Annotated in this window: 51 protein-coding genes, 1 tRNA gene and 1 other RNA gene (2 of these 53 cut by a window edge); 39 read left to right on the top strand and 14 right to left on the bottom strand. The window is 67.5% G+C overall.

Going from position 1 to position 56,547, the window contains the following annotated elements; genetic code table 11:
- The 3 genes in view from IM760_RS08075 to IM760_RS08085 are tightly spaced (each overlapping or abutting the next) and all read right to left on the bottom strand, a layout consistent with a single transcriptional unit that may run on beyond the window.
- A protein-coding gene (locus IM760_RS08075; RefSeq protein ID WP_204428192.1) for an ATP-binding protein crosses the window boundary here: on the bottom strand, nt 1–1,696 show its beginning. It extends 1,955 nt beyond the left edge of the window; 1,696 of the gene's 3,651 nt are visible here — the first part of the coding sequence; its start codon is at nt 1,694–1,696; its stop codon lies beyond the left edge, outside the window.
- Nucleotides 1,687–2,349 (bottom strand): DUF4194 domain-containing protein, encoded by a 663-nt coding sequence (locus IM760_RS08080; protein WP_204428194.1) that lies wholly within the window; start codon nt 2,347–2,349, stop codon nt 1,687–1,689. Before IM760_RS08080 ends, IM760_RS08075 begins: the two co-directional genes overlap by 10 nt.
- Complete coding sequence (locus IM760_RS08085; RefSeq protein ID WP_204428196.1) at nt 2,324–3,769, bottom strand: Wadjet anti-phage system protein JetA family protein; 1,446 nt, start codon at nt 3,767–3,769, stop codon at nt 2,324–2,326. Before IM760_RS08085 ends, IM760_RS08080 begins: the two co-directional genes overlap by 26 nt.
- Nucleotides 3,770–3,965: 196 nt before the next feature.
- Here IM760_RS08085 and IM760_RS08090 point away from each other — a divergent pair, with 196 nt between their 5' ends.
- Both IM760_RS08090 and argC read left to right on the top strand, forming a co-directional pair.
- Nucleotides 3,966–5,384: an alkaline phosphatase PhoX gene (locus IM760_RS08090; RefSeq protein WP_204428198.1), complete on the top strand. Its 1,419-nt coding sequence runs from the start codon at nt 3,966–3,968 to the stop codon at nt 5,382–5,384.
- A 74-nt stretch (nt 5,385–5,458) separates the two neighbouring features.
- Nucleotides 5,459–6,406 carry an N-acetyl-gamma-glutamyl-phosphate reductase gene (gene argC, locus IM760_RS08095; RefSeq protein WP_204428200.1) on the top strand — a complete coding sequence of 316 codons (948 nt, stop codon included), beginning with the start codon at nt 5,459–5,461 and terminating at the stop codon, nt 6,404–6,406.
- An 87-nt stretch (nt 6,407–6,493) separates the two neighbouring features.
- Here the strand turns inward: argC and IM760_RS08100 are convergent, their stop codons facing one another.
- Nucleotides 6,494–6,745, bottom strand: a complete 252-nt coding sequence (locus IM760_RS08100; protein WP_204428202.1) for a DUF7218 family protein — start codon at nt 6,743–6,745, stop codon at nt 6,494–6,496.
- Between the two features lie 98 nt (nt 6,746–6,843).
- Nucleotides 6,844–7,335 carry a PaaI family thioesterase gene (locus tag IM760_RS08105; protein WP_204428204.1) on the bottom strand — a complete coding sequence of 164 codons (492 nt, stop codon included), beginning with the start codon at nt 7,333–7,335 and terminating at the stop codon, nt 6,844–6,846.
- Between the two features lie 171 nt (nt 7,336–7,506).
- On the opposite strand from IM760_RS08105, the gene IM760_RS08110 reads away from it, so the two are divergent.
- Both IM760_RS08110 and IM760_RS08115 read left to right on the top strand, forming a co-directional pair.
- A complete protein-coding gene (locus IM760_RS08110; protein ID WP_204428206.1) occupies nt 7,507–8,328 on the top strand; it encodes a thioesterase family protein in 822 nt (273 codons plus the stop codon).
- 110 nt (nt 8,329–8,438) lie between these two features.
- A complete protein-coding gene (locus IM760_RS08115) occupies nt 8,439–9,197 on the top strand; it encodes a lipid-binding SYLF domain-containing protein (protein ID WP_204428207.1) in 759 nt (252 codons plus the stop codon).
- 69 nt (nt 9,198–9,266) lie between these two features.
- Here IM760_RS08115 and IM760_RS08120 read toward each other — a convergent pair whose 3' ends face one another.
- A complete protein-coding gene (locus IM760_RS08120; RefSeq protein WP_204428208.1) occupies nt 9,267–10,433 on the bottom strand; it encodes a zinc-dependent alcohol dehydrogenase in 1,167 nt (388 codons plus the stop codon).
- Nucleotides 10,434–10,657: 224 nt separating this feature from the next.
- On the opposite strand from IM760_RS08120, the gene IM760_RS08125 reads away from it, so the two are divergent.
- The 8 genes from IM760_RS08125 (at nt 10,658) to IM760_RS08160 (ending at nt 18,203) form a co-directional block, all read left to right on the top strand.
- Nucleotides 10,658–11,146, top strand: a complete 489-nt coding sequence (locus IM760_RS08125; RefSeq protein ID WP_338021383.1) for a CinA family protein — start codon at nt 10,658–10,660, stop codon at nt 11,144–11,146.
- A gap of 148 nt (nt 11,147–11,294) precedes the next feature.
- Nucleotides 11,295–12,332 (top strand): recombinase RecA, encoded by a 1,038-nt coding sequence (recA, locus tag IM760_RS08130; protein WP_204428209.1) that lies wholly within the window; start codon nt 11,295–11,297, stop codon nt 12,330–12,332.
- Nucleotides 12,325–12,822 (top strand): regulatory protein RecX, encoded by a 498-nt coding sequence (locus IM760_RS08135; protein ID WP_204428210.1) that lies wholly within the window; start codon nt 12,325–12,327, stop codon nt 12,820–12,822. The genes recA and IM760_RS08135 overlap by 8 nt, the downstream gene beginning before the upstream one ends.
- A gap of 41 nt (nt 12,823–12,863) precedes the next feature.
- Nucleotides 12,864–13,628 carry a sulfite exporter TauE/SafE family protein gene (locus IM760_RS08140; protein ID WP_204428211.1) on the top strand — a complete coding sequence of 255 codons (765 nt, stop codon included), beginning with the start codon at nt 12,864–12,866 and terminating at the stop codon, nt 13,626–13,628.
- A 73-nt stretch (nt 13,629–13,701) separates the two neighbouring features.
- A complete protein-coding gene (gene alaS, locus IM760_RS08145) occupies nt 13,702–16,299 on the top strand; it encodes an alanine--tRNA ligase (protein WP_204428212.1) in 2,598 nt (865 codons plus the stop codon).
- Between the two features lie 95 nt (nt 16,300–16,394).
- Nucleotides 16,395–17,621: an aspartate kinase gene (locus IM760_RS08150; RefSeq protein WP_204428213.1), complete on the top strand. Its 1,227-nt coding sequence runs from the start codon at nt 16,395–16,397 to the stop codon at nt 17,619–17,621.
- A gap of 219 nt (nt 17,622–17,840) precedes the next feature.
- Entirely contained in the window at nt 17,841–18,032 is a 192-nt protein-coding gene (gene csrA, locus IM760_RS08155; protein ID WP_138771734.1) for a carbon storage regulator CsrA, read from the top strand.
- 80 nt (nt 18,033–18,112) lie between these two features.
- Nucleotides 18,113–18,203 (top strand) — tRNA-Ser (locus IM760_RS08160).
- A gap of 287 nt (nt 18,204–18,490) precedes the next feature.
- Here the strand turns inward: IM760_RS08160 and IM760_RS08165 are convergent.
- Nucleotides 18,491–19,099, bottom strand: a complete 609-nt coding sequence (locus IM760_RS08165) for a TetR/AcrR family transcriptional regulator (protein WP_204428214.1) — start codon at nt 19,097–19,099, stop codon at nt 18,491–18,493.
- A gap of 91 nt (nt 19,100–19,190) precedes the next feature.
- On the opposite strand from IM760_RS08165, the gene IM760_RS08170 reads away from it, so the two are divergent.
- From IM760_RS08170 to IM760_RS08185, 4 genes are all read left to right on the top strand, one after another.
- A complete protein-coding gene (locus IM760_RS08170) occupies nt 19,191–20,285 on the top strand; it encodes an NAD(P)-dependent alcohol dehydrogenase (protein WP_239549695.1) in 1,095 nt (364 codons plus the stop codon).
- Between the two features lie 38 nt (nt 20,286–20,323).
- Nucleotides 20,324–20,833: a DUF4334 domain-containing protein gene (locus tag IM760_RS08175; protein ID WP_204428216.1), complete on the top strand. Its 510-nt coding sequence runs from the start codon at nt 20,324–20,326 to the stop codon at nt 20,831–20,833.
- Nucleotides 20,834–21,084: 251 nt separating this feature from the next.
- Entirely contained in the window at nt 21,085–24,090 is a 3,006-nt protein-coding gene (locus tag IM760_RS08180; RefSeq protein WP_204428218.1) for a parallel beta-helix domain-containing protein, read from the top strand.
- Nucleotides 24,091–24,345: 255 nt separating this feature from the next.
- Complete coding sequence (locus IM760_RS08185) at nt 24,346–25,728, top strand: methyl-accepting chemotaxis protein (RefSeq protein ID WP_204428220.1); 1,383 nt, start codon at nt 24,346–24,348, stop codon at nt 25,726–25,728.
- Here the strand turns inward: IM760_RS08185 and IM760_RS08190 are convergent.
- On the bottom strand, nt 25,644–26,705 hold the full coding sequence (locus IM760_RS08190; protein WP_204428222.1) for a 3-deoxy-7-phosphoheptulonate synthase: 1,062 nt from the start codon (nt 26,703–26,705) through the stop codon (nt 25,644–25,646). The two genes, IM760_RS08185 and IM760_RS08190, sit on opposite strands and share 85 nt — an antisense overlap.
- A gap of 267 nt (nt 26,706–26,972) precedes the next feature.
- On the opposite strand from IM760_RS08190, the gene IM760_RS08195 reads away from it, so the two are divergent.
- Entirely contained in the window at nt 26,973–27,353 is a 381-nt protein-coding gene (locus tag IM760_RS08195) for a SirB2 family protein (protein WP_204428224.1), read from the top strand.
- Between the two features lie 145 nt (nt 27,354–27,498).
- Here the strand turns inward: IM760_RS08195 and cydC are convergent, their stop codons facing one another.
- Together cydC and cydD are read right to left on the bottom strand one after the other, a co-directional pair.
- Nucleotides 27,499–29,172, bottom strand: coding sequence for a thiol reductant ABC exporter subunit CydC (cydC, locus tag IM760_RS08200; protein WP_204428226.1), 1,674 nt, complete (start codon nt 29,170–29,172; stop codon nt 27,499–27,501).
- Nucleotides 29,165–30,895: a thiol reductant ABC exporter subunit CydD gene (gene cydD / locus IM760_RS08205; RefSeq protein ID WP_204428228.1), complete on the bottom strand. Its 1,731-nt coding sequence runs from the start codon at nt 30,893–30,895 to the stop codon at nt 29,165–29,167. The genes cydC and cydD overlap by 8 nt, the downstream gene beginning before the upstream one ends.
- A 281-nt stretch (nt 30,896–31,176) precedes the next feature.
- Here cydD and IM760_RS08210 point away from each other — a divergent pair, with 281 nt between their 5' ends.
- The 8 genes from IM760_RS08210 to IM760_RS08245 all read left to right on the top strand — a co-directional run bounded on the left by IM760_RS08210 (nt 31,177) and on the right by IM760_RS08245 (nt 40,219).
- Nucleotides 31,177–32,760, top strand: coding sequence for a cytochrome ubiquinol oxidase subunit I (locus tag IM760_RS08210; RefSeq protein WP_204428230.1), 1,584 nt, complete (start codon nt 31,177–31,179; stop codon nt 32,758–32,760).
- 12 nt (nt 32,761–32,772) lie between these two features.
- Entirely contained in the window at nt 32,773–33,903 is a 1,131-nt protein-coding gene (cydB, locus tag IM760_RS08215) for a cytochrome d ubiquinol oxidase subunit II (RefSeq protein WP_204428232.1), read from the top strand.
- 12 nt (nt 33,904–33,915) lie between these two features.
- Nucleotides 33,916–34,044 (top strand): cytochrome bd-I oxidase subunit CydX, encoded by a 129-nt coding sequence (gene cydX / locus IM760_RS08220; protein ID WP_204428234.1) that lies wholly within the window; start codon nt 33,916–33,918, stop codon nt 34,042–34,044.
- 109 nt (nt 34,045–34,153) lie between these two features.
- Nucleotides 34,154–35,332 (top strand): acetyl-CoA C-acetyltransferase, encoded by a 1,179-nt coding sequence (locus IM760_RS08225; RefSeq protein WP_204428236.1) that lies wholly within the window; start codon nt 34,154–34,156, stop codon nt 35,330–35,332.
- 2 nt (nt 35,333–35,334) lie between these two features.
- The gene (gene pyrC, locus IM760_RS08230; RefSeq protein WP_204428238.1) at nt 35,335–36,375 is read left to right on the top strand and encodes a dihydroorotase; all 1,041 of its coding nucleotides are present in this window, start codon (nt 35,335–35,337) and stop codon (nt 36,373–36,375) included.
- Nucleotides 36,372–37,421 (top strand): CobW family GTP-binding protein, encoded by a 1,050-nt coding sequence (locus IM760_RS08235; protein ID WP_204428239.1) that lies wholly within the window; start codon nt 36,372–36,374, stop codon nt 37,419–37,421. The genes pyrC and IM760_RS08235 overlap by 4 nt, the downstream gene beginning before the upstream one ends.
- Entirely contained in the window at nt 37,385–37,951 is a 567-nt protein-coding gene (locus IM760_RS08240; protein ID WP_204428241.1) for a ZrgA family zinc uptake protein, read from the top strand. Before IM760_RS08235 ends, IM760_RS08240 begins: the two co-directional genes overlap by 37 nt.
- Nucleotides 37,952–38,062: 111 nt before the next feature.
- A complete protein-coding gene (locus IM760_RS08245; protein ID WP_204428244.1) occupies nt 38,063–40,219 on the top strand; it encodes an acetyl-CoA hydrolase/transferase family protein in 2,157 nt (718 codons plus the stop codon).
- A 50-nt stretch (nt 40,220–40,269) separates the two neighbouring features.
- Here IM760_RS08245 and IM760_RS08250 read toward each other — a convergent pair whose 3' ends face one another.
- The 4 genes from IM760_RS08250 to IM760_RS08265 all read right to left on the bottom strand — a co-directional run bounded on the left by IM760_RS08250 (nt 40,270) and on the right by IM760_RS08265 (nt 43,465).
- Nucleotides 40,270–40,806: a DUF4282 domain-containing protein gene (locus IM760_RS08250; RefSeq protein ID WP_204428246.1), complete on the bottom strand. Its 537-nt coding sequence runs from the start codon at nt 40,804–40,806 to the stop codon at nt 40,270–40,272.
- A complete protein-coding gene (locus IM760_RS08255; RefSeq protein ID WP_204428248.1) occupies nt 40,800–41,861 on the bottom strand; it encodes a DUF2804 domain-containing protein in 1,062 nt (353 codons plus the stop codon). Before IM760_RS08255 ends, IM760_RS08250 begins: the two co-directional genes overlap by 7 nt.
- Nucleotides 41,862–42,032: 171 nt before the next feature.
- Nucleotides 42,033–42,581, bottom strand: a complete 549-nt coding sequence (locus IM760_RS08260) for a PadR family transcriptional regulator (protein ID WP_204428250.1) — start codon at nt 42,579–42,581, stop codon at nt 42,033–42,035.
- Nucleotides 42,582–42,790: 209 nt separating this feature from the next.
- Complete coding sequence (locus IM760_RS08265; protein ID WP_204428252.1) at nt 42,791–43,465, bottom strand: hypothetical protein; 675 nt, start codon at nt 43,463–43,465, stop codon at nt 42,791–42,793.
- A gap of 292 nt (nt 43,466–43,757) precedes the next feature.
- Here IM760_RS08265 and IM760_RS08270 point away from each other — a divergent pair, with 292 nt between their 5' ends.
- From IM760_RS08270 to IM760_RS08335, 14 genes are all read left to right on the top strand, one after another.
- On the top strand, nt 43,758–44,234 hold the full coding sequence (locus tag IM760_RS08270) for a YbjN domain-containing protein (RefSeq protein ID WP_204428254.1): 477 nt from the start codon (nt 43,758–43,760) through the stop codon (nt 44,232–44,234).
- 95 nt (nt 44,235–44,329) lie between these two features.
- Nucleotides 44,330–44,977, top strand: a complete 648-nt coding sequence (locus tag IM760_RS08275; RefSeq protein ID WP_228234297.1) for a 2OG-Fe(II) oxygenase — start codon at nt 44,330–44,332, stop codon at nt 44,975–44,977.
- A gap of 188 nt (nt 44,978–45,165) precedes the next feature.
- Complete coding sequence (locus IM760_RS08280) at nt 45,166–45,618, top strand: Hsp20 family protein (RefSeq protein ID WP_204428256.1); 453 nt, start codon at nt 45,166–45,168, stop codon at nt 45,616–45,618.
- 96 nt (nt 45,619–45,714) lie between these two features.
- Nucleotides 45,715–45,811, top strand: an RNA gene (gene ffs, locus IM760_RS08285) — signal recognition particle sRNA small type.
- A gap of 357 nt (nt 45,812–46,168) precedes the next feature.
- Nucleotides 46,169–48,175 (top strand): DNA polymerase III subunit gamma/tau, encoded by a 2,007-nt coding sequence (gene dnaX / locus IM760_RS08290; protein WP_204428258.1) that lies wholly within the window; start codon nt 46,169–46,171, stop codon nt 48,173–48,175.
- Nucleotides 48,176–48,196: 21 nt separating this feature from the next.
- A complete protein-coding gene (locus IM760_RS08295; protein WP_204428259.1) occupies nt 48,197–48,514 on the top strand; it encodes a YbaB/EbfC family nucleoid-associated protein in 318 nt (105 codons plus the stop codon).
- Nucleotides 48,511–49,113, top strand: a complete 603-nt coding sequence (gene recR / locus IM760_RS08300) for a recombination mediator RecR (RefSeq protein WP_204428260.1) — start codon at nt 48,511–48,513, stop codon at nt 49,111–49,113. The genes IM760_RS08295 and recR overlap by 4 nt, the downstream gene beginning before the upstream one ends.
- Nucleotides 49,114–49,159: 46 nt before the next feature.
- Entirely contained in the window at nt 49,160–50,173 is a 1,014-nt protein-coding gene (galE, locus tag IM760_RS08305) for a UDP-glucose 4-epimerase GalE (RefSeq protein WP_204428261.1), read from the top strand.
- A gap of 132 nt (nt 50,174–50,305) precedes the next feature.
- Complete coding sequence (locus IM760_RS08310) at nt 50,306–51,793, top strand: ABC transporter permease (RefSeq protein WP_204428262.1); 1,488 nt, start codon at nt 50,306–50,308, stop codon at nt 51,791–51,793.
- Complete coding sequence (locus IM760_RS08315; RefSeq protein WP_204428263.1) at nt 51,790–52,446, top strand: ABC transporter ATP-binding protein; 657 nt, start codon at nt 51,790–51,792, stop codon at nt 52,444–52,446. The genes IM760_RS08310 and IM760_RS08315 overlap by 4 nt, the downstream gene beginning before the upstream one ends.
- Nucleotides 52,436–53,539, top strand: coding sequence for a hypothetical protein (locus tag IM760_RS08320; protein ID WP_204428264.1), 1,104 nt, complete (start codon nt 52,436–52,438; stop codon nt 53,537–53,539). The genes IM760_RS08315 and IM760_RS08320 overlap by 11 nt, the downstream gene beginning before the upstream one ends.
- Entirely contained in the window at nt 53,529–55,277 is a 1,749-nt protein-coding gene (locus IM760_RS08325) for a hypothetical protein (RefSeq protein ID WP_204428265.1), read from the top strand. The genes IM760_RS08320 and IM760_RS08325 overlap by 11 nt, the downstream gene beginning before the upstream one ends.
- Before the next feature lie 19 nt (nt 55,278–55,296).
- Nucleotides 55,297–56,442 (top strand): UDP-galactopyranose/dTDP-fucopyranose mutase family protein, encoded by a 1,146-nt coding sequence (locus tag IM760_RS08330; protein ID WP_204428267.1) that lies wholly within the window; start codon nt 55,297–55,299, stop codon nt 56,440–56,442.
- Nucleotides 56,439–56,547 carry the 5' portion of a glycosyltransferase gene (locus IM760_RS08335; RefSeq protein WP_204428269.1) on the top strand. Its footprint extends 878 nt past the window's final position, so 109 of the gene's 987 nt are visible here — the first part of the coding sequence; the start codon lies at nt 56,439–56,441; the stop codon falls past the right edge of the window. The genes IM760_RS08330 and IM760_RS08335 overlap by 4 nt, the downstream gene beginning before the upstream one ends.

Consider the following 56,547-nt stretch of genomic DNA (forward strand, 5'->3'; position numbering starts at 1 on the left):
CGATGGCCATTTGCCAGTCGGCGTCCCGCACGTCCACATGGTCGCACAGCACCCGGGGTTCCGCCTCGGGGCACTGCTGGCGGATCGCCTGGACGGCCAGCTCCACGTCCTGGGGGTAGTTGACCTTTTTTGATTCCAGATTACGGATCTGGTGCTCCAGACGTTTTTGTTGCTGGTCCAGCTGTTCCAGGGCCTGGCCCCGGCGGCTGACCAGCCGGTCCAGCCGTTGCGCCACGGTCTCCGCCTCCTGGCCGGGCGCGGCGTGCGATTCGTCGTGCAGCAGCCCGGCCAGTTGGTTGTGCAGCTGCTGTTCGTCGCGCACCCGGGCCAGGCCCGCTTCCAGCGGCGACAGGTCGATCCAGTCCCGGGCCAGCATCTGGTTCAGGTCCGGCAGTGCCTTGCTCTGCTCGGCCAGCAGCGCCTTGCTGGTGGTGCGCCAGGCGTTGCCGCCAAACAAGGGCAGTTCCAGTTCCAGGCTGTGCCGCGTGAGCAGGCCCTGAATGTTGCGCAGGGCCTCCAGGTTGGCGCCCCGTTGCCGGTCCTGTTCCAGCAGCGGCCGGGCGCCGTCGCGGAGCTGTTCGGTGAGCGCCGCCTGGCGGGCTTCCAGGGCCTGTTTGTCGCGCAGGGCGGGGATGCCGAGAATGCGCGCCTGCAGGTCCACCAGTTCCTGGTGGGCCTGCTCCAGCCGCTGCTGCACCTGGTCCGCTTCGTCCCGGTTGCTGTCCTGCTGCTGGCGGAGCCGGCTTTGTTCTTCCTTGCGTTCCCGGTAGTCCGCCTGGTTACGGCGGAACTGCTGGGCGGCGGCGCCGTAGGCCTGGGTGGTGCGTTCCAGCCAGTGTTCCAGGTAGTCGCCGGCCTGCTCCCGGGCGCGGGCCAGCAGGTCCACGTTGCGGCGCAGTTGTTCCGCTTCCTCGGCCATGCCGTGGACGGTGCGCATCAGGTCGCGGATGCGGCGCAGGGTGTCGCCCATGTCGTGGGGTTCGAGCACCTCGCTGGCGACGAATTGGTTGATCGATTCCACCGGCTTGTAGGCCATGAAACGGGCGAAGGTGCGCGCCGCGTTGCGCGCTTCGTTGCGCGATACCGCGTCGCGCTTGCCGCGCAGGGCGCCGTACAACCGCGCCAGATAGGCGCCTTTCTTGTCGTAGGTTTCCACTGCTTTCTTGCCGAGCCGGCGGCGTAGCAGGTTGGCGATGTCGGTGATCGCCACGGTGTGCTTGCCGTCCACGTGTTCGTGAACGAAGTCCGACAGACTGAGCATCTCGCCGGCCACGATCATTAGCAGCAGGTCGTCCTGGCGGGCCTGGGCGCTGGTGCCGGCGCGGTCCAGGTGGGCGCGCACGCCGATCACGGCGGTGAACGGTTCGGCGGTTTCGCCCTTGGTGGGGTGGAACACGCCGGCGATGTAGCCGTCGCTGTCGTAGGGGCGGGCGAAGGCGCCGTCGTCGCAGCCCAGCACGTAGGAGGCCAGGGTGCGCACCTGCTTGCCGCCACGGCCGCGCTGGGTGGTTTCGTCCTGGCCCGGGTTGTAGTTGAACAGGTTGTCGTGGGCGGCGGTCATCAAGGTTTGCAGGGCGTCGGCGGCGGTGGTCTTGCCGGAGCCGTTGCCGCCGGAAAACAGGTTCACCGGGCCGTACTCAAACTCGCCGGCGGGCAGGTTGCCCCAGTTCACGGTGATCGAGCGTTTCAGGTACATGGCTGGTCCTCCTCGCCCTCGCTCAGGGTGGCCAGTACCGCGTCGGTGACCAGGCTGGTGATGTCCGGGCGGATGGTGAGCCAGGCTTCGCCGTCTTCCAGGTCGCCGTCGCCGGCACTGCGGATTAGCCGTAGCTGGCGCATGCGGCGAAACAGCGCCTCCCGTTCGGTACGTCCGTCCGGCAAGGGCCGGCCCAGCAGGTTCTTGCTGGCCAGATTCAGCGCCTCCAGGGGCAGGGTGGCCTGGCCCTGTTCGTCGATCTGGCCCTCGCGCAGGGATTTGTCGTATTCCGCCCGCAGCACCAGAATCAGCGCCACCTCCTGCTGGCTGAGCCGGTTGCGCAGGCCATGATTGAAGCCGGTGTCGTTGAAGCCGGTGTCCTGGTCCGCCTCACCGGGCACCTCGGCGCCGGGGGGAAACAGGCGCAGGGAGGCGAAGCGGCGCTCATGGTGCAGGCGTACCCGCAGCACGCTCAGATAGTCCTCCACCAGCTCCGGGACCCGCAGGTAGCGGTCGTACAGCTCCGCTTCCTTTTTGCTTTCGTCACGGCGCAGCACGCCGTGGTCGAGCAGGCGGATCATCAGTTCCGAGAATTGCGCCGGGGTGACGCCGTGGGCGTCCAGCGCCTCATTCAGGGCGTGCCGTAGTGTCATCCTGTTCCAGTTCCAGCAGGAAGCCGTCCCGGCGCACGAAGTAGTGTTCATCGCGGACGACGTCGGTGGGTTCGATGCGCAGCCGGAAACCGGCGGCGGCGTGGTCGGCGCTGCCCAGTTCGATCACGTGGCTCAGCGCCAGCAGGTCGCGGGCGTCGTTGACGGGCAGGTCGCGGTTGTCGATGCGGCGGCTGGCGCCGAGGGCGTCGCGCAGGTAATCGCGCAGGGCGCCGCCATTGATATGGAAGGCGCTTTCCAGCAGCCGCTCGGTGGCCAGCTCACGGAGGGTGGCGTCATCCGGGGCGTCCAGTTCCGCCATGCGGTGCTGCACCCGGCGCGGCGCGCGCGCTTCGCGCAGACGCACCTGGGCCGGATCGATCAGCCCCAGGTGCAGGCTGGCCATGGCCTCGCCGGCCTGGCCCAGGCGCCGGGCATAGGTGTCGTCGTCCAGCTCCGAAAGCCGCTGGCACAGGCCGACGATGTCGCCGTGCTTCTGGCTGTGCAGATAGCTGAGCTGGCGGATGATGATGTCCGCCCGGCGGGTAAACCCCTGCAGGGTGCGGCGCAGGGCCGGCAGCATGATTTCCGAGGCATTGCGCATGCGCGTGTCGATGCTGTCCAGCAGCTGGAACAGCACCGAGGCCTCGGCGCTGACGATCAGATCCGGGGCCAGGCGGCGCAGTTCCTTCTCGGCCCGGGCCTTCCAGGCTTTCGGCTTGCGCTTGATCCGTTCGATCACGGCGCGGATGCGGTCGCGGTGCTTCTCCACGCTGTCGGCGGAGATGCGGATCGCCACGTCCGGCTGAAAGCGCTTTTCCATGAACTCGAAGAACTGGTCGCTGGCCTGCTGGACCAGTTGCCGGGATTCCACCTCCCGCACCAGCTCCCGCTTGCGTTCTTCCAGCTCGGCGATGATGTCGGTGAAATCGGCGATGATCCGTTCGGAGTGCTCGTGGGCGTCCAGCAGGTCATAGACTTCACCGCGCTCGGCGAAGGCCGCCAGGGCATTGAGGGTGTTGCGGGTATTGCGGTGGCGGGTGCGCACGCTGCGGCCGTCCACCTCGGCCAGGGTCTGGGTGAACAGACGGCCGGTGCGGCTGAACGGGTAGGTGGACTGGAACGAGGCCTCGTCCTTGTCGCGCTTGAGCCAGCCGTGTTCCACCAGCAGGTTGAGGATCCAGCCGGCCTGCTCCCGGTTGTTGCGGAAGCGCCCGGCCTCGTCGTCGCCTTCCAGCAGCGGCGCCCGCTCCAGGGCCTCGCTGAACACGTCCAGCACCTGGTCGCGCTTCAGCGATTCGCCGTAATCCGCCTGGCTGCCGTAGAGCCGCTCGTGGAGCAGACGCACGCACTCCGCCACCTGCTCCCGGTACTTGCCGGTGAGCGGTTTGAAGAACTGCTCGCGTTCGTCCGTGAAAAACATGAAAGGGCACCGGCGCTCCACCAAACGCGCTATTTAATCAGGTTGCCGGCCGTCTTCAAAGACGACCCCTTTACCGACCGGTTACAGATCCGCCACAGGACCCCTACGGGAACGGGCGTGCCTGCCACGGGACCGTCATCTTGCCCGCCCAGGCTGGGTGATTTTCCAGGTCCGATCCGGCCGAAGGGGGTAAACCATGGCACTGTCACGACGCGATATTCTGCAACTCATGTTTCTGGCCGGCGGCGGCGGCGCCCTGGCCGCCTGCGGCGGGGGTTCCTCGTCCGGTCCGTCCGGCGCTGGGGAGACACCCCGGGACCCGGGCGACGGCGGCGGCACCCCGACGCCGACGCCGGAGCCGCCGGCGCCGGCCCGGGAACTGCCCCTGCGCGCCGGGCCGCTGGCCAACATCGGGCCGCTGGTGGACTCCGGCGTGGACGGCGTGCTGATCCCGGAAGGGTTCGCGCTGCGCCGGGTGGCCACCGCCGGCCGCCAGCCGGTGTCCAAGCTGCCGCTGTTTCTCTGGCATTCGTTGCCGGACGGCGGGGCGGTGTTTTCCCAGGCGGACGGCGGCTGGGTGTATGTGTCCAACAGCGAGTTCGTGCCCGGTGGGGTGGGGGCGCTGCGCTTCGGCGCCGACGGTGAACTGCTGGACGCCTATCCGATCCTGTCGAACACCCGCATCAACTGCGCCGGCGGCGCCACCCCCTGGGGCACCTGGCTGTCCTGCGAGGAGGTGGAAGACGGGCAGGTGTATGAGTGCGACCCGGTGGGCACGCCCCGCCAGGCGCAATCCCACCCGGCCCTGGGGCGTTTCAAACACGAGGCCGCCGCCGTGGACCTGGCCACGTCGTCGGTGTTCATGACCGAGGACGAGGGTGACGGCCGCCTGTACCGGTTCCGCTCCGCCGGCCGGGTCAGCGCGGTCAACGGCGCCCCCGGGCTGGACCTGGACAACGGCGTTCTGCAGGTGCTGGAAGTGGAAGGCTTCGAGAACGGCGCCTATATGGAAGACCTGGCCGGCGCCCGGGCGCTGCGCCGGGTGACCTGGGTGGACGTGCAATCCCCGGACGAACCGCAGAGCCGGGTGCGGGCGCGCATCGAGGAGAGCACCGGCCAGGGCGCGCCCGGGACCCGTTTCAAGGGCGGCGAGGGCATCTGGATTCAGTACTGGCCGGAGGGGGAGCGCGACACCGTGACCGGTTTCGAGCACCCGCTGCGGGCGGTGGTGTTCTTCGCCTGCAAAGGCGACAACCGGGTGCACGCCCTGGACGTGGACAACGACCTGATCGAGGTGGTGTTCGACAACGAGCAATTGATCAGCGCCGGCGAGGACGCCTTCGACGACGTGGACAACCTGGTGGTCAGCCCCATGGGTGACGTGGTGGTGGCCGAGGACGGGGAAGCCATGCGCCTGATGGTGATGGTGCCCAATCAGCCGGCCCGAATCCTGCTGCAGGTGCCCGGCGGCGGCAGCGAGCTCACCGGGCCGGCGTTCACCGCCGACGGGTCGCGCCTGTACTTCAGCTCCCAGCGCGGCCCCGCCGGCCTGCTCGGCCTGCCCCTGGGGCGCACCTACGAACTGACCGTGCCGGCCGCCTTTCGCGCCGTTTGAGCGGCCCGCCCGTTGCATCCGGCGGGGCTTGTGCCTAGGCTTTCCGGTCCGGCACACCGAGAGAGACGGCGACAATGGCATTCAAGGTTTATGTGGACGGTCAGGAAGGCACCACCGGTCTGCGGCTGTTTGATTATCTGGAGCGGCGCGACGACATCGAGCTGCTGCGGATCGACAGTGCCCTGCGCAAGGACCCGGCGGAGCGGGCCCGTCTGCTGAACGCCGCCGACGTGGCTTTCCTGTGCCTGCCGGACGCCGCCTCCCGGGAGGCCGCCGCCATGGTGGACAACCCGGACACCTGCCTGATCGACGCCAGCACCGCCTTCCGGGTGGCCGAGGGCTGGGTCTATGGCCTGCCGGAGCTGGCCCCGGGCCAGCGCGACAAAATCCGCGCCAGCAAGCGCATCGCCAATGTGGGCTGCCACGCCAGCGCCTTTATTCTGGCGGTGCGGCCGCTGGTGGACGCCGGCCTGCTGCCGGCGGATTATCCGCTCACCGCCACTTCCATCACCGGCTACAGCGGCGGCGGCAAGAACATGATCGCCGATTACGACGCCGACGCGGACGGGCTGCTGCGCGCGCCGCGTTCCTACGCGTTGGGTCTGGAGCACAAGCACCTGCCGGAAATGCAGCGCTATGCCGGCCTGGGGCTGGCGCCGGTGTTCGTGCCCACGGTGGGGCCCTTCCTCAAGGGGCTGGCGGTGACTGTGCCGCTGCATCTGTCCCACCTGAAGGCGGGCACCGGCGCCGACGATCTCTACCAGGCGCTGCGCGGCCGTTACGCCGATGAGCCGTTCGTGCGGGTGCACGCGCCGGACGACCCGGCCAACCTGAACGGCGGCTTCTTCGACGTGCAGGGCAGCAACGACACCAATCGGGTGGACCTGTTCCTGTTCGGCAACGGCGAGCGCCAATGCGTGGTGGCCCGGCTCGACAACCTGGGCAAGGGCGCCGCCGGCGCCGCCGTGCAGAACATGAACGTGCACCTGGGCGTGGATGAAGGCACTGGCCTGAGCGCGTGACGCCCGCGTGGGAAGCGTGCCCGGGGGGCTCGCGGTCGGGCCACCGCTCCTGCCGTTTTCGCGGGCGGACGTTTCGCGGGCGCCGGTTCAGCGTCCGCGCAGGGCGCGCTTGAGTTCCTCCTTGTTCATCTTGCTGCGCCCGTCGATGCCCACCTTCTTCGCCTGCTGGTAGAGCTCCTCGCGGCTCCAGTCCTCGTAGGGCGGCTGCTTGCCGCCTTTCTTGCCGGCGTTGCGGGTGTTGGCGATCCGCGCCGCCTTGGACTTGCTCATGCCCCGGTCGCGCAGTGCCTCGTACTGATCGTCGTTCTTGATCTGCTTGCCGTGGTTTTCGCTGGCCATGGGATCACTCCTTGATCGTTGACAGGGGCTTCCATGGTGCGCTTCCCGGCGCGGCGGGTGGTGTATAAAAATGCAAAAACCCGGTCAGGCCGACCCGGTCAGGCCGACCCGGCCGCCCGCGCCAGCTGATCGGTGTCCACCCGCACGAACACGGAGTCGGCGGTGGCGGTAAGCACGTCGCCGGCCCACACCTCGCAGATCACCCGGCTCTTGCGGCCCACGTCGCCCTCCACCCGGCCTTTCAGCAGCAGCGGCACGCCCATGGGCGTCGGCTTCAGATAGCGAATGTCCAGGCGGCCGGTGACGCAGTTGATGGGCGGCTGGCTGCCCGCTTCGCGGCCCTCGGCCCGGTAGTGGTAGGCCATGGCGGTCCAGTTGGAGTGGCAATCGATCAGCATCGCCAGCAGGCCGCCGTAGACCAGACCCGGCCAGCCGGTGAACTGCGGGTCCGGAGTGTGGGTGGCGACCACGTGCCGGCCGTCCTCGTGCCAGTGGCTTTTCAGATGCAGGCCGCTGGGGTGGGCGCTGCCGCAGCCGTAGCAAATGCCGTCCGGGTGGCCCCGGTCCTGAAGCGAAAGAGTGTCTGTCATTGCGGGGTCCCGAGCCGGGGCGCCGCTTGCGTCGGCGCCGATACACTGTTTTTATCAAGCACTGTTTTATCAAGCGCGGCGTTTTTGAAACGCCGTATCAAAAAAATGCCGCCTCAAAAAACAATACGGCCCGCCCCCTGTCAAGCGCGGCCCCGCCAAGAGTGATCGTCCATGACCGAGAACGCCCTGTTTCGCCGCGAAGGCGACGTCTATCTGCCCGGCGAAAACGCCGGCGGCCCCTGGAGCCCCGACTTTCTGCACGGTGGCGCGCCGGCCGGTCTGCTGGCCACGGTGCTGGAGCCCGCCGGCACCGAGGGCGGCCTGCGGCTGGCGCGCTTCACCGTGGATCTGCTGCGGCCGGTGCCGGCGGCGCCGCTCACCGTGGAGGTGCAACGGGTCCGCGACGGTCGCCGGTTGCGCCTGTTGCAGGCGGACCTGAAGGCCGACGGCGTGATCGTCAGCCGCGCCAGTGCCTTGTATCTGGAGCAGGTGCCCCTGGAGGTGCCGCCGGCGGCCCGCTTCCCGGCCGGCGACCTGCCGCCCCGGGGCGACGACGAGGCCAGCCTGTCCGAGGCCGCCGGTCGCGCCCGGGGCCAGGCGCCCCTGCCGCTGCCGGGCCTGCACCATACGGTACGGGTGGTGCGGGTGGACGGCGTGGACGGCAGCGGCCGTGGCCGGGTGTGGATGCGCCTGCCGGTGCCGGTGGTGGCCGGCGAAGCCTGCTCGCCCTCGGTGCACGCCGCCGCCCTGGCGGATTTCGGCAACGGGGTGGGGCAGTTGCAGGTCAATCCGGGCACCGGCTGCATCAACACCGACATCAGCCTCTATCTGCACCGGGAACCGCGTGGCGGGTGGCTGGGCATGGACGCTCTGGCGCGCATGCAGCCCAACGGCAACGGTCTGGTGGAAAGCACGCTGTACGACCGGGACGGCCCGGTCGGGCGCATACTGCAGGCCACCCTGGCGATGCCGGTGTACGCCACCAAGGATTAAGGCGAATGATTAAACAGGTTTAACAGGAGTAGGGGAAAACCCCCATAGGAACGACGCCATCAGGGCCATAGCGTGAGGGGTGCCATTCAAAGGCGACAAGGAGAGAGCCGATGAAAAGCGAACCAATGAAGAAAGCCACCGCCACCCTCGCGGTATTGACCCTGAGCGCGCTGAGCGCCGCGGTGCCCGCCAACCAGGGCAGCCGCGACGTGACCGACGCGGAAACCATGCAGAACCCGAGCAGCATGCAGGAGCAGCGCTCCGCCAATCTGGAAAACCCGGACGAGCGCCGCAATACCCGGGACGTCCTGGACCAGGCCGGCGAAGTGCTGACCGCCATGGAGCGGGACGAGGAACTGCAGAATGCCCTGCGTCAGGCCAAGGGCGTGTTCCTGGTGCCCGACTTCGGCCGTGGCGCGCTGGTGCTCGGCGGCCGTGGCGGTCAGGGCGTGGTGTTCACCAAGCAGGACGGTGACTGGAACGGCCCGGCCTTCTATAACTTCGGCGCCGTCAGTGCCGGTGCCCAGGGCGGCATCAGCGCCGGCCAGGTGGCCATGCTGCTGATGACCGACGAGGCGGTGGATTCCTTCAAGCAGGACCACAACTTCGCCCTCAACGCCGATGCCGGCCTTACCCTGATCGACTGGTCCGGCCAGGCCCAGGGCAGCTGGGGCAAGGGTGATGTGATCCTGTGGAGCGACACCGAAGGCGTGTTCGCCGGTGGCGCCATCAGCGTCAGCGATGTGTTCGCCGATGAAGAGGCCAACCAGGAATTCTATTCCCAGGCCGGCGAGGTCAACGTGGTGAGCATCCTCCAGGGTGACGTGGACAGCGACCAGGACGTCAAGCTGATCGACCGCCTGCCCTGAAGCCTCGTTCTTTTTCATCACAGAACCGGAACGGCGCCGCCCCGCGGCGCCGTTTTTCGTTGGGCGCCTTCAATCCGGCGTCATCACCACCTTGATGCAGCCGTCCGTCTTGGCGTTGAACTGCGCGTAGGCGTCCGCCGCCTTGGACAGGCCGTAGCGGTGCGTGACGATGAACGAGGGGTCGATCTGCCCCTGCTCGATGGTCTCGAACAGCGACGGCATATAGCCCTGCATGTGGGTCTGGCCGGAGTGCACGGACAGGGACTTGTTCATCAGGCCGCTTATCAGCACGCCGTCCACCTGATCGGTGTACACGCCGGGCAGTGACAGGGTGCCCGCCTTGCGACAGGCGCGGATCATCTCGTTGAGCACCCCCGGGCGGTTGGGCTCGCTGGAGTCCGCGTCGCGCTGCTGGTATTCCGGATCGCCGGCGCCGTGGGCCTCGGCCCCCACCGCATCGATGCAGCTGTCCGGACCGTAGCCCCGGGTCATCTCCATCAGCCGCTGGTACGGGTCCTCCTGCTCGAAATTGAGGGTCTCGACCCGGGATTTCCGGCGCGCCAGCTCCAGGCGTTCCTCGCGGCGGTCGATCATGATCACCCGGCCGGCGCCGCGCATCCAGGCACTGTGGGCGGTGAACTGGCCCACCGGGCCGGCCCCCCAGATCGCCACCGTATCCCCCGGCGTAATGTGCGCGTTCTCCGCGGCCATGTAGCCGGTGGGGTAGATGTCGGACAGGAACAGCAGTTTCTCGTCCGGCAGCTCGGACTCGATCTTCAGCGGCCCCACGTCCGCGTAGGGCACGCGCACGTACTCCGCCTGGCCGCCGGGCATGCCACCCAGCAGATGGGAATAGCCGAACAGGGCGGCGGGGGAGTGCCCCATCACCTCGGCGGCCTGGTCCGCGTTGGGGTTGCTTTCCTCGCAAAGGGAATAGAGCCGCCGGTCGCAGAAAAAGCAGTGGCCGCAGGAAATGGTGAACGGCACCACCACCCGGTCGCCCTTTTTCAGGTTGGTGATCGCGGAGCCGGTTTCCACCACCTCGCCCATGAACTCATGGCCGAGCACATCGCCGGGCTGCATGCCGGCCATCAGGCCGTTGTAGAGGTGCAGGTCGGAGCCGCAGATGGCGGTGGCGGTTACCTTGATAATCGCATCCCGGGGTTCCTGGATGGTCGGGTCGGGCACATTGTCCACGCGCACGTCGTGGGTGCCGTGCCAGGTCAGCGCTTTCATAACAGTCCTCCTTGTACAGCGCATCCATATCAGACCTCACGCTAGGAGCACGCCTCCGGCCTGGCCATCGGGACAAACCCCTAGGGGAGGCCGCGCAGCCGGGCACGCGGCCGGGTCGGCCCGTGACCGGGCCCCTATTTGCCCGCCGCCGGGGCCTGTATGATGACGGGCCGCCGTCGCGGCAGGCGCCGGCGGTCGAGCAATGGCGAGAAGAGGGAATTTTCGTGACCGACATTCATCAACGGGCCGCGGAACTGGCCCGCCGGCTCAACGCCCGGCGTCTGAAAATGGCCACCGCGGAGTCCTGCACCGGCGGCGGCATCGCGTACGTGCTGACAGAGATCATCGGCGCCTCCGATTGGTTCGAGCGGGGTTTCGTGACCTACTCCAACGACGCCAAGATGGAGATGCTGGGCGTGGCCGCCGCCACCCTGGACCGGCACGGTGCGGTCAGCGAGGCCACCGTGCTGGAAATGGCCCGCGGCGCGCTGATCCGCTCCCGCGCCGACATCAGCGTGGCGGTGAGCGGCGTGGCCGGGCCCGGCGGCGGCAGCGCCGACAAACCGGTGGGCACGGTCTGGATCGCCTGGGCCCAGGGCCCGGACTGGTCCCGGGCCGAGCGGTTTCAATTCACCGGCGATCGCGGCGCGGTGCGCGACGCCACCATCGAGGCCGCCGTGGAAGGGCTGATCGCCCGGCTGGCGGCGGTCTGAGCGGCGGGGGTTGCAGCGCGGCGCGACACTGCCCATAATGCTGTCCAGATAGACAGTGCTGGCCAGGAGGTCAGCATGTTCCAATGCACGGTTTCAGAGACGGTTTCAGGACATCGGTCCAGGACAAGGAATCGGAGAGGGGTTTCAAATGAGCGACAAGAGCAAGGCACTGTCGGCGGCGCTGTCCCAGATCGAGCGCCAGTTCGGCAAAGGTTCGGTAATGCGCATGGGCGACCAGAAGCGCGAGCGCATTCCCGCCATTTCCACCGGTTCCCTGGGCCTGGACATCGCCCTGGGCATCGGCGGCCTGCCCAAGGGCCGCATCGTGGAAATCTACGGTCCGGAATCCTCCGGTAAGACCACCCTGACCCTGAGCGTGATCGCCCAGGCCCAGAAGAAAGGCGCCACCTGCGCCTTCGTGGACGCCGAGCACGCCCTGGACCCGGATTACGCCGAGAAGCTGGGCGTCAACGTGGACGACCTGATCGTGTCCCAGCCGGACACCGGCGAGCAGGCCCTGGAAATCACCGACATGCTGGTGCGCTCCGGCGCCGTGGACGTGGTGATCGTCGACTCGGTGGCGGCGCTGGTGCCCAAGGCGGAGATCGAAGGCGAGATGGGCGATGCCCACGTGGGCCTGCAGGCCCGCCTGATGAGCCAGGCCCTGCGCAAGATCACCGGTAACGTGAAAAACGCCAACTGCCTGGTGGTGTTCATCAACCAGATCCGTATGAAGATCGGTGTGATGTTCGGCAACCCGGAGACCACCACCGGCGGTAACGCCCTCAAGTTCTATTCCTCCGTGCGCCTGGACATCCGCCGCATCGGCGCGGTCAAGCAGGGCGACGAGGTGATCGGCAACGAGACCCGCGTCAAGGTGGTGAAGAACAAGGTGTCGCCGCCGTTCCGCCAGGCCGAATTCCAGATCCTCTACGGCCAGGGCATCAACCAGCTCGGCGAAGTGCTGGACCTGGGCGTGCAGCAGGGGCTGGTGGACAAGTCCGGTGCCTGGTACGCCTACCAGGGCGACAAGATCGGGCAGGGCAAGCAGAACGCCTGCGACTATCTGGCCGAGCATCCGGACGTGGCCCAGGCCATCGAGAAGGAAATCCGCGCCCGTCTGCTGGCGGTGCCCAGCGAGGCACCGGCCGAGGCCGAAGAGAAGTCCGAAGCCACGGATGAGTAAACGGGGCGACGGGGCCGGCGACGGCCCCGTGGACGAGGCCACCGTGCGGCAGTACGCCGTCAAGCTGCTGGCGCGCCGGGATCACGGCCACCACGAACTGCGCGGCAAGATGCGGCGCCGGTTCGGTGACCAGGCGCCGCTGGACCCGGTGCTGGAATGGTGCCAGGAACACGACTTTCTTAACGACCGGCGCTTCGCCGGTTTTTTCGTGCGCTCGCGCATCGAACGGGGCCAGGGGCCCCTGCGCATCCGCGCGGAATTGCGTGAGAAGGGGCTCGGCGACGAGATGATCGGCGCCGCCCTGGACGAGGCGGACTGCGACTGGTTCGCCCTGGCCCGGGACGTGCACGGGCGCCGCTTCCGGCATCCGCCGGCGGACCGCAAGGAAAAGGCCAAGCAACTGCGCTTTCTGCAGTCCCGGGGCTTCGACGCGGAGCAATGCTTCGCCGCCCTGGACGCCGCCAGCGAGGACCAGGATACGCTGGACTGACCGAGGGCCGGCGGCCCACGTTTTTTGATCGGGGAACGTAGATGGAATACCTGGGAGACCCCTGGCTGGTCGCGGCGCTGCTCGGCTCCGGCGTGATTGCCGGCTTTATCAATACCCTGGCCGGCGGCGGCGGTCTGCTGATCCTGCCGCTGCTGATGCTCACCGGCATGGGTCCGGCCCTGGCCAACGGCACCATGCGGGTGGGCGTGCTGATCCAGTCCCTGGAAGGCGTGCGCCAGTTCCATCGCCACGGCTCCATGCCGTTCAACACCCTGCCGGGCATTCTGGTGCCCACCCTGGCCGGCGCCCTGCTCGGGACCCTGGCCGCGTCCTTTCTGCCCACCGACATTCTGGAGCCGGTGCTGCTCGGCACCCTGGTGCTGATGGCGGTGGTCATGGTGGTCAAGCCCGCCACCCTGGTGGCCGGGCCCGACGAGGCGCCCCGCGCCCTGGCGTCCACGCCGGCGGCCTGGGTGGGGCTGTTCCTCACCGGCGCCTACGGCGGCTTCGCCCAGGCCGGGGTGGGCTTTTTGCTGATCGCGGTGCTGGCGGGCCAGTTGCGCTACGACCTGGTGCGCACCAACGGCCTCAAGCTGGCCATCACCGGCGGCTTCACCGTGCTGGCGCTGTCCATCTTCGCCTGGCGCGACCAGGTGGCCTGGCTGCCGGGCCTGCTGCTGGGCGCCGGCACCCTGCTGGGCGTGCGGCTGGGCGTGGGCTTCGCCCACAAGGTGTCCCAGCGGGTGTTGAAGTGGATCCTGCTGGTGATGGTGGTGGCGGTCTGTACCGCCGCCTTTTTCAAGTAAGCGGCCCCATCGCAACCGCCCTGGGACAACGCTATACTGCCGGTCCCTAATTTCCGGTAAGTGTTTGTTCCGTATGACCAGCGCTGAAATCCGCCAGGCCTTTCTCGATTATTTCGCCCGCCAGGGACACGCCAAGGTACCCTCGTCCTCCCTGGTGCCGGAGAACGATCCCACCCTGCTGTTCACCAACGCGGGGATGAACCAGTTCAAGGACGTGTTCCTGGGCCGCGAAAAACGCGACTACAGCCGCGCCACCAGTGCCCAGCGCTGCGTGCGCGCCGGCGGCAAGCACAACGACCTGGAGAACGTGGGCTACACCGCCCGCCACCACACCTTCTTCGAGATGCTGGGCAACTTCAGCTTCGGCGATTACTTCAAGCGCGACGCCATCCGCTTCGCCTGGGAGTTTCTCACCGGCGAGCTGGGCCTGCCGGAGGAGCGTCTGTGGGTGACCGTGCACGTCTCCGACGACGAGGCGGCGGACATCTGGCTCAAGGAAATGGGCGTCAGCGCCGAGCGCTTCTCGCGTCTGGACGAGGACAATTTCTGGCAGATGGGCGACACCGGCCCCTGCGGCCCCAGCTCCGAGATTTTCTATGACCACGGCGCCGACGTGCCCGGGGGGCCGCCGGGCTCCGAGGACGGCGACCTGGACCGCTACATCGAAATCTGGAACCTGGTGTTCATGCAGTACGACCGCCAGGACGACGGCGAGCTCAAGCCGCTGCCCAAGCCCAGCGTGGACACCGGCATGGGCCTGGAGCGTATCGCCGCGGTCAAGCAGGGCGTGCACTCCAACTACGAGATCGACCTGTTCCAGAATCTGCTCAAGGCGGCGGCCAAGGCCACCGGCTGTGACGACCTGGAGAACAAGAGCCTGCGGGTGATCGCCGACCACATCCGCTCCGCCGGCTTCCTGATCACCGACGGCGTGGTGCCTTCCAACGAGGGCCGCGGCTATGTGCTGCGCCGCATCATCCGCCGTGCCCTGCGCCATGGCCATCAACTGGGCCAGAGCCGGCCCTTCTTCCACACCCTGGTACAGGCGCTGGTGGACGAAATGGGCGACGCCTATCCGGAACTGGCCCGGGAGCAGGCGCGGGTGGAGAAGGCCCTGCTCGCCGAGGAAGAACAGTTCGGCCGCACCCTGGCCGCCGGCATGAAGGTGCTGGAAGGCGCCATGGCCGACCTGGACGGCAAGACCCTGCCCGGCGAAGTGGTGTTCCAACTGTACGATACCCACGGCTTCCCGCCGGACCTGACCGCCGACGTGGCCCGCGAGCACGGCCTGGACGTGGACCTGGAAGGCTTCGAACGGGAAATGGACGCCCAGCGCCAGCGCGCCCGGGGCGCCGGTGCCTTTGGCAACGATTACAGCGACCGCCTCAATATCGAGTCGGTCACCGATTTCTCCGGCTATGAGAAACACGAAGACCAGGCCGAGGTGGAAGCCCTCTACCGCGACGGCGCCGCCGTGGACCGGCTGGAAGCCGGCGACACCGGCATGGTGGTGCTCAAGCGCACCCCGTTCTACGCGGAGTCCGGCGGCCAGGTGGGCGACCGGGGCGTGCTGGCCGGCGACGGCGGCCGCTTCGACGTGGAAGACACCCGCAAACGCGGCCAGGCCCACATCCACATCGGCACGGTGCGCGAGGGCGCTCTCAAGGTGGGCGACAAGGTCGACGCCTACGTGGACCTGGAACGGCGCCGCGCCATCATGCGCCACCACTCCGCCACCCACCTGCTGCACGCCGCCCTGCGCCAGGTGCTCGGCGAGCATGTGCAGCAGAAAGGCTCCCTGGTGGCGCCGGACTACCTGCGCTTCGACTTCTCCCACGGGGAAGCTCTGAGCGCCGACCAGCGCGACCGCATCGAGGCCATCGTCAACCGCCAGATCCTCGCCAACGCCGCCGTCACCACCGAGCTGATGGACATGGACGCCGCCCGCAAGGCCGGCGCCATGGCCCTGTTTGGCGAGAAGTACGCCGATGAAGTGCGGGTGCTGACCATGGGCACCGACGGTTTCTCCAAGGAACTGTGCGGCGGTACCCATGTGCAGCGCACCGGTGACATCGGCCTGTTCAAGATCACCCTGGAAACCTCCGCCGCCGCCGGCGTGCGCCGCATCGAGGCGGTCACCGGCGAGTACGCCCTGGCCGCCGTGCGCGACCAGGAGCGCGCGCTGGAGGAGATCGCCGCCACCGTCAAGAGCAGCCCGGAGCTGGCCGCCGGTCGCGTGGCCGCCCAGGCCCGCCGCCTGCGCGAGCTGGAAAAGGAAGTGGAGCGCCTGAAACAGAAACTGGCCTCCGGCGCCGGCGGCGACCTGACCGCCGACGCCCGCGAGGTGGCCGGGGTCAAGGTACTGGCCACCCTGGTGGACGGCGCCGACGCCAAAACCCTGCGCGTGACCATGGACAAGGTGAAGGACAAGCTGGGCTCCGGCGTGATCCTGCTGGCCGCCGCCGACGGCGACAAGGTGGCCCTGGTGGCCGGCGTCACCAAGGACCTCACCGACCGGGTCAAGGCCGGTGACCTGATGAAACGGGTGGCCGAGCAGGTCGGGGGCAAGGGCGGGGGACGCCCGGACATGGCCCAGGGCGGCGGCACCGACGCGGCGGCTCTGCCGGCGGCGTTGGAAGGTGTGTACGGCTGGGTGGAAGAGCGGCTCTGAAAACCGGTCGCGGCTGAAGCGATCCGGCCCTTCACATGAAACCCCGGCGCGAAAATGCTATCCTTTCGCGCCCCTTTTTGCAGAAAAAGTCATCTATGGCACTCATCGTTCAGAAATACGGCGGCACCTCGGTCGGTACCGTCGAACGCATCCAGGCCGTCGCCGAACGGGTGGCGCGCTTCCGGGAGCGGGGGGATCAGGTGGTGGTGGTGGTTTCCGCCATGAGCGGCGAAACCAACCGTCTGATCGAACTCGCCAACGGGGTTTCCGACAGCCCCAGCACCCGTGAAATGGACGTGCTGGTGTCCACCGGCGAGCAGGTCACCATCGCGCTGCTCTCCATGGCGTTGCAGCAACGCGACGTGGACGCCCGCTCCTACACCGGCTGGCAAGTGCCGATCCGCACCGACCACAGCCACTCCAAAGCCCGCATCGAGGACATCAACGATCGCAAGATGCGCGCCGACCTGGACGCCGGTCGCGTGGTGGTGGTCGCCGGTTTCCAGGGCGTGGACGACGACGACAACATCACCACCCTGGGCCGCGGCGGCTCCGACACCACGGCGGTGGCCCTGGCCGCCGCCCTGAAAGCGGATGAGTGCCAGATCTATACCGACGTGGACGGGGTCTACACCACGGACCCGCGGGTGGTGGACACCGCCCGCCGTCTGGACAGCATCACCTTCGAGGAAATGCTGGAAATGGCCAGCCTGGGTTCCAAGGTGCTGCAGATCCGTTCCGTGGAGTTCGCCGGCAAATACAATGTGCCGCTGCGCGTACTGTCCAGTTTTCAGGAGGGCCCGGGCACCCTCATTACCGTCGACGACGAGGTGGATATGGAAAAGCCGGTTATCTCTGGCATCGCTTTTACCCGTGACGAAGCAAAGATCACCGTGCGTGGCGCCCCGGACACCCCGGGCATCGCCTTCAAGATTCTCGGCCCGGTCAGCGACGCCAACATTGAAGTGGACATGATCGTGCAGAACGTGGGCGCCGACGGCGCCACCGACTTCACCTTCACCGTGCACCGCAACGACTTCGCCAAAGCCAAGGAAGCCCTCAAGAAATCCGCCGAGGAACTGGGCAACCCGGAAATCATCAGCGACGACAAGATCGCCAAGATCTCCCTGGTGGGCGTGGGCATGCGCTCCCACGCCGGCGTGGCCAGCAAGATGTTCGAAACCCTGGCCGCCGAGGGCGTCAACATCACCATGATCTCCACGTCCGAGATCAAGGTGTCCGTGGTGGTCGCCGAGAAGTACCTGGAACTGGCGGTCCGCGCCCTGCACCAGGCCTTCGAACTGGACCAGCCCGCGGCCTGAGACGGACCGGCAGCGGGGCCGCCGTCAAGGCGTGTCCCGTGCTGCCGGACATCCCGCCCGGCGGGAAGACTTTGTTAAATGGTTACGGCATAATGCGGCTTTCGCCCCCCGCGGACATGTAGGCCGTACCGTATGATGGATGCATTGAGAGCGGTCCGTTAGTCTTGGGAGCGAAATTGCGCTCACAGAACAACCTGAAGGACCCAGGAGGGATTTTCCATGCTGATACTTACGCGCCGCGTCGGCGAGACGTTGATGGTTGGCGATGAAGTCACCGTCACCGTTCTTGGCGTCAAGGGCAACCAGGTACGCATCGGTGTCAACGCGCCAAAGGAAGTGGCGGTGCACCGCGAAGAGATCTACCAACGCATTCAACACGAAAAAACCGGCGAAGGCGGCGAGAATGGTTGATTTTTGGGCTGTATTTTCCAGCTAAGCTGGTATCATGCGCGCCTGAATCGACATTCCCATGAAATGACGATCCGAGTTCCGGAGAGGTGGGTGAGTGGCTGAAACCAGTTCCCTGCTAAGGAACCATACGTATTACTCGTATCGAGGGTTCGAATCCCTCCCTCTCCGCCAGATACAAAAAAGCCCGGCTCAGGCCGGGCTTTTTTGTATCTGGCGGAGAGGGAGCAGGATTCTGAACCCTCCGGTTCGACCGAACGGCGCAAAGCGCCGTGAGGGGCGTCACCGCAAGGCGGTGACGGGGCGAAGCCCCGAGCGAAGCGAGCCAATCCCTCCCTCTCGGCGCGCAAAGCGCGCCCAAGCGGTGGAATCGGCCCCCACCGCCGCCGAATCGCGGTGGAACCACCGCCCCCACCGCCCCCATTCCACCCGAGGAGCGGTCGTTCGACCGCGATCCACGATCAACTCGCCGGCGGCACAATCCCCTCACACGTGATCCGCACGATCTTCTCGCAATCCGCCGCTATCCTGTCGGGGTCCAGGCCGACGATGGCCGGGGTGAGGAACAGGTCCACGAAGGCCTGGGCCATGATGCTTTCGCTCACCTGCAAGGTATCGCAATCCGGTCGGATCCGGCCTTCCTGCTGAAAAACCCGAAGCCTTTTCGCCAGCACGGTGGACATCCGGTACATGAACGACAGGTCGTAGCGGGCCGCCGTTTCCTGGTCGATAAGCAGACGCACCAGCATGATGGTCATCAGCTTGTCCGTGGCTCTGAAATGGCGGTTCTTGTGGGCCAGGAAGTGGGCGATTTCCAGGGGCACGGTGGCCTGGCGCGGCGAGGCCTCGTAGGCCAGGTCGTCTTCCTGATGTTCGAGCAGATCCCGGTACACGGCCACCAGCAGCCCCATCTTGCCGCCGAAATAACGGGTGATGAGCTGCTCATTGAGGCCGGCCAGCCGCGCGATCTCTTTCGTGGTGGCGGCGTCATACCCCTTGGCCGAAAAGGCCTTGATGCCGGCATCCAACAGGGCCCGCGTGCTGGCGGCCCGATCCCTGGTCTTTTTCATGGCGCAACCTTACCACCAGCGTGAATAACAGTGGAACTCGCCTTTTGTATGTGATTGCATACATGCGTTCGGCGCAAAGGAGCTTGAAGCCATGATCGACATTACGGCGGCGGTCGCCACCTCCCCGGAAGGGCCTTTTTCTCTCTCCGCCGGTCGGCTTGAAGAGCCCCGCGCCGAGGAAGTACGGGTGCGGATTCGCGGTGTCGGCATCTGCCATACGGATCTGGTCATGAAGGCGTCCGGTTATTTCAACGGCGGCGTTCTCGGCCATGAGGGCGCCGGCATCGTCGAGAAAGTGGGCGAGGACGTCACCGACCTGGCGCCCGGCGATCACGTGGTGCTGAGCTATTTCGCCTGCCATCACTGCGCCACCTGTGGAGCCGGGCAGCCCGCCTATTGCGAACGGTTTACCCGGGCGAACGCCAGTGGCGGGCGCCTGGATGGCTCCTCCCCCCTGAGCATTGGCGGGGAGAGCGCGAAAGGTGTCTTTTTCTACCAGTCCTCCTTCGCCACCCATGCCATCGCCCACCGAAACAACGCGGTGAAGGTGGACGCCTCCCTGCCCATCGAAATACTGGGGCCGCTGGGCTGCGGCTTTCAAACCGGCGCCGGGGCGGTGCTCAACACGCTCCAGGCGCGGGCGGGCGAGGGAATCGCGATCTTCGGCGCCGGCGCGGTGGGCCTGGCGGCGACCATGGCGGCGAAGGCGGCCGGGGCGGACCCGATCATCGTGGTCGATCGGATCGACGACAAACTGGAAACCGCCCGGCGCCTCGGTGCCACCCATACGCTGAACGGCGCCGAGGTCGACGTGGTGGAGGAAATCCGGCGCATCAGGCCCGGCGGTGTTCACCATGCGCTGGAATGCGTGGGCGTGCCCACCTTGCTGGAGCAGGCGGTGGCCGTTCTGCGGCCCACCGGCACCTGTGCGTTACTGGGCGTCGGCGCCACGGGCGCCAGCGCCCGGATCAATCTGATGACGCTCTTGCAGGGCCGAACCCTCAAGGGCGTGATCGAGGGCGACAGCGACCCGCGCATCTTTATTCCGCGGCTGATCGGGCTCTATCAAGAGGGACGCTTTCCTTTCGACACCCTGGTGCGCACCTACCCGTTCGACCAGATCAACCAGGCCATCGAGGACATGGCCAGCGGGCGGGTGGTGAAACCGGTATTGCTACCCGATTGAAAACCCTCTCACCGACACCGTTAAGCGAGGACAGCACCATGACATTCCAAGAAGCACTGGCCGCCGGCAAGGTTACGCAGCAGCAGGCGTTTGAAATCTTCGACGGGCTGCCGCCGATGAACGCCGAGGACATGCTCGGCACCTGGCGGGGCGCGGGCTTCCCGTCCGGCCACGTGACCGACGGCATGCTGGAAGCGAGCGGCTGGTTCGGCAAGCGCTTCCAGGACGCCGAGACCGTCGACCCTCTGGTGTTCCTGACCAGTGACGGCACCGGGGTGTTCGCCGGCGACCCGGTCAAGGTGACCGGGCTTACCCGCAAAGGGCTGCGCGGCAAGGTCGGCGAACACCAGGCCGAGGTGGAGACCGACAGGCCGGCGGCCCGCCTGAGGACGGTCCGCTATCGCGGGCAGGACACCGCCACCATGATCTATGACCAACTGCCGATCTGTGACCATTTCCGCAAGGTGGACGACGACACGGTCCTGGGGGCCATGGATGCCCGGGGTGACAGCCAGACCTATTTCTTCGTGCTGCGCCGCCAAGGCTGATCCGGACACCGCCGAATCGCGGCGCCCGCCGCGATTCACCATTCCTTCACAATATCCATACACCTCTTCACGCCCGCCCATTGTACAAACGTACCAATAGCTTGACGAAAATTGCTGCACAAAAAAACGCCGGGAGCGTTTTTTGACGTCGCACGAGCGACGGCCCGAAGGGTGACCGCCATGGACGGCAGGTCACAAAAAAAGGCGCGCCGCCCCGACGGCCGCCAATAACACGACAAGAGGGTGGAAACATGGTCAGCGAACGGTGCCGGTTAGCGTTCGCCGCCTGGCTGTTGGCGGCGGGTCTGGTAATGACGGGATGCGGCGGCGGGGGTGGCGGCTCCGGCGGCGGTGACGGCGCGGGGGGCGGTGGCGCGCCCAGCCCCAACCAGCCGGAAGAGGAAGTCCCCGATCCGTTCGGCGAGGGCCGCACCTTCCAGGTGACGCCGGGCCCGGACGCCACGCGCCGGATGGTGGAGGCGATGATCCAGCTCAAGCCCCGCGACACCCTGGAATTCGGCTGCGGCTTCTTTGAACTGGACGAGGGCCTGCTGATTCAGGCCACCGAGGACGTGACCATCAAGGGCTGCGGCAAGGACAAGACGGTGCTGTCGTTCCGCGACAGCGTCAACGTCACCGGTCTGGAAGCCCTCAACGTACGCGGTATCACGGTCAGCGACCTGACCATCCTGGATTCCCCCGGCGACGCCTTCAAACTCAAGGGCGTGAAATGGGGCACCCTGCGCAACGTGCGCGCCATCTGGTCCGGCGGCGGCGGGCCGATCACCGCCGCCAACTACGGTCAGCGTCTGCAGGTGGCCTGCACCGCGCCGCCGTTCAACGAGGGCGACCCGGCGCCGGACTACGTGCCCAGCTCCGACAGCGGCCGCTACGGCATCTATCCGGTGGAGTCGGAAAACATCCTGGTGGAGGGCTCGGAGTCCATCGGCGCCTCCGACGCCGGCATCTACGTGGGGCAGACCAGCACCGCCATCATTCGTGACAGCCGCGCCGCCTACAACGTCATGGGCTTCGAGATCGAGAACGTGCAGGGCGGCGAGTACGACGACAACGTGGCCGAGTGCAACACCGGCGGCTTCCTGATCTACGACCTGGAAAACATCACCCAATACGGCGACACCTCGGTGATGGTCAACAACCTGGCGCGCAACAACAACACCTACAACTTCGCCCACAGTGGCCTGGTGTCGGTGGTGCCCCGCGGCGTCGGCTTCATCACCCTGGGCTACGACAACATCGAGGTCTACGACAATGTGTTCGAGGACCACAGCACCGCCGCCGTGCTCTACATCAGCTACGAGCTGATCGACGGCCCCGGCAACACCGCTGACAAAAAGCTGGACCCTTACACCGAGGGGCTGCACATCCACGACAACGTAATGCGCAATTCCGGCTACGACCTGCCGCCGCCGGATCTGCAAAAGACCCTGGCCGGCGAGATCGAGAGCGTGCTGCCCACCCTGATCGGCCTGAAGAACCTGCCCACCCTGAACAACCCCACGGAGCTGCTGTCCAGCCTGCAAAACCTGGCCAACCTGGGCAAGGGCGCGCACATCATCTGGGACGGCCTGCGCGACGACCTGGACGCGGATTGCCCCTATCCCGTGGACGCCCAGGGCAACCCGGTGCCCCGGGACGGGAACGGCAAGCCGATCCACACCAATGAGCACCCCAACCCGGCCTGCCATTACAACGCCTACAAATTCGACGACCAGGGCCAGCGCAAGCAGCCCACCTGGGGCTCCTGCTTCCACGATAACGAACTGTCCGACGACAGCGCGCCTTATCTGAACTTCCACGGCACCGACGGCCTGGAACTGGTCATGGGTCTGCTCGATCAGGACCTGTCCATTCTCACCCCCGGCGGGCTGGTGGACATTATCGGGGGCCTGCTCAACTTCCCGTCCGACACCGATCTGTCCGACCACGACTGCCAGGCGCGCTTCGGGGAAGTGCTGGCGCCGCTGCCCCGGGTGGAGATCCCGCCGTTCGAGCCCAGCGGCGACTACGACCCGGCCACCAGCGAGGAGTACATCGCCTACCTGTGCGAGCAGGAAGTGGAGGAGGGCGAGATCAATCGCGCCGCCCTGGAAGTGGATTGCCCGCGCCTGGATCAGTACAACCTGTTCGCCGATCCGCAAGATCCGCGCAGCCTGCCCCACGAAGGCGGCGTGCCCTTCGTGCTCAATACCAAGCTGTTCTCCGACTACGCCACCAAATACCGGGTCGCCTTTATTCCGCCCGGCGAGCCGGCGGTGTACCGGGACGGCCAGGACGGCAACAACGTCAACGGCGCCATCGACTTCCCGGTGGGCACGGTGATCGCCAAAACCTTCGCCTTCACCGACGAAGCCAACGGCACCGAGGAGCTGGTGGAAACCCGGCTGCTGATCAAGCGCACCAGCCAGAGCGGCAAGGCGTTCTGGGCCGGGTTGCCCTATATCTGGGAGGAACAGGACGGCGAAAGGGTGGCGCGCTTCACCCCCGCCGGCGGCAGCCGGGCGGTGCACTGGCACTACCGGGACGCCAACACCGGCCAGCTGCTGAGCGGCGACACCGAGGCCTATTCGGTGCCCAACGCCAACCAGTGCATCACCTGCCACGGCAACGACGACCGCCCCGGCGGCAGCGCCCCCATTGGGCCCAAGCCGCGCAACCTGAACCGGGCCTACCAGCCGGAAAGCGCCTTCATGGGCAGCGACGGTCAGGGCGGCTTCCCGCGCGTCAACCAACTGCAGTACTGGATCGACCAGGGGCTGCTGGCCGGCGCCCCGGACCTGGCGCTGGACGGCCAGGGCGTGGCCACCAACATCGAGCGGCTGCCCCGCTGGAACCTGCCCGGCGACGGCGGCCTTACCGCCAACTCGCCGGCGGACGTGGAACAGCGCCTGCGCGCCTACCTGGAAGTGAACTGCCAGCACTGCCACAACGACAAGGGCGCCGCCTCCAACACCGGCTATTACCTGGACCACTTCCGCGAGGTGGACGCCGGCTACGGCATCTGCAAGAAGCCCACCGCCACCGGCGGCGGTTCCTGCGGCCGCCAGTACGTGGTGGTGCCCGGCAACAGCGCCGAGTCCATCGTGTCCTGCCGGCTGGCCGCCGAGCACGACCCTCAGCGGATGATGCCGCCCATCGCGCGCAGCATCGCCCACGATGAGGCCGCCGCGCTGCTCGACCAGTGGATCAACACCGTGGTGGACGGGGACTACACCAACGCCGGGGGGTGCCGCTGAGCCATCGTGGCTGAGGCCGCCCCTACAATGAGCGTGTAGGAGCGGCTTCGGCCGCGATCTCTTTCCGCCAAAAAAACGCTAAAGATTCCGGCGCCGCGGCCGATGGTTCTTACCGGTCTGCGCGCCGCTTTCCCGTCCCCCGGATCCTCTCTCAATTCCTTGATTTACAACAATAAAACCGCTGATTCCCCGGTTTTTTGCGCGCCGTCGCGCTAGCCTGCGCCGGTGGCCAGAAAACCGAAGGGGGAGACGCGCATGCAGGCCTTGAAAAGATTGGACGATCTGACCGTAAAAACCAGCTGGAGCCTGGTGCTGGCCGCCTTTGCCGCCATGTTGCTGCTGATCGGCGCGGTCAGTGGCTATGCCAATCATCACAACCGGGACGCCTTCCGCGCCCTGGACCGGGCGCACCAACAGCGCACCGACACCCTGCGCGACGCCTACGAGACCCTGCTGCGGGAAACCCGGGCCCTGTCCCCCGGCCAGGCCGAGCAGGCCGCCGACCAGGTGCTGTCCGCGTCGCGCACGGCCCTGGACGGGCGGGTGGCCGACTTCGAAACCATGGCGGACCGGCTGGATGCGGTGCTGGCCGGCGTGCTGTTGGCCTCCCTGGTGCTGGTGGCGGTGGTGCTGTGGGGCATCACCGTCAATGTGATCCAGCCCCTGCGGCGGGTGGCGGCGCACTGCGAGCGTTTGGCCGCCGGCGACCTGTCCGAGCCGGTGGAGCGCCGGGGCGGCAACGAAATCGGCCAGCTCTACAACGGCCTGGGACGGATGCGCGACAACCTGGCGGCCATCGTCGGCCAGGTGCGCGCCAGCAGTGACACCATCCTGGACGGCGCCCGCCACATCGCCGCCGGTAACGGTGGCCTGTCGGCCCGCTTCGAGCAGCTGGCCGCCGCCCTGGAGCAGACCTCGGCCAGCATGGAAGAACTCACCGCCACCGTGGCCAACAACGACGAGCACGCGCGCCGCGCCGACGAACTGTCCCAGGGCGCCAGCCGGGTGGCCCACCGGGGCGGCGAGGCGGTGCGCGAGGTGGTCACCACCATGGACGAGATCCGCCAGGGCGCGGAGCGCATCCGGGGCATCACCGACCGCATCGAAGGCATTGCCTTCCAGACCGACCTGCTGGCCATCAACGCGGCGGTGGAAGCCGCCCGCGCCGGCCAGCACGGCCGGGGCTTCGCGGTGGTCGCCGGCGAGGTGCGCGCGCTGTCGCAGAACACCGCCGCCCTGGCCAAGGAAATCACCGAGCTGGTGGGGGATACGGTGCGCCACATTGAGCGCGGCGGGGAGCGGGTCGACCAGGCGGGGGCCACCATGAGCGAAATGCTCGAGGCGGTGGATCAGGTCACCGGCATCATGGCGGCGATCCGGGTGGCGTCCGGCGAGCAGACCCAGGGCATCGGTCAGGCCAGTCAGGCGGTGCTGGAGATGGATCGGGTCACCCAGGCCAATGTGGGGCTGGTGGCCGACGCCGCCGGCGCCGCCGCCCGCCTGGAGGGCCAGGCGGACACCCTGCGCCGGGAGATGGCGGTGTTCGTGCTGCCTCAGGCGCCGTCGGCGGCCAGCGCGCGCAGACAGGCCTCGGTGTCGTCCCAGCCCAGGCAGGCGTCGGTGATCGAGACGCCGTAGGCCAGTTCCCCGGTCAGCGGCTGGTTGCCACCGCGCAGGTGGCTCTCCAGCATCACCCCGGCCACGGTGCGGTCGCCGCCCCGCCGTTGGGCGAGAATGTCCTCCAGCACCCGGGGCTGCCGGGCCGGATCCTTGCCGCTGTTGGCGTGGCTGCAGTCCACCATCAGGCGCGGATTGAGCCCGGCGGCTTCCAGCGCCCGGCGGGCGGCGGCCACGCTGTCCGCGTCGTAGTTGGGGCCGCGCCGGCCGCCGCGCAGTACCAGATGGGTGTCCGGATTGCCGGCGGTCTGGATCAGCGCCGGGTGGCCGTGATCGTCGATGCCCAGATGGGCGTGGGGGTGGGCGGCGGCGCCCATGGCGTCCCGGGCCGCGCCCAGTTCGCCGTCGGTGCCGTTCTTGAAGCCCACCGGCAGATCCAGGCCGCTGACCATTTCCCGGTGAATCTGGGATTCCGTGGTGCGCGCGCCGATCGCCGCCCAGCTCAGGGTGTCCGCCAGGTAGTCCGCCGCCAGCGGGCTGAGCAGTTCGCTGGCCAGGGGCAGACCCAGCTCCGCCAGGTCCAGCAGCAGCCGGCGTGAGCGGCGCAGGCCTTCGGCCAGGTCGCCGCGGCCGTCCAGATGCGGGTCATAGAGCAGCCCCTTCCAGCCCACCGTGGTACGCGGTTTCTCCACGTAGGCGCGCATCACCAGCAGCAGCCGGTCCTCGGTGGCCACGGCCAGGTCACGCAGCCGGCGGCCGTACTCCAGGGCCGCGTCCGCGTCGTGCAGCGAGCAGGGCCCGGCGACCACCAGCAGGCGCGGGTCGTCGCCGCGCAGGATGGCGCGCACCTGGTCGCGCTGTTGTTGGATACGCGCGGCGGTGGCTCCGGACAGCGGCAGCGCCTCGCGCAGCGCGGCCGGGGAGGGCAGCGGCTGGGCGCGGCGGGGCGACGACGGCAGGTCCGAGGCGTCGCGGACGGCGGCAAGACTGGCGTTCATATCCTTGTTCCTTTTTCCATAAAAAAACCCCCGGTGGGCAGCCAACCGGGGGTTTTTCGGACTTCTTCGGCGGCGGCCCGGGTCGGGCGCGCCTGCCGGGTACGGTCAGGCGCGCGAGCGGCTAAACCAATACCCGAAGAAGAAGACAACGGCGCACGCCAACGCGCCCCGGGCCGAAGGCCGGGTGCCGGGAAGCAGGCGCTGTGACGTGATACCGTGCATTGAATTCTCCTGATAATGGGCCGAGCTTACTAAGGAAACACCGCCGTGTACACCCTGATCAAACACCTGCACGTGACTCTGGCGGCCGCCAGCATCACCTTGTTCACGATCCGCGCCTGGTGGTCGGTGCGCGATGCGCCGGTTTTGCGCCGGCCCTGGGTGCGGGTGCTGCCCCATGTGATCGACACCGGGCTGCTGGCCTGTGGCGTGACGCTGATGGTGATGCTGCGCGTCTGGCCCCAGCAGACCCCCTGGCTGGCGGCCAAGCTGGTGGCGCTGCTTGTCTATATCGGCCTGGGCACGGTGGCCATCAAACGCGGCCGTTCCGCCACCACCCGCGCGGCCTTCGCGCTGCTGGCGATGGCGGTATTCGCCTACATGGTAGGGGTGGCGGTGCGCCACCACCCGGCCTCCTGGCTCGGCTAGCCCCACCCCGGTGGGAGCCGCTGGGCGGCACCGCGCTTCAACCGCGATAACCCCAACCCCCGTAGGAGCGGCTTTAGCCGCGATAGCCCGGCAGGGCGGCCCCCGCCAGGCCTTGATCGGGACGAAAGCCGCTCCAACAGAGATGTCAGGGCGCGGGCGTCAGCGTCAACGTCTCCGGCAGGCGCTCCGCCTGGCGCGGGTCGTGGGTGACCATGACCAGCACCCGCTCCGCCAGTTCACGTTGCAGGGTCTCGAACAGGGCGTCGGCGGTGGCCGGCTCCAGGCCGGTGAACGGCTCGTCGAGCAGCACCACCGGGCTGTCGCGCAGCAGCACCCGGGCCAGGGCCAGGCGCCGGCCCTGGCCGCCGGACAGATGCAGGCCGGCGGGCCCGATCCACAGGTCCAGGCCGCCGCGCCGGCGCACCGTGTCGGCCAGCCGCGCCTGTTCCAGGGCCAGCCAGAGCCGGTCGTCGTCCGCGTCCGGGCGGGCCAGGCGCAGATTGTCGCGCAGGCTGCCGGTGAACAGCTGCTGCTGTTGCAGCATCAGGGCAAAGCTCCGCCGCCAGGCGTCCGCGTCCGCCTGCCCCTGGGCCACGCCGCCGAAGCGGATCTCGCCGGTGTCGGCCCTTTGCAGCCCCATCAGGCAATGCAACAGGGTGGACTTGCCGGCGCCGCTGGGGCCCACCACCGCCAGGGGCGAACCGGCCTCCACGTGAAAGCTCAGCCGGGCAAACAGCGGCGCCTGCCCGGGCCAGGCGAAGCTCAGATCGCGCACCGTCAGGCGGCCGTCGGCCACCGGTTCGGCGTGGCCATCGGCGGCGGCGCGGGGCAGCGGCGTACTCATCAGCGCGTCCAGCCGGGTCACCGCCGTGCGGGTGTCCGGCCAGCCCTGCCAGGCGGCGGCCAGGGGCAGGGTGACCTCGGCGGCGGCCAGCACCATCAGCATCAGGCCCAGGGCCAGCGGCGCGCTCACCGTGCCGTCGCCCACCGCGCCGATCAACAGCAGCAGCACGCCCACCGACAGGGCCTGCATCAGGCTCTGGATCAGGCTCTGGGTGAGCGCCTGTCGCCAGGCCAGCCGGTGCTCCAGCCCGGCCAGCGCCGCCAGTCGCGGGCGCCAGCCGGCCAGCAGGGTCGGCCGCAGACCATAGGCGAGCACGTCCGGCAGGCCGTTGAGCGCCTGCACCAGATCGCCGCGCAGCCGCTCCCGCCAGGCCGCCCGCTGCGCCAGCGGTTCGGCGGAGGCGTTGGCCAGACCGCGCAGCAAGACGGCCATCACCAGGAAGCCGGCCAGCAGCAGCGCCGCCGCCCCGGCGCCGGCCACCGCCAGCGCGGCCAGCAGCAGGGCCAGGGCGGTGACCGCCGCCACCAGGGTGGGCTGGGCCTGGCCCAGCCAGGCGTTCTCCAGCCGTTCCACGTCGCCCAGCAGGCGTTCCAGCAGATGGCCGCCGCTCAGCGACGACAGCGGCCCCGGCACGCGCGGCAGGATCGCCGCGAACAGCCGGGTGCGCAGGCGCTGCATCACGTGGAAGGTGGCGTCATGGCTGACCAGCCGCTCGAAATAGCGGGACACGGTGCGGCCCACCGCCAGGGCGCGGATGCCGGCGCTGGGCGCCAGCAGGTTGAAGGCCACCGCCGGCCCGCCGGCGGCCAGGCCGGCCAGGGCGGCGGCGCTGATGAACCAGCCGGACAGGCCGAGCAGGGCCATGGCCGCCAGCGCGGTGACCGTGGCCAGCAGCACCGCCCGGGTCAGCCGCCGGCCCTGGCCCCGGAATTGCCGGCGCAGCCAGGCGCCGGTGGTCGCTTGGCAATCAGTCATGGGCGGGCGCCTCCCAGTGGCGCGGCGTCGTCTCTTCCTTTTCCCCCGGGGCCGGCGCGGCGCTCAGCCACAGGCTGTGGTCCGCCAGCGGTGCCAGGGCCGGGGAATGGGTGGCGATCACCAGGGTGCGGGTACCCTTGCGCGCCGCCAGGGCGTCCACCAGCCGGGCCTCCGAGGCCGGATCCAGTTCCGCCGTGGGTTCGTCCAGCAGCAGCAGCGGCGCCGGGCTGAGCAGGGCCCGCGCCAGGGCCAGCCGCCGGCCCTGGCCGCCGGACAGGCCGCCGCCATTCTCGTCCAGCGGCGTGGCCAGACCGGCGGGCAGGGCGGTGAGGCCGCATTCCGCCAATACCGCCTCCAGGTCGGCGTCGTCCGCCTCCGGCGCCACCAGCCGCAGGTTCTCCGCCACCGTGCCGTGCACGAACCAGGGGTGCTGGCCGGCCCAGGCCAGCCGCCCCGTGTGCTCGGTGAGCAGCGGCGCCGGGCGGCCGTCATGGAGCACGGCGCCCTGTTGCGGCGCCAGCAGGCCGGCGATCAGCCGCAGCAGGGTGCTTTTGCCGGTGCCGCTGTCGCCGCGCAGCAGCAGGCAGCCGCCGGCGGGCAGGGTGGCGGACAGTTGCTCGAACAGCGCCGGCTGGTCATCGGCAAAGCGGAAGCTCAGTGCGTCCAGGGTCAGCGCCGGTGGCGGGCCGGCATCGGTGGCCATCGCCGCCGTTGCCGCCGTTGCCACCGGCCCGTCGCCGGTCTGGCCGCCGGCCGCCAGCAGCGGCGCCAGCACCTCGGCGGCGGCGCGGGCGGCGGCGCGGTCGTGGTAGCCGGCGGCCAGCTGTCGCAGGGGCTGATAGAACTCCGGCGCCAGCAACAGCAGCCACAGGCCGGTACCGAAGGTCAGCGCCGGGCCCGGGCCGAAGGCGACCAGCTTGAGCAGATGCAGGCCCACATACAGAGCCACCAGCGCCACCGACAGGGCGGCGAACAGTTCCAGCACCGCCGAGGTGAGAAAGGCGATGCGCAGCACCTTCATGGTGTGCCGGCGGTATTCGCCGTTGACGGTGTCCACCGCGCGCCGCTCGGCCTCCTCGCGGGCGAAGGCGCGCAGCGTGAGCACGCCGCGCAGCCGATCAAGAAAGTAGCCGCCGAGAAAACGCAGGCTGTCCAGCTGCCGGTCGGCGGCGCGCTGGGCGCCGGTGCCCACCAGCATCATGAACACCGGGATCAGCGGGGCGGTGCACAGGAAGATCAGGCCCACGATCCAGTCCACGCTGAAGGCGGCCACCAGGAACAGCACCGTGGCCAGGCTCGCCACCCGCCGCTGCACGGCGAAGCCGGCGTGGTAGCGACCCACCGCCTGGGCCTGCTCCAGCAGGGCGGTGCTGGCCTCGCCGGGGGGCAGGGCGGCGCCGGCGCCGCGCAGCAGGGCGTCGGCCACCCGTTCGCGCACCGTCCGGGTGATGTCGGCGGCCACACCGGCGCTGTAGCGGGCCCGGGCGGCACCGGCCACGGCGCGCAGCGCCAGCGCCAGCAGCAACAGGGTCGCGGGCGTCCACAGGCCGCCCCGGCCGGCCAGCAGGTTGGCGGCCAGCCAGGCCAGCAGGGCGGCCTGCACGATCGCCAGGGGCGCGTCCGCCAGCGCGGTCAGCAGCAGCCGCCGGAGCATGCGCGGCGCGTGGCGGCGCTGGTCCGCGAGCCAGGTGGCCGGATCGATTTGATGTGGATCAATGGACATGACGTTTGTCGTTTCCACCGTGGTCAAGGTGACGTGAAGAGGCCCGGTTGCGGTGCTATTCTGACCATGGTGCCAGAGGCACGGATCGGAGGCGGTCAATGGTAGACGTGATCCGGCGGGCTTTCACCCGTGTGACCCTGATCTCGCTCAAGGCATCGGCATTTCGGCGCGTATACCATCACGCGCGCACCACCTCGAACTGGAAGGCCACGGAGGTCCTTTCGCGAATAGGCGGGCGGTCGTCTGGCCGGTCGCCGGTTTGTAGTCAGGGGAGAACACCAATGATCGACGCCACACTGGTCGAATTGTCGCGGCTTCAGTTCGCGATGACGGCCATGTACCACTTCCTCTTCGTTCCTTTGACACTGGGTCTGTCCTTCATGATCGCCATCATGGAGAGCGTCTACGTGATGACCGGGCGCACCATCTGGCGGGACATGACCAAGTTCTGGGGGCTGCTGTTCGGCATCAACTTTGCCATGGGCGTGGCCACCGGCATCGTCATGGAATTCCAGTTCGGCACCAACTGGGCGTTCTACAGCCACTACGTGGGCGACATCTTCGGCGCGCCCCTGGCCATCGAGGGCCTGATGGCGTTCTTCCTGGAAGCCACCCTGGTGGGGCTGTTCTTCTTCGGTTGGGACAAACTCGGCAAGGTGCAGCACCTGGCGGTGACCTGGCTGGTGGCGCTGGGCTCCAACCTGTCGGCGCTGTGGATTCTGGTGGCCAACGGCTGGATGCAGAACCCGGTGGGTTCGGTGTTCAACCCGGACACCATGCGCATGGAAGTGGTGGATTTCGCGGCGGTGATCTTCAACCCGGTGGCCCAGGCCAAGTTCGTGCACACGGTGGCCGCCGGTTACGTCACCGGCGCCGTGTTCGTGCTGTCGATCAGTGCCTGGTACCTGCTGCGCGGGCGCCACAAGGCCCTGGCCAAACGCTCCTTCACGGTGGCCGCGTCCTTCGGCCTGGCGGCGGCCCTGTCGGTGGTGGTGCTGGGTGACGAGTCCGGTTACACCATCACCGACAACCAGAAAATGAAGCTGGCGATGATCGAGGGCATGTGGCACACCGAGGAGGCGCCGGCGCCGTTCGCCCTGTTCGGCATCCCCGACCGCGAGGCCCAGGAGACCCACTACGAGCTGAAGATCCCCTGGGTCATGGGGCTGATCGCCACCCGCAGCATCGACCAGGAAATCCCCGGCATTCTCGAGCTGATGGCGCTTTCGGAGCTGCACATCCGCGACGGCCTCCTGGCCTACGACGCCCTGGAAACGCTCAAGGTGGACGAGGCCAACGCCGAGGCCCGCCAGACCTTCCTGGAAAACCAGGAGTACCTGGGCTACGCGCTGATGCTCAAGAAATACGTGGCGGACCCCCGCGAGGCCACCGACCAGCAGATCGCCCAGGCGACCCGCGACGCGATGCCCAATGTGTTCGCCCTGTTCTGGTCGTTCCGTTTCATGGTGGTGATCGGCTTCTACATGATCGCCCTGTTCGGTCTGGCCTTCTATCTGGTGTCCCTGCGCCGGCAGGTGCCGCGCTGGTTCCTGCGCGTGGCGTTCCTGACCCTGCCGCTGCCCTGGGTGGCCGCGGAGCTGGGCTGGCTGGTGGCGGAGTACGGCCGTCAGCCCTGGGTCATCGAAGGGGTGCTGCCCACCTTCCTGGGGGTCAGTTCCATCGGCGTCACCGACATCCTGATCACCCTGGCCGGGTTCCTGGTGATCTACACCACCCTGGCGATCATCGAGGTCAAGCTGATGCTCAAGTACATCCGCAAGGGGCCCGAGGAAGAGGAGAGCGCGGACGATCCCGCCCGGCTCGACGAGCGCTTTTCGCCGGCCTTCGCCCGGCCGCAGGAATAAGGAGACGACGCCATGCTGTTCGACTATGACGTATTGCGGTTGATCTGGTGGGCCCTGCTCGGCGTGTTGCTGGTGGCCTTCGCGGTGACCGACGGGTTTGATATGGGCGTCGCCGCGCTGCTGCCGGCGGTGGCCCGCAACGACGGCCAGCGCCGCCAGGTGATCAACACCGTGGGGCCGGTGTGGGAAGGCAACCAGGTGTGGTTCATTCTCGGTGGCGGCGCCATCTTCGCCGCCTGGCCGGCGCTGTACGCGGTGAGTTTCTCCGGCTTCTACCTGGCCATGTTCCTGATTCTGGTGGCGCTGATCATCCGTCCGGTGGCCTTCAAGTTCCGCTCCAAGCGTGACGAGCCGGCCTGGCGCGGTCGCTGGGACGCGGCCCTGTGCTTCAGCGGCGTGGTGCCGGCCCTGATCTTCGGCGTCGCCGTGGGCAATGTGCTGCAGGGCGTGCCGTTCCACTTCGACAGCGACCTGCGGCCGTTCTATACCGGTTCCTTCTTCGGCCTGCTGAACCCGTTCGCGCTGCTCTGCGGGCTGGTGTCGCTGGCCATGCTGGTGCTGCACGGCGCCACCTGGCTGCAGATCAAGGCCGACGGCGAGCCCGCCGAGCGCGCCCGCCGGTACGGCATGATCGCCGCCGCCGTGGTCATCGTGCTGTTCGCCATTGGCGGTTTCTGGGTCAGCGCCATGGACGGCTACCAGGTGGTGGGCGGCCTGGACCCGGTGGGTCCCAGCAACCCGCTGCGCAAGGAAATGACCACCGAAGCCGGTGCCTGGTTGGCCAACTACGGCGCCCAGCCGCTGCTCTGGCTGGTGCCCCTGGTGGGCTTCGCCGGCGCCGCCCTGGCCATGCTGGGGCTGTACGCGCGCATCGGCGCGCTCAGCTTCCTGGGCTCCAAGCTGTCGGTGGCGGCCATCATCACCACGGTGGGCGTGTCCATGTTCCCGGTGATCCTGCCCAGCAGCTCCGAGCCGGGGCACAGCCTGATGGTCTGGGACGCGTCCTCCAGCCACTACACCCTGGGCATCATGCTGATCGCCACCGTGATTCTGCTGCCCATCGTGCTGCTCTACACCGCCTGGGTGTACAAGGTGCTGTGGGGCAAGGTCCGCGAAAGCGACGTCAACAAGGACATGTACTGAGGAGAGCCGACAATGTGGTATTTCGCCTGGATTCTCGGTGTCGGTCTGGCTTGCACCTTCGCCATTCTCAACGCCATGTGGTTCGAGCTGAACGAGGTCACCGAGCAACAGCGACAGCGGGGCGACGACGGCGACGTCTGAGAGCGGTACCCGGGACCGACGACGGCGGGTGTGATGCAAATAGGGTGAACAGGTCCTAAAATGGCCGCCTTTCGCTGAATCCTGTTGTCGTTGATCGAGGGAGAACCCCATGCAAGACGTGGTCATTGTCGCCGCCACCCGTACCGCCATCGGCCGCTTTCAGGGCGGCCTGGCGGACCTGCCCGCCACCAAACTGGGCGAGATCGTGGTCCGCCGGCTGCTCGCCGATACCGGCGTGGACCCGGCCACCGTCAGCGAGCTGATCCTCGGTCAGGTGCTCACCGCCGGCGCCGGCCAGAACCCGGCCCGCCAGACCGGCATCCAGGCCGGCCTGCCCCAGGAAGTGCCGGCCCTGACCATCAATAAAGTGTGCGGCTCCGGCCTCAAGGCGGTGCACCTGGGCAGCCAGGCGATCCGCTGTGGCGAAGCCGACGTGGTGATCGCCGGTGGCCAGGAGAGCATGAGCCTGGCCCCCTACGTGCTGCCCAAGGCACGCACCGGCCTGCGCATGGGCCACGCCAGCCTGGTGGACTCCATGATCCAGGACGGCCTGTGGGACGCCTTCAACGACTACCACATGGGCATCACCGCCGAGAACCTGGCGGAAAAATACGGCCTCACCCGCGAGCAGCAGGACCAGTTCGCCGCCGCCTCCCACCGCAAGGCCGCCGCGGCCATCGAGTCCGGCCGCTTCAAGAATGAGATCACCCCGGTGGAAGTGCCCCAGCGCAAGGGCGAGCCCAAGGTGGTGGACACCGACGAGCAGCCCCGCGCCGACACCACCGCCGACTCCCTGGGCGGCCTGCGCCCGGCCTTCAAGAAGGACGGCACCGTGACCGCCGGCAACGCCTCCGCGCTCAACGACGGCGCCGCCGCGGTGATGCTGATGAGCGAAGCCCGCGCCCGCGAGCTGGGCCTGCCGATCCTGGCGCGCCTGGCCGGCCAGGCCAGCGCCGGCGTGGACCCGGCGATCATGGGCATCGGCCCGGTGTCCGCCACCCGCCGCTGTCTGCAGCGGGCCGGCTGGAGCCTGGATCAACTGGACCTGATCGAAGCCAACGAAGCCTTCGCCGCCCAGTCCCTGGCCGTGGGCAAGGAACTGGAGTGGGACTTCGACAAGGTCAACGTGAACGGCGGCGCCATCGCCCTGGGCCACCCCATCGGCGCCTCCGGCTGCCGGGTGCTGGTGACCCTGCTCCACGAAATGCAGCGCCGGGACGTGAAGAAGGGCCTGGCCACCCTGTGCATCGGCGGCGGTCAGGGCGTGGCCCTGGCGGTGGAACGCTGATCATGGCCGACACCCTGACCCTCACCCGGCCGGACGACTGGCACCTGCACTTCCGTGACGGCGAGATGCTCGCCGAAACGGTGCCGGCCACCGCCCGGGTGTTCCGCCGGGCCATCGTCATGCCCAACCTGACGCCGCCGGTGACCACCGTGGCCCAGGCCGCCGCCTACCGCGACCGTATTCTCGAGCGGGCGCCCGCCGGCAGCGGCTTCGAGCCGCTGATGGTGCTGTACCTGACCGACGGGACGCCGGTGGAGGAGGTGGCCCGCGCCGCCGCCAGTGACTTCGTGCACGCCTTCAAGCTGTACCCGGCCGGCGCCACCACCAACTCCGACAGCGGCGTCACCGACCCGGGCCGCATCGGCCACCTCTACGAGGCCATGGAGAAGCACGACGTGCCGCTGCTGGTGCACGGCGAGGTCACCGAAGCGGAGGTCGACATCTTCGACCGGGAGCGGGTGTTCATCGACCGCTACCTGAAGGACATCCGCGAGCGTTACCCGGCCCTGCGCATCGTCTTTGAGCACGTCACCACCGGCGAGGCGGTGGACTTCGTGCGCGACTCCGGCGAGCTCACCGCCGCCACCGTCACGCCGCAGCATTTGCTGATGAACCGCAACGACCTGCTGGTGGGCGGCGTGCGCCCGCACAATTACTGTCTGCCGGTGCTGAAACGCCGCACCCACCAGGAAACCATCCAGCGGGCGGTGCTGGACGGCCACCCGCGCTTCTTCCTGGGCACCGATTCGGCCCCCCACGCGCGCAACAAGAAGGAAGCCGCCTGCGGCTGCGCCGGCTGTTACTCGGCGCGCGCGGCCCTGCCGTTGTACGCCAGTTTCCTGGACCGCTTCGGCGCCCTGGACAAACTGGAGGGCTTCGCCAGCCACTTCGGCGCCGACTTCTACCGCCTGCCGCGCAACACCGACACCGTGACCCTGGAACGCCGCGACTGGGCGGTGCCGGACACGGTCACCGCCGCCGGCGAGGCGATGGTGCCGTTCTGGGCCGGCCAGGCACTGCCCTGGGCGATCCGCGGGCAATGAGCCCCCCGCCCGTTCCCCTGGTGGTGTTGACCGGGTTCCTGGGCAGCGGTAAAACCACGCTGCTCAACCGCTGGCTGGGCCAGCGCGGCGACCTGGCGGTGGTGATCAACGAACTGGGCGACATCGGCATCGATCAGGACCTGGCGCGCCGGGTGGGCGCGCCGATCAGCCTGCTGGCCGGCGGCTGCGTCTGCTGCGCGGTGCAGGGCACCCTGCGCACCACCCTGCGCAACCTCTATATGGCCCGGGCCGGCGGCGACCTGCCGCCGTTTTCCCTGGTGCTGCTGGAAACCACCGGCGCCGCCGACCCGTTCGGGGTCACCGCGGTGCTCGAGCAGGATGCCTGGCTGCGCAAGCGCTTCCGGTTGCGTTCGGTGCTGACCACGGTGGACCGCGTCGCCGGCCAGGCGGCCCTGGCCCGGCACCCGGAGGCCCTGGAGCAGGTCACCGCCGCCGACGTGCTGCTGCTGACCAAGACCGACCGGGCCGGCGGCGACCAAAGCGCTCTGATCGAACAGCTGCGCCGGCTCAATCCCCGCGCCGAGGTGGGAGAGGCCGCGTCCGCCGACGCCGGCCTGCTGGACCGGGACTTCCCCAGGCGGTGCCGGATCACCGGCGCGCTGGCGCCCACCGGGCCGCTGGCGCCGGGCGCCGCCCTGGCCCCGGCCGCTGCCCTGTCCGGTCCCGGCCACCGCCTGCATCCCGCCGGTCTTCGCTGGCGCGGGCGAATCCCCTATGATCGGCTGCAGGAGGCCCTGGCCGCGCTGCGTGACAGCGCCGGCGACGAGCTGGTGCGCCTCAAGGGGCTGGTGGCCATCGAAAAACTGGACGGCCCGCTGCTGATTCAGGCGGTCACCGGCCAGCCCGTGGAGATGGCGCCGCTGCCCGCCTGGCCGGACGGCGACGACGACAGCCGTCTGGTGGTGATCGCCGCCGGCGACGACCCGGACCGGCCGGCCCGCTGGCTGGCGGACTGGCGCCGGCGTCTGGCGCTCAAGGAGGCACCGACTTGCGACTCAAGCGACTCACACGGCTCACACGAATAGGGACGGCCCTGACCGCCGCCGTACTGGGCACGGTGCTTGGCGCCGGCGCCCTGGCCGCCGGCGACGGCGACCGCCGGGAGGCCGGCAGTCTGGAACTGGCCCTGCACGGCCAGGCGCTGGTGGCGCGGCTGACCCTGCCGGCCAGCCAGGTGGTGGGCTTCGAACGGGCACCCGCCAACGACGACGAGAGAATGGCGGTCACCGAGGCCCTGCAGCGGCTCGGCGAGGCCCGCAACGTGCTGGAGCCCATGCCCGAGGCCCTGTGCAGCGTCACCCGCGAACAGGCGGACACCGGGCTGACCACCGCGAACCCGACCCCGCCGGTCACTTTCCAGGGCCGCTATGCCTGGCGCTGCGAGCATCCGGAAGCGCTGCTGGGCGTGGACATCCCGCTGCTGGAGTTCGTCAACGGCGTGCCGCTGGAGACCCTGGTGGTGGGCCCGGGCGGCGAGCGCTCGCGGACCGTGCGCGCGCCGCAGACCCGCATTCCCCTTGTTGAAGCAGAAGGGGCTGGCGACGCCGACGGTTAGGCACGGCCCCGCATATTTTTCAAAGCTATACCCGGTGGCCCGGCCAGGTCGGGTATGCTGCCGGCAGGCCAGTCACTCACGCAATGACTCACCAATAAGAAGGAGCGCCACGTGCCCGAGCGAATGGATGACGCCTACCAGGCCGCCGATCGCATTATCGAACTGACCGGCGGCGAGATTCGCCTGGGCCTGCCGCTGGGGCTGGGCAAGCCCAACCGGCTGGTCAATGCCCTGTACCGGCGCGTGGAGGCCGACCCGTCCCTGTCCCTGGACATCTACACCGCCCTGTCCCTGGGCCGGCCCGCCGCCGGCAGCGACCTGGAGCGGCGCTTTCTGGCGCCGTTCGCGGACCGGGTATTCGGTGATTACGAGGAACTGGACTACCTCAAGGCGGTGCGCAAGGACGCCCTGCCGGACAACATCCGCGTCTACGAATTCTTCTTCCAGCCGGGCAGTCTGCTCGGCAGCGAAACCGCCCAGCGCCACTACATCAGCGTCAACTACACCCACGCCGCCCGCGACATCAACGCCCGCGGCGTCAATGTGGTGGCCCAGTTGCTGGCGGTGCGCGGCGAGGGCGACGGGCGCCGCTACAGCTTTTCCTGCAACCCGGAAGTGACCCTGGAACTGCTGCCCATGCTCAAGGCCCGCCGCGAGGCCGGCGAAACCATCGTGGCGGTGGGGCAGGTGCACCACGATCTGCCGTTCATGGGCAACGACGCGGAACTGGGCGAGTGGTTCGACGAGATGGACATCGTGATCGACGATCCCCGGGCGCAGACCCGCCTGTTCAGCACCCCCAACATGCCGGTGGTGCTGCAGGACCATTTCGTCGGCCTGCACGCCAGTACCCTGGTACGTGACGGCGGCACCCTGCAGATCGGCATTGGCGCCCTGGGCGACGCCCTGGTGCACCACACCCGCCGGCGGGAGCAGCGCAACGACGACTACCGCACGCTGCTGGACGCTCTGGAATTGCCCGAGGAACACCGCGACCTGATCCACCGGGAGGGCGGCGACGGCCGCTTCGAACTGGGCCTGTACGGCTGCAGCGAGATGATGACCCACGGTCTGCTGCGGCTGATCGACGACGGCATCATCCGCCGGCCGGTGTACGACTGGATCGGCCTGCAGCGGGAATGCCTGGAGCACGCCGAATGCGTGCCGGGTCTCGACCTGATCGACGGGCTGCGCCGGCGCCGGCACATTTCCTCGCCGCTGCGCCCGGAGCAGCTCAAGCGGCTCACCGACTTCGGCGTGCTGCGCCACGGCCTGACCGTGGAGGGCAACCGCCTGCGCCTGCCCAACGACGACAGCGTGCCCAACGACCTGGACCATCCGGACACCCGCGAGGCCCTGGAAACCTGGCTGGGCGACAGCCTGCAGGGCGGCATCATCATGCACGGCGGGTTCTTTCTGGGGCCGCAATCCTTCTACCAGCGGCTGCGCGAGCTGGACGAGGAGACCCGCGCCAGGATCAACATGACCCGGGTCAACCAGATCAACGACCTGTACGGTGGCGAGGAACTGCGCATCGCCCAGCGGCGCGACGCCCGTTTTATCAATACCGCTTTCACCGTCACCCTGCTGGGCGCGGCGGTCTCCGACCAGCTCGACGACGGCCGCGTGCTCAGTGGCGTGGGCGGCCAGTACAACTTCGTCAGCCAGGCCCACGAACTGCCCGGCGCGCGTTCCATTCTGATGACCCGTGCCTGGCGCCAGCGCGGCGGCGAGGCGGCGTCCAATGTGCTGTTCTCCTACGCCCACAACACCATCCCGCGCCACCTGCGCGATATGGTGGTCACCGAGTACGGCGTCGCCGACCTGCGCGGCAAAACCGACGAGGAAGTGGTGATGGCCATGCTCAACGTGGCCGACAGCCGCTTCCAGGTGGAGCTGATGGAGCAGGCTCAGAACGCCGGCAAGCTGCGCCACGACTATCAGATCCCGGAACGTTTCCGGCACAACAACCCGGACTTCCTGCGCCGGGTGGCGGAGCAGGGCGACGACCAGGCCTTCGCCACCTTCCCCCTGGGCACGGACTTCGACGCCACCGAGCAGCGGCTGCTGAAAGCGCTCACCTGGCTGAAGGAAACCGTGGGCCAGAAGGACTATTTCAAGCTGGCCCGCGAGGCGCTGCTGCACGACCACGACCCGGAGCAGCACGCCGAGGCGCTGGCGCGCATGGGGCTGGCGGAACCGGACGGGCTGCGGGAGCGGCTGTATCAGCGGTTACTGCTTACCGCCTTGGACGCGGATCGCGGCTAAGGCGGATCGCGGCTGAAGCCGCTCCTACAAAGTCCCCTGTAGGAGCGACTTCAGTCGCGATCCCCATCACCGTCGCGGGGCGGCGGGGGAGGTGGGGGTGGGCGGCGGCGGCTGGAGAGCACCCGCCAGAACGGAATGCGCCGGGTCACCGACACCATCTCGTCCACCGAATCGCCGATGCCGGAGAGCCGGTCCACGGTGTCGCGCAGCCCGGCCAGCTGGTCCACATGGGCGGAAATCTTGAACACCACCATGTAGAACTCCAGCAGCGCCCGCAGCAGCGTGGCGCAGAACAGAAACAGCAAGGGCCCGCCGATAAACAGGAAAAACAGCCCCCGCCAGGTGGACGCCATGAACGCTTCCACGCACAGATACAGCAGTCCCAGCACGATGGCCGCCAGGGCCACCCCGTATACGCCGGGGATCACCTGAATGATCATGTATTTGTCGAAGCGGAAATTGAACAACTCCCGCCAGTACTCCCACGCCCAGAACCAGCCGCGCCGCAGGCGCTCGTTCACGGCTTCGCCCTGAGGCGCCTCGTCGCCTTCCGGCGGGGTGGGGCGTTGCGGTTGCTCGTCTACCATTTCGCGTACTGCTCCTCGACGAAGCCGTGCAGGCCCCGTACCGTCAGGGGCGCCTCGCCGGCGAGGCGGATCTCGCCATCGAAGCGCCCGAAAAGTTGATGGAAGTTGCTGGCGAACAGACCCAGATTAAGCCGTTCCCGGTGGCGACCCAGGGGCGTGAACGTCAGCGCCACCTGGCCACAACGGCTGGTCACCCGCCAGGGCTGCTGCAAATCGTCGCGGCGGTAGTCGAAGCGCACGCCGTCGACCTTGACCAGCACGTCGTCCAGCCACAGGCAGTTTTCATTGACGCCGGTCTCGTTGACGCCGCAGGACAGGTTCAAACCCAGCCGCCGGCCGTCCACCCGCCCGGACAGGCAGGCCCAGTTCCAGAAGGTTTCCCGGCGCATATAGCCGGCGGAAAAATCGTGGTGCCCGCCGGCGTTGCCGAGCGCCGCCAGATCCTGTTCCCGCCCGTCCCGCCGCAGGGTACCGGCCACGTCCACGCCGGCCACCTTGTTGGCGTAGGTCCAGCCGCTGATGCCGGTGCGCGTGCACAGCGACATGGGTCGGTAGCCCGCCGGCTCGTGCAGGGTCGCCCGCAGCTCCAGGTCCGGCAAGGTCACCCGCAGGCTTTTGTGCCGGCCGTCCGCGCCCTCCTGGTAACCCATGCGGATCGACACCTTGCCCTGATCAAAGCGGCTCTCGCCGTCCAGCGGCGAGGCGCTCAGCGTCAGCGCCCGCGCCAGCGGCGAGCGCCAGGTGTGCTCGCGCAGCCGCCCGCTGGCGGGCTCGAACACATAGAAGAACGCCAGCCCCAGGTACGCCGTATCGGCCAGCGCGCAGCCGATCAGCAGGTCGTCGCTGACCAGGCCGAAATATTGGAACTGTTTGTAATGGAAATGCCTGGCCCGGCGCGGCGCCGGCTGCCCCAGGGGGCGCCGGTAATCGTGATCGCGCCCGTTGATGAGCGCCACCGTATCCGGAAACAAGCCCAGGCGGACCTGGCCGTCCGGCGCCACCAGCTCGGTGGGCTGAGGGTCAAGGCGCGGATCAAACCCCTTGGCAATGTGCATGGCGGTCCCGGTCCCCGATAAAAGACGAAGCGCTCAACATAGCCAGCGCTTTCACGGCGGGCAAGCAAGCGCTCGGTTCTGTCGGACAGTCCAGGGCGGACGCCTCTCTCGCCGGCGGCAAGGATGCCGGAACGGAAGAGAGGCGCGCCCGAAGGAGAAGGGGGCGTGGGATTACGAGGCGGTGCTGTCCGCGGAGCGGTGTTCCAGGGAGTGGCGCACTTCCTCCGCCCATTGCAGCCAGGCCCGCTGGTCGAGAATGCCGCGGCGCACGGTCAGGTAGTTGTAGACGTTTTCGTCCCGGCCACTTTCATCCAGCCGCTGTGCCAGCGCCTCGAACGTGGCCAGCCGCTCGCGCCGCTGTTTGGCCAGGGTGTCCAGTTCGCTGAGCAGCACCTGGGTATCGGCCAGCGCGCCGCCGGCCACCTTCACCATGAAGGCGTCGCGGATGCGCGCCGGCCCCGCCGGCTTCTTTAGCCAGCGCACCAGTTCGGCACGGCCGGCGTCGGTCAGACTGTACAGCTTTTTGTCCGGTTTCCCTTCCTGCGGCACATGGCGGTAACGCACCATGTCCTGTTCACTCAGTTTCCCCAGTTCAAGATAGATCTGCTGATGGGTGGCGTTCCAAACCAGGCCGATGCTGTTGGCGAACTCCCTGGCGAGGTCATAGCCGCTGGCTTCCTGGTCTTGCAGAAGGACAAGAATGGCATGGCGCAAAGACACGGCTCACTCCTCGTTGTTTCGTTATCGTGTGCTTTACAATTGATAGTAGAGAGCGGCCAAAGTGCTGCGCAATCCGTTGTATACGCACTTTTGTAAAAACTTGGTGTTATTCCTTCTGCCTGCGGTACGAGCGTAAGTATTTGTTACCAGCGTGTTTTCTTCAGTGAGGAAAAAAGTCGGCAATGTGGTTGTTGCTAATGCGGTTGTTCCTAATGGCGCACCTGCATATCGCGATAGTAGAGCGCCGACTGCAACAGCTGCTCATCGTCCAGATTCGGAATCACCTTGCCGATCACCCCGTAGCTGGCCTTGCGCGTGGTGTCCACGCCCACCGCCGCCACCTTGCGCAGAATCGGCCCGAAGCGCAGCAGCTCGATGGGTTTGTTGAAGTACCACTCCAGGGCACGGTCGGTGACGGCGCGCAGATAGTGCACCAGGTCCTCGCGCGCCCCTTGGAAATGCCCCTCCTGACAGCGTTCCGCCAGACCCCGCCCGCGCGCCGCCAGCGCCGCGTCGATGGGGAAGCCCACGTACCACCAGGCGTGTTGCGGACCCGGAAAGCGAATCTCGTCCATGTACTCGGCGGCGGCCTGGTTCTGCTTCAGAGCCATCTTGCGCGCGCTGCGCCCGATCACCACGCCGCTGGCCTTGGAAATGGTGTCCGAGGCCAGCCGCACCAGCCGCCGCTGGGTGGTCCCCAGCCCGGAATAGGACGCCGGGGTCAGGAAAAAGGCGTCCAGCGCCTCGTCGATGAAGGTGGTCATGATCTGCTCCACCACCCTGGGTTCCGGCTCCCGGGCGCCGTCGCGCATGCGGTGGATAAAGCCGTCGGTGAGCCGGTGCAGGCGGTCGCTGGCGCGGAAGGCGACATAGGTCTGGGTCATGGGGAATCCTTGTCCGGATAAACAGGCTGTCTCCTTTGGCATCATAAGGGCGCGGCGAGCAGTTGAAAGTTTAAAGTTGAAAGTTAAAAGGGAAAGGCGCGTGCTGATTGGGATAATTGCATATGCGGCAATCGTGTCTTGTCGTATTCGCAGGGCGCGGGCACGGCCGGCCCGCGGGCACGGCCTGGTCCGCGCTTTCAACTTTTCGCTTTCAACTTTCAACTCGCCTTTTGACCCTTTCTTTTCCCCCCTGAATGCCGGATCATGCGCCCCCGGATAAAGGAGCGTGCCCATGCACACGGTGGTGACGCCGGACGCGGAACAAGTCACGCGCTGGCTGGAACAGGCCAACATACAGTTCTACATCTGCGATCAGTGCCACGGCCTGCACTTCTCCGAGCTGCAAAGCCGGGAAGGGGTGGTCGATGCCCGCCTGTTCGTGGAGGAGGACGGTTTGCTGCTCTCCACCGAGCTGGAGCTGCGGCCCGCGGCGATCTTCGCCGCCCAGGCCGAACTCAGCCGCCTGAACATGGACTATCCGTCCCTCAAGCTGTTCCTGGATATCAACGACGATGCCCTGCCGCGCATGGTCGCCTGCGACCTGCTGCTGGGCCGCCAGGGCGTGACCTTCGACCAGTTCATCTATTTCGTGCAGGCCACCCTGGACGCCACCGTGCAACTGCTGGAAGATTGCCAGCAGGCCGACTGGCTGTTCTGGCCGGACGAGGACGACACGCCCCCGCCGGAATCCGGTGGTGCCCTGCACTGAGGTATCGCGGCTTTAGCCGCGATGGGATTGCCCCCGGCACGACCATACAAACGGGCCCCGGCCCCGAGGAAACGACCCTGACCAACCCGGCCGATGTGATCGGCGGCCCCGGCGGCGACCGCTGCCAGCGCCTGATCGACGATCTGGTGGCGCGCCACTACGCGGTGGCGCCGGACTATTTCCCCGCCCATCTGATTCGCGCCCTGCGCCGGGAAGCGCTTTCGCGCGACCGCCGCGGCGAATTCCAGGCCGCCGGCATCGGCCGGGGCCGTGAGCAGCACCGCAACGAACGGGTACGCCGCGACCGCACCCTGTGGCTGGACGGCTCAACCCTGGCCCAGTGCACACTGCTCGAGGAGATGGAACAGCTGCGGCTGGCGGTGAACCGGGCCCTGTTCCTGGGGCTGTTCGACCTGGAAGCGCACTTCGCCCTGTACGACCCGGGCGCCTTCTACCGCCGCCATCTGGACGCCTTCAACGGCAACAACGGCCGGGTGCTCTCGGCGGTGCTCTACCTGAACCGGGACTGGCGCGACGACGAGGGCGGCCGCCTGCGCATCTGGCCGGAGCCGGACGCCACCGTGCCGGACCTGGACGTGGCGCCCCGCGCCGGCACCCTGGTGTGCTTCCTCAGCGACCGCATCCCCCATGAGGTGCTGGAAGCCCAGCGCCAGCGGCTCAGCATCGCCGGCTGGTTCCGCTGCAACAACAGCACCGCCGTCGCCGCCGACCCGGCCCGCTGATCGCGGCTGAAGCCGCTCCTACGGAGCAGGCCGTTGTAGGAGCGGCTTCAGCCGCGACCCAGGCCTTGAAAATTCCCCGCCCACCCCGAAATTATCCCCAGTGACAGCTTTAGCCGGCTAATCACGACACTGACCTTGTCCTTTCGGTCGCCTTCGGGGACCGTTCGAGATGTATTGGAGGTAACGTGATGAACACCTTGGCACCCCTGTTCCGACATTCAGTGGGGTTTGATCGCTTCGACGACTGGCTGGAAAGCGTGCTGCGCGCCGACCAATCCAACGGCTACCCGCCGTACGACATCATCCGCGAGCAGGACGGCACCTACCGCGTGGTGATGGCGGTGGCCGGCTTCGGCCGCGACGAACTGGACATCACCGTCCAGGAGAATCTGCTGCGCATCACCGGCAAGCCCCGCGAAAGCGCCCCCGACGACACCCGCACCTGGCTGCATCGCGGCATCGCCCGGCGCGCCTTCGAGCGCAGCTTCCGGCTGGCGGACCACGTGCAGGTGGAAGGCGCCCGCTTCGAGGACGGCCTGCTGGTGGTGGCCCTGACCCGGGTGGTTCCGGAGTCCGCCAAGCCCCGGCAGGTGCCGATCCAGGGCGCCGGCCACACCGTCGATGGCGGCGGCGGCGAATAAATCGCCGCCCGACCGGAGCCGGCGGCCCGGGCGCTTGCAAAGGCCCGGGCCTTTGGCCACAATGCGCGCTCGCTGAAAGGCGAGCGATGGCCGACCCGCCGGTCCCCCCGCAACGACAAACTGTGAACCCCGCCAGGCCCGGAAGGGAGCAACGGTAGCAGTGGACTCGTGTGCCGGGGTGCGGCTGGCGGGAAGGCCTCCAATTTCCTTCACCGTTTTATTTTTTCGCTCAGCCCGGTTCGAACTCGGGCATCACTCGTTTCAGGAACGCATCAAACAGCGGCACCGTGAACGCGGTATCCCCGTGGCTCGGGCTCCAGATCATCCCTTTCTGAATAAGATTGTTGCGAATCGGAGCCTGTAGACGAAGATAAATCCCGTCTCTATAGCCAGATTAGCAAATTTATCTCCAATCGATAATTTCCCTAAAGTACCTTGAGAATGCAAGGTGGTCGGGGCCTTGTTTGGTCGATCCGCTGTCCCCCACCGGCGAGATTCGCTAGCATACGGGTTTTCCCGAAGCCCCCGAACGCCGTCCGGCTGGAGAGCGATGAGTTACCAGGTTCTAGCCCGCAAGTACCGCCCGCGCACCTTCAACGAGCTGGTCGGTCAGGAGCATGTATCCCGGGCGCTGACCCATGCGCTGGATCAGGATCGCCTGCATCACGCCTACCTGTTCACCGGCACCCGCGGCGTGGGCAAGACCACCATTGCGCGGATTCTGTCGCGTTGCCTGAACTGCGAGGAGGGCGTCAGCAGCCAGCCGTGCGGGGTGTGTCCCACCTGCAAGGAAATCGGCGAGGGACGCTTCGTGGATCTGATCGAGGTGGACGCCGCCAGCCGCACCAAGGTGGAGGACACTCGCGAGCTGCTGGAAAACGTGCAGTACGCGCCCACCCGGGGCCGCTACAAGGTGTACCTGATCGATGAGGTGCACATGCTCTCGGCCCATTCCTTCAATGCGCTGCTGAAGACGCTGGAGGAACCGCCGCCCCATGTGAAATTCCTGCTCGCCACCACCGACCCGCAGAAGATGCCGGTGACGATCCTGTCCCGCTGCCTGCAGTTCAGCCTCAAGGCGCTGCCGGCGGAGCAGATCGCCGGGCACCTGAAGACGCTGCTGGAACGGGAGATGATCCGCTTCGAGGAGCCGGCGCTGCTGGCCCTGGGCCGCGCCGCCCAGGGCTCCATGCGCGACGCCCTGAGCCTCACCGACCAGGCCATCGCCTTCGGCGGCGAGCAGCTCAGCGAGCAGGCGGTGAGCGCCATGCTCGGCACCGTGGACCGGGGCCATGTGCGTACCCTGCTGGAGGCCCTGGCCGGCGGTGAGGCGGCGGCGGTGTTGCGGGCGCTGGCCGGCATCGCCGAGCACGCCCCGGACGAGCTGGCGCTGCTCGACGAGGTGGTGGCGGCGCTGCACGAGCTGGCGGTGATCCAGGCCCTGGGCGGCGAGGGCGCCGACGCGGACATGGTGGCGCTGGCCGGCCGCTTCCAGGCGGAACAGATCCAGCTGTATTACGACGTGGCGCTGCGCGGCCGCCGGGACGTGCAGGAGGCGCCGGACGCCCGCGCCGCCCTGGAAATGAGCCTGCTGCGCATGGTGCTGTTCTCCCCGCGTGGCGTGCTGCCCGGCGGGGAGGCCCGGGGCCCGGCAAAAAAGCCTGAGCCGGCGCCGGCCGCCGGCGGCGGCTCCTCCACGGCGGGCGCCCCGGCGCCCTCCGCCGCGCCCCCGGCACATTCGAACCCGGCCCCTGCAAACCCGGTACCGTCGACCCCGCCAGAAAGCGCGCCGGCGGACCGGCCCACCGCCACCCCCGGCGACCTGCGGGCCCTGCTGGGTGACGACAAGGCCACCCGGCGCAAGCCGGCGCCCGCCGAGTCGCCGGCACCCGCTCAAGCCCGGGTGCCGGCCGATCCGGCGCCGGCGAATCAGGGGGCCGCACCGGTGCCGCCCGCCGCCCGCGACGACGACCCCCCGCCCTGGAACGAGGAGCCGCCGCCCTGGGACGAGGCGCCCCCGGCCATGGCGGACGACGCCCCGGTGGCGGCCCCCGCGCCGGCCCGTGAGGCACCGGCGGCGGCCGCCCGCGCCGAACCGGCTCCGGACCGGACCCCGGCGCCGCGCCAGGAGGCCGCTCCGCTGCCCCTGGCCGAGCCCGGCTCCGATCAGGAGGTGGGGGCCTGGTGGGCGGCCCTGGTGGAACGGCTGCCCCTGGACGGCACCGTGCGCAACCTGGCCCGCAACGCGGTGCTGACCGCCCGCGACCAGGACCAGTGGACCCTGCGCCTGGCCACCGGCCATCAGGTGCTGGTTAGCCAGGAGCGCACCCAGGAGCTGGCCGGCGCCCTCAGCGACTACTTCCAGCGCCGCATCCGACTCAATCTGGAGTTCGAGGCTGACGCCGGCGACACGCCGGAGGCCCTGGACCAGGCCCGTCGCGCCGAGCGCCTGGCGGAGGCCCGCCAGGCGCTGCTCGACGACGACACCGTGCGGACCCTGATCGACCAGTTCAACGCCCGCCTGGATGAAAACAGCATCCGCCCGCGGGAACTCTGAGCCCAGCCAACCGAGGTTGCCATGGATTTCGACATGAACAATCTGCTGCAGCAGGCCCAGGCCATGCAGGAGAAAATGAAGCAGGCCCAGGAAGACGTGGCCAAGGCGGAAGTCACCGGTGAAGCCGGCGCCGGCCTGGTCAAGGTGGTGATGAACGGCCGCCACGACGTGAAAAGCGTGGCCATCGACGACAGCCTGATGAGCGAAGACAAGGACATGCTCGAGGACCTGCTGGCCGCCGCCGTCAACGACGCGGTGCGGCGCGTGGAGCGTCAGCAGCAGGACATGATGAAGGGCATGGCCGGCGACTTCCCGTTTCCGCCGGGCTTCAAACCGTGAAACACGCCCCCCTGGTGGAATCGCTGATCGAGGCCTTCACCTGCCTGCCCGGGGTGGGGCCCCGTTCCGCCCAGCGCATGGCCTACGCGCTGCTGGAGCGCGGCCGCGAGGACGGCCGCCAGCTGGCCGGCGCCCTCACCGCGGCCATGGACGGCGTGCGTCACTGCCAGCGCTGCCGCAACTACGCGGAGCACGACCTCTGCCCGATCTGCCAGGACCCGCGCCGTGACGCCGGGCTGGTGTGCATCGTCGCCTCGCCGGCGGACGTGCTGGCCCTGGAACAGTCCGGCGAATACCGGGGTCACTACTTCGTGCTGATGGGGCAGCTCTCGCCGCTGGACGGCATCGGCCCCCGGGAGCTGGGGCTGGACGTGCTGGAGCAGCGTCTCAACGAGGGCCAGATTCAGGAGCTGATTCTGGCCACCGGCACCACCGTGGAAGGGGAGGCCACCGCCCACTACGTGCTGGACCTGGCCCGCGAGGCCGGCGTCAGCGTGTCGCGCATCGCCCAGGGCGTGCCCATGGGCGGCGACCTGGAATTCGTGGACGGCGCCACCCTGGCCCAGGCCCTGCGCGGCCGCCGGCCGTTTTCCACCTGACCCGGCCGCGCTACACTGAGATCCACCCGCGGAGGAAGGACCCGCCATGCAAACCACCCTGATCACCGGCGGCGCCGGCTACATCGGCTCCCACACGGTGCTGCGTCTGCTTGAGGAAGATCGCCCTGTACTGGTGCTCGACAACCTGGTCAACAGCAGCCGCGAAGCGCTGCGCCGGGTGGAGCGCATCACCGGCCGCACCGTGACCTTCGTGGAAGGGGACATCCGCGACGGTGCCTTGCTCGACCGCCTGTTCGCCGAGCACGACATCGGCGCCGTGATCCACTTCGCCGGCCTCAAGGCGGTGGGCGAATCGGTGGCCCAGCCGCTGCGTTACTACGACTGCAACGTGGTCGGCTCCCTGCGTCTGTTCGAGGCCATGCAGCGCGCCGGGGTGCGCACCCTGGTGTTCAGCTCCTCCGCCACCGTCTACGGCGACCCGGCCACGGTGCCGATCCGCGAGGACTTCCCGCTCAGCGCCACCAACCCCTACGGCGCCACCAAGCTGCACATCGAGGACATGCTGCGCGACCTGCATGTGGCCGACCCGCAATGGCGCATCGCGCTGCTGCGTTACTTCAATCCGGTGGGCGCCCACGAAAGCGGCCTGATCGGCGAGGACCCCAGCGACACCCCCAACAATCTGATGCCCTACGTGGCCCAGGTGGCGGTGGGCAAGCGCGAGCGCCTTAATGTGTTCGGCGGCGACTATCCGACCCCGGACGGCACCGGCGTGCGCGATTACATCCATGTGATGGATCTGGCCCAGGGCCATCTGGCGGCCCTGGACGCGCTGGTCGGACAGGGCGGCCTGATCACCACCAATCTCGGCACCGGTCGCGGTTACAGCGTGCTGGAAATGATCCGCGCCTTTGAAAAGGCCAGCGGCCGTCCGGTCCCCCACGCGGTGGTGGCGCGCCGGCCCGGTGACGTGGCGGTGTGCTTTGCCGATCCGGCCCACGCCGAGCGGGTGCTGGGCTGGCGCGCCCGGCGCGGCATCGACGAAATGTGCGCCGACCACTGGCGTTGGCAGGAACGCAATCCCACCGGCTATCGCTGACTTCCCGGTCATGTGGAAGGCTTCGTAAAAATTCGCTAACCACGCCGCCCGTCGCCCTCAATTGCGACCTCTTACCGATTTCCCTTCCGGCATCGTGATAGGTTTTCTTCACGTTTTTTTGCCGGAAGTAGTATGGCGGAAAGCCTTTCCCCGACCCCGTCTCCACCGCCGGAACACGACCGCCGGCTCGCTCCCCGGGACGCCTTTCAATGGGCCTTCGATGCCCAGGCCGCGCGCCAGTGGCAGCAGGCCGCCCGCCGCTGGGCCACGCTGCGCGCGGTCTACCCGGATCATCCGCCGGTCTGGATCCAGGCGGCGGTGGCGTTGCGCGAGCTGGGCAGCCACGACGAAGCGCGGCACCTGCTGGCGGAGGCCCGGGCCCGCTTCGAGACCCATCCCGGCGGCTGGGTCCAGGGCGCCAACACCGCCCTGGCCGACGGCGACACCGCGCTGGCGGCGCGCCTGCTGGAAGAAGCTCGCCAGCGTTTTCCCGACGATCCGCCGGTATGGGTACGCAGCGCCCACCTGGCCCTGGCCACCGGCGATCGGGAAGGGGCTCTGCGCTTTAACCGCCACGCCCGCGACGCCTTTCCGGAATGGGCGCCGGCCTTCGATCAACACGCCGAGCTGGCCATGGCCGCCGGCGACTGGGACAGCGCGCGACAACGCTGGGCCGAAGTGCGCCGCCGTTTCCCGGACCACCCCCCGGGCTATCGCCGCGCCGCCGAGGTGGAGGAGCGGCAAGGCCGCCACCGGGAGGCCCGCCGCCTGCGGCTCGCCGAGGAACACGGCCTGGACTGGCTGGAAGAAAGCGACCCGGCCGAGCCGCCGGCGGTGGCGCCACCGCGCCGCCGCGACGGGCGCAATTTCATCGACCTGGTGTGGACCAAGGCCCGCCTCAACCTGAAATCCGAAGCCAACCGCAACCACCTGCGTTACCTCTGGTGGGTGATCGACCCGCTGTCGTACATGGCGGTCTTCTATGTGGTGTTCGGGCTGCTGCTGAACCGGGGCGGCGAGGGCTTCGTCGCCTATCTGCTCACCGGGCTGGTGCCGTTCCAGTGGTTCGCCAAAACCGTGCAGCACGCCTCCAACACCATCGTCGAAGGGCGCGGCCTGATGAATCAGGTGCGTATCTCGCCGTTGTTTTTCCCGCTGGTGGCGGTGGTGCAAAACGCCGGCAAGCAGACCCTGGTGTTTCTGATGCTGGCGGTTTTCCTGCTGCTCTATGGACTCGCGCCCACCGTTCACTGGCTGGCCCTGGTGCCGGTGGTGCTGGTGCAGTTACTGCTGATGGTGGGGGTCGGCTGTGGCCTGGCGATGATCATCCCGTTCGTCCGCGACCTGATCAACCTGGTGCCCACCGGCCTGCAGTTCCTGCTGTTCGCCAGCGGCGTGTTCTACACCCTGGACACCATCCCCGAACGCTGGCGTGACCTGTTCATGGTCAACCCCCTCGCCAACCTGTTGCACCAATACCGCCTGATTCTGCTCGATCACCAATGGCCGGACTGGAGCCAGCTGGGCTGGCTGACGCTGGGCTGCGTGATCGGCCTGGTGGTGGTGATCCTCGCCTACCGCCGGCTGGAAGGGGTGTTTCCTCGGGTGGTGGTGGAATGAACGGTCAGATTGTTCTCTCGGCCCGTGACCTGGGCGTGCGCTACAAACGGCGTGGTGGGCTATTCCGTCCGCCGCGCTACCACCAGGCGTTTCGTGGGCTGACGTTCGACCTTTACCAGGGTGAAACACTGGCTCTGACGGGACGTAACGGGGCCGGCAAGTCCACGCTGCTCAAGGTGCTGGCCGGAATCCTTCGTCCGGACGAAGGCCGTTTGATCAATCATGGTGTCACTGTTTCGCTACTCAGCCTACAGGCTGGCTTTGACCCGGAGTTACCGGGCACCGACAACGCGCTGCTGAGCGCCATGCTGCTTGGGTATACCCGGGCGCAGGCGCGCGCTTCTCTGAGTCGGATCGCGGCGTTCAGTGAGCTGGGTGCGTTCATGGATGAGCCGGTCAAGACCTACTCCTCCGGGATGCGCGCGCGCCTGGGCTTCTCCGTGGCCATGTTCCTGTCGCCGGACGTGTTGCTCATCGACGAAGCCCTGGCCGTCGGGGATCGGTCGTTCCGCGAAAAGGCCGAGCGCGAGATGAATAAGAAGATACATTCCTTGCAGACGGTGGTGCTGGTCTCTCATTCCGAAAGTCAGATCGAAAAGCTTGCGGACCGTGTGATCGATCTTCAATCACTGGGGGGCAGGCATGTTCTTTAGCGCAAGGCGTCGGCGTCCGAGGCTCTACCTTCATATCGGCCAGCCCAAATCCGGGACCACTTCGCTGCAGGACTTCCTCGCGCTCGAAAGGGAGAGGCTCAGCGAGCAGGGCTTTTTCTACCCCCGGTTACGTGAAGTCGAGAACGATAACGCCCACCATGCGCTGTCCTACGATCTTCGTGAGGAGACGGTGCCCGGGTTGCGCATGACGCCACACGATCCTTCCAGAAAGGCCCGGGTTTGGGACCAGCTGGCCGCGGCGGTGCGCGATACCACCTGCTCGACGGTGATTCTCAGCTCCGAGGACTTGTACTTTCTGGATGACGATGGCGAACGGCACCGCTCTGGTGTGGCGCTACTGGCGAATCGCCTGAAACCACTATTCTCTTCGATAACCGTGGTGGCGTATTTGCGTCGTCAGGATGAGCACGTCGAGTCCTGGTGCAATGAACTGGTCAAATACGGCTTCCGGCGCAACACCCTGGACATCGCGACTCTCGCGGAAACCCTGCCGGTTTGCCACAGCGACTATCACATGCTCAGGGAACTGTGGGTGCGCCGCTTTGGCGAAGACGCCGTGCTATTCCGTGCGTTTCGGCCTGACAGCCTAAAGAACGGCAGCATAGTGGACGATTTCTGTGACCTGGTGGGCTATCAGCCATCGTCACGGTTAGTGGATTTTTCCCATCGTAATCTGAGATTGACGCGCCTGGGGTTCGAAGTGATGCGTCATTTGAACCGCTTTGAACACTCCCTTCCCGTACACCGCCGCGCAGTGGAACTGATCCGGGATCTGGCGGTGGAGCCCCCTGAAGATCCCGGTGCGGAAGCGCCGTTTGAGTATTTTCGTGAGCCGCTTCGGGAAAAATGGCGCGACTCCAATCGCGCCCTGCGGCTCGATTTCCCCGATCCGCTGTTTGAAAAGGGCCAGGGAGGAGTGCGGCCGTACTGCCTCTGGCAACCACCGGATCTGGAGGCACTGCGGGAAGCCGCCGCGCTTGCCGCGCTCCAGGATGATCGGTGTGCAGCGGCGGCCGGTGCCCTGGTGGCGGCCGCCATTGATGTGATGAGGACTGAATATCATGCCCTTTGATCTGCACGACTGCTTACTGCCCAACGGTAAACTCTGCGCGGAGTTGGATTTGTACGTCCGTCTGCGCGGCCGGGCTAACTATGCCTTCAGTGAGCGCAGATTATATCTCGATGTGGGTGGCAGTGCGCGATTCAACACCTACTTTGGTGCTTTCAGCCTGCATAAATGGCAACGCTATACGGATTTGAAACAATTGCGGCTTGGGCTGCACATGGACGGTGAAGTGTTGCTCCGAGTATGGGGCGTCAATGGTCAGGGCGGCGAGGCCCTGGTGAAGGAATGGCGTACTACCGGCGCTGCCGCGTCCGATGGATTCCTGATCAGCGACGACCTTTCCGCCATGCCCTACGCCTCGCTTTATGTGGAGATCGTGGCGCTGGCGCCGACCCAGGTGAATGCCGTTTCGTTCAGCACGGACCAGGAAGCGTCGCGCACCGTGGGCTTGTCCATCGTCATTACCACCTTCAATCGCTTCGACGACATCGCTGCCACCGCCCTGCGCCTGGCCGATTTTCTGGAGCAGGCCAACCATCGAGGGGCGCGAATAAGCGCGTTTATTATCAATAACGGCGACGCGATAGATGTGCGGGAAACCGACTATTTAACGGTTCTCGAGAATCGCAATCTGGGTGGTGCTGGCGGCTTCGCGCGCGGTTTATCCGAGGTTCGCGCGCTGCCCGGGTTCACCCATTGCCTGTTCATGGACGACGATGCGGCCTGTGAAGTGACGGCTCTCGAACGAGCCCATGCCTTCCTGTCTTACTCTCGGGATGCCGCTTTAAGCATCGCTGGGGCTATGCTCAAGAAGGAGAAGACGTTCGTTCAGCATGAGGCCGGCGCTGCCTTCGATGGCCTGGTTCGACCTCTCCATAACGGGCGTGACCTGCGCGACTACACGCAGGTGCTAGGCAATGAAGAACCGGTTCATATCAACTACGGTGCCTGGTGGTTCTTTCTTTTCCCAATCAGTCAGGTGCACCGGTTTCCGTTTCCTTTTTTCGTTCGCGGTGACGATATCGAATTCTCCCTGAGTCATGATTTTCGCATCATCACGCTAAACGGCGTGGCCACATGGCAGGAGGACTTCGCCGCCAAATCCGGACCCATGGTCACCTATCTTTCCACTCGCTCGACGCTGGTCACAGCCTTGTTGCACGGCGGCTGGGGGAGGGTGATGCTGTGGTTCGCCGCCTCCGCGATGAAATCCGCGTTCGGCCTGTGTTACGACCGCACCATGGCGCAATGTCAGGCCGCCAAGGATGTGCTCGCCGGCCCGGCGTTCTGGGCCGAGCATATCGACCTGAGCGAGCGGCGCGCCCGCCTTAAAGAGAACACCCGGTACGAACATCCGGTCGGTGAAGGCGCGGAGCGCTTTCTGGATGATTTTCAGTTTCATGCCGACGAAGGCCGACTGACTCGCTTGTTCAGAATGCTGACGTTGAATGGCCATCTTCTGCCGGCCTGTCTGTTTAAGCGAGTGGACACGGTGTCGGTGGATTTCGCCCTTTCACCCTTTACCCGCGTGGCTTTCCTGCGGCGTGCGGTGCTCTACAAAAGCGGCGGCCGGCCCATCTTTCTGGCGCGGCACGACAAGCGTTATTTCTTCACGGTGGCGTGGCGCTCGGCTCGCCTCTGGGCGGCACTTATCCTGCAGGCACCGCACCTGCGTCGAGCTTATCGCCGCGCCCATGGCGATCTCACCAGTGAAGTTTTCTGGAAGCATCAATTCGGCGAATGAAAAGGGAGTTTGATTAGTCATGAACGTTCTGATGGTGGGTGCCGGGTTCTCCAGCGCGGTGATCGGCCGGGAGTTGGCCGAGGCGGGTCATGCCGTGACGATAGTGGAGCAGCGCGACCACATCGCCGGCAATTGCCACACCGAGCGGGACCCGGACACCGGCGTCATGGTGCACGTCTATGGGCCGCATATCTTCCACACCGACGACCGGGAAGTGTGGGAGTACGTGCAGCGCTTTTCCACCTTCAAGCCCTACGAGAACCGGGTGAAAAGCACGGTGGGAGGGAGTGTCTATTCACTGCCGATCAATCTGCACACCATCAATCAGTTCTTCGGCAAGACCCTGCGGCCGGAGGAGGCCAGGGCCTTTATCGAGGCTCAGGCCGCCACCCACATCGACGACCCGCAAACCTTCGAGGAGCAGGGGCTGCGGTTCGTGGGGCCGGAGTTGTACCAGGCGTTTTTTCACGGTTACACCACCAAGCAGTGGGGCTGCCACCCGTCGGCGTTGCCGGCCAGCATCCTCAAGCGGCTACCGGTGCGCTTCAACTACAACGACAACTATTTTTTCCATCGCTTCCAGGGCATGCCCGAACACGGCTATACCGCGCTGGTGGAAGGCATTCTCGATCATCCCGGCATCCGGGTTCATCTCGAGACGCCGTTCGAGGCGGCCATGGCGCGGGACTATGACCATGTGTTCTATTCCGGTCCGCTGGACGGTTATTTCGACTACAGCGAAGGCCGGCTCGGCTACCGCACCCTGGATTTCGAGCGCTTCACCCACCATGGCGATTACCAGGGCTGCGCGGTGATGAACTACGGCGACGAGTCGGTGCCCTACACCCGCATCACCGAGCACAAGCATTTCTCGCCCTGGGAGCAGCACGACGGCAGCGTTTGCTATAAGGAATACAGCCGTGCCTGCGGGCCGGACGATATTCCCTATTACCCGATCCGCCTGGTGGACGAGAAAGCCATGCTGGCCCGCTATGTGGAAAAGGCGGAAAGCACCGCCGGCGTCACCTTCGTGGGTCGCCTCGGCACCTATCGCTATCTGGATATGGACGTGACCATCCGCGAGGCCCTGGACGCGGCGCGGGGTTTTTTGGAACACCGCCGCGATGGTGAACCGGTGCCCGCGTTCTTCAAGGCGCCGCTGTGACCGACTCTTCCGAGAAAGCCACGAGCGGCGCGCGGTTGGTGGCGGTGGTGGTTACCTACAACCGCCTGGCCCACCTGCGCACCTGCCTGGCGGCGCTGCGCGGGC

This window comes from Alloalcanivorax marinus (genome assembly GCF_016906305.1).
GTDB classification, from domain to species: Bacteria; Pseudomonadota; Gammaproteobacteria; order Pseudomonadales; family Alcanivoracaceae; genus Alloalcanivorax; species Alloalcanivorax marinus.

Excerpts from the sequence above, each read along its gene's own strand:
- IM760_RS08185 (WP_204428220.1), top strand. The coding sequence starts at position 24,346 with ATGCAGGCCTTGAAAAGATTGGACGATCTGACCGTAAAAACCAGCTGG.
- IM760_RS08140 (WP_204428211.1), top strand. The coding sequence starts at position 12,864 with ATGGAATACCTGGGAGACCCCTGGCTGGTCGCGGCGCTGCTCGGCTCC.
- argC (WP_204428200.1), top strand. The coding sequence starts at position 5,459 with ATGGCATTCAAGGTTTATGTGGACGGTCAGGAAGGCACCACCGGTCTG.
- IM760_RS08315 (WP_204428263.1), top strand. The coding sequence starts at position 51,790 with ATGAACGGTCAGATTGTTCTCTCGGCCCGTGACCTGGGCGTGCGCTAC.
- IM760_RS08085 (WP_204428196.1), bottom strand. The coding sequence starts at position 3,769 with ATGTTTTTCACGGACGAACGCGAGCAGTTCTTCAAACCGCTCACCGGC.
- alaS (WP_204428212.1), top strand. The coding sequence starts at position 13,702 with ATGACCAGCGCTGAAATCCGCCAGGCCTTTCTCGATTATTTCGCCCGC.
- IM760_RS08165 (WP_204428214.1), bottom strand. The coding sequence starts at position 19,099 with ATGAAAAAGACCAGGGATCGGGCCGCCAGCACGCGGGCCCTGTTGGAT.
- IM760_RS08150 (WP_204428213.1), top strand. The coding sequence starts at position 16,395 with ATGGCACTCATCGTTCAGAAATACGGCGGCACCTCGGTCGGTACCGTC.
- IM760_RS08175 (WP_204428216.1), top strand. The coding sequence starts at position 20,324 with ATGACATTCCAAGAAGCACTGGCCGCCGGCAAGGTTACGCAGCAGCAG.
- IM760_RS08280 (WP_204428256.1), top strand. The coding sequence starts at position 45,166 with ATGAACACCTTGGCACCCCTGTTCCGACATTCAGTGGGGTTTGATCGC.
- IM760_RS08105 (WP_204428204.1), bottom strand. The coding sequence starts at position 7,335 with ATGACAGACACTCTTTCGCTTCAGGACCGGGGCCACCCGGACGGCATT.
- IM760_RS08180 (WP_204428218.1), top strand. The coding sequence starts at position 21,085 with ATGGTCAGCGAACGGTGCCGGTTAGCGTTCGCCGCCTGGCTGTTGGCG.
- IM760_RS08110 (WP_204428206.1), top strand. The coding sequence starts at position 7,507 with ATGACCGAGAACGCCCTGTTTCGCCGCGAAGGCGACGTCTATCTGCCC.
- cydB (WP_204428232.1), top strand. The coding sequence starts at position 32,773 with ATGCTGTTCGACTATGACGTATTGCGGTTGATCTGGTGGGCCCTGCTC.
- dnaX (WP_204428258.1), top strand. The coding sequence starts at position 46,169 with ATGAGTTACCAGGTTCTAGCCCGCAAGTACCGCCCGCGCACCTTCAAC.
- IM760_RS08265 (WP_204428252.1), bottom strand. The coding sequence starts at position 43,465 with ATGACCCAGACCTATGTCGCCTTCCGCGCCAGCGACCGCCTGCACCGG.
- IM760_RS08310 (WP_204428262.1), top strand. The coding sequence starts at position 50,306 with ATGGCGGAAAGCCTTTCCCCGACCCCGTCTCCACCGCCGGAACACGAC.
- IM760_RS08325 (WP_204428265.1), top strand. The coding sequence starts at position 53,529 with ATGCCCTTTGATCTGCACGACTGCTTACTGCCCAACGGTAAACTCTGC.
- IM760_RS08210 (WP_204428230.1), top strand. The coding sequence starts at position 31,177 with ATGATCGACGCCACACTGGTCGAATTGTCGCGGCTTCAGTTCGCGATG.
- IM760_RS08080 (WP_204428194.1), bottom strand. The coding sequence starts at position 2,349 with ATGACACTACGGCACGCCCTGAATGAGGCGCTGGACGCCCACGGCGTC.
- IM760_RS08100 (WP_204428202.1), bottom strand. The coding sequence starts at position 6,745 with ATGGCCAGCGAAAACCACGGCAAGCAGATCAAGAACGACGATCAGTAC.
- IM760_RS08115 (WP_204428207.1), top strand. The coding sequence starts at position 8,439 with ATGAAAAGCGAACCAATGAAGAAAGCCACCGCCACCCTCGCGGTATTG.
- pyrC (WP_204428238.1), top strand. The coding sequence starts at position 35,335 with ATGGCCGACACCCTGACCCTCACCCGGCCGGACGACTGGCACCTGCAC.
- IM760_RS08270 (WP_204428254.1), top strand. The coding sequence starts at position 43,758 with ATGCACACGGTGGTGACGCCGGACGCGGAACAAGTCACGCGCTGGCTG.
- recA (WP_204428209.1), top strand. The coding sequence starts at position 11,295 with ATGAGCGACAAGAGCAAGGCACTGTCGGCGGCGCTGTCCCAGATCGAG.
- cydX (WP_204428234.1), top strand. The coding sequence starts at position 33,916 with ATGTGGTATTTCGCCTGGATTCTCGGTGTCGGTCTGGCTTGCACCTTC.
- galE (WP_204428261.1), top strand. The coding sequence starts at position 49,160 with ATGCAAACCACCCTGATCACCGGCGGCGCCGGCTACATCGGCTCCCAC.
- IM760_RS08135 (WP_204428210.1), top strand. The coding sequence starts at position 12,325 with ATGAGTAAACGGGGCGACGGGGCCGGCGACGGCCCCGTGGACGAGGCC.
- csrA (WP_138771734.1), top strand. The coding sequence starts at position 17,841 with ATGCTGATACTTACGCGCCGCGTCGGCGAGACGTTGATGGTTGGCGAT.
- IM760_RS08295 (WP_204428259.1), top strand. The coding sequence starts at position 48,197 with ATGGATTTCGACATGAACAATCTGCTGCAGCAGGCCCAGGCCATGCAG.
- IM760_RS08190 (WP_204428222.1), bottom strand. The coding sequence starts at position 26,705 with ATGAACGCCAGTCTTGCCGCCGTCCGCGACGCCTCGGACCTGCCGTCG.
- IM760_RS08320 (WP_204428264.1), top strand. The coding sequence starts at position 52,436 with ATGTTCTTTAGCGCAAGGCGTCGGCGTCCGAGGCTCTACCTTCATATC.
- IM760_RS08090 (WP_204428198.1), top strand. The coding sequence starts at position 3,966 with ATGGCACTGTCACGACGCGATATTCTGCAACTCATGTTTCTGGCCGGC.
- IM760_RS08330 (WP_204428267.1), top strand. The coding sequence starts at position 55,297 with ATGAACGTTCTGATGGTGGGTGCCGGGTTCTCCAGCGCGGTGATCGGC.
- IM760_RS08170 (WP_239549695.1), top strand. The coding sequence starts at position 19,191 with ATGATCGACATTACGGCGGCGGTCGCCACCTCCCCGGAAGGGCCTTTT.
- IM760_RS08255 (WP_204428248.1), bottom strand. The coding sequence starts at position 41,861 with ATGCACATTGCCAAGGGGTTTGATCCGCGCCTTGACCCTCAGCCCACC.
- IM760_RS08250 (WP_204428246.1), bottom strand. The coding sequence starts at position 40,806 with ATGGTAGACGAGCAACCGCAACGCCCCACCCCGCCGGAAGGCGACGAG.
- IM760_RS08120 (WP_204428208.1), bottom strand. The coding sequence starts at position 10,433 with ATGAAAGCGCTGACCTGGCACGGCACCCACGACGTGCGCGTGGACAAT.
- cydD (WP_204428228.1), bottom strand. The coding sequence starts at position 30,895 with ATGTCCATTGATCCACATCAAATCGATCCGGCCACCTGGCTCGCGGAC.
- cydC (WP_204428226.1), bottom strand. The coding sequence starts at position 29,172 with ATGACTGATTGCCAAGCGACCACCGGCGCCTGGCTGCGCCGGCAATTC.
- IM760_RS08235 (WP_204428239.1), top strand. The coding sequence starts at position 36,372 with ATGAGCCCCCCGCCCGTTCCCCTGGTGGTGTTGACCGGGTTCCTGGGC.
- IM760_RS08225 (WP_204428236.1), top strand. The coding sequence starts at position 34,154 with ATGCAAGACGTGGTCATTGTCGCCGCCACCCGTACCGCCATCGGCCGC.